Genomic DNA, 57,671 nt, shown 5'->3' on the forward strand with positions numbered 1-57,671 from the left:
GCCGTCAGCAGCTTTTGCTCACTCGGTTTTTCAAACAGCTCCGGGTTGACCTCGGTAACAACGCCGTCCTTGATAATGTTGACCACCCGTTTAAAGGCGACGGCCAGCGCTTCGAAATCGTCGCGCGTTTTTATCTGTGCCAATGCTTTAACCCGCTCAACCGCATCGGTCACGTCATCGAACGCCGCGCACAGTACGGCATCGACAACGTCCTGGGCGTAGCCCTGACCGGTCAACAGGTTGACGAGACGCAGGCGGATGAATTCAATGACGTCTGCTTTAACTTCAGTCGCTGGCCGGGTCAATTTTGCTGCCAATTGAGCAACGGCACGCGCCACCAGTTCGGGAATTGACAGCGAATAGCCGCGATCAAGAATAATTGAGAGAATGCCGATGGCCGTGCGGCGCAAGGCATAAGGGTCCGCCGATCCGGTCGGGATCAGGCCAACGCCAAAGCAGCCGCACAGGGTATCGATCTTGTCGGCCAGCGAAACAAACGCCCCGACATTGTCGGAGGGGAGCTCCCCGCCAGCTTCGACCGGCAGGTAGTGTTCGAAGATGGCGTTGGCGACACGCGGATCTTCCCCTTCGAGCAGCGCGTATTCGCGCCCCATGACCCCTTGCAGTTCAGGGAATTCATAGACCATGTTCGATTCGAGATCGCATTTGGCCAGCTCACTGGCACGCTCGGTCAACGCTTTTGCTGCTGGCTCAAAACGTTCGGCCAGCTCGGCGGCAATCGTCTTGAAGCGCAAGACCTTCTCAAAACTGGTGCCGAGCTGACGCTGGTAAACGACATTTTTTAATGCTTCAAGGCGGTCGGCAAGAGGCGTCTGCTGATCTTTTTCCCAGAAGAACATGGCGTCGGACAGCCGGGGGCGAATGACGCGCTCATTGCCGCGAACGATGACAGCCGGATCGTCAACCTGATTGTTGGCAATGGTGATGAAGCGTGGTAACAGCTTGCCGTCAGCTGCAATCAGGCTGAAATAGCGCTGATGCTCACGCATCGAGGTAATCAGCAGTTCGCGGGGTAATTTGAGAAATTCCGGATCAAAACCACCAGCCAGGGCAACCGGAAATTCGACCAGATTGGTGACCTCGTCGAGGAGCTCCTCATTCTCAAGGAGTTGAGCGCCTTCGGCAGCGGCAATCGCTGCGATCTGCTCTTTGATGCGCGCTTTACGGCGGGCGATGTCGGCGATGACGAAATGCTTTTCGGCGACGCTCAGATAGTCGCTGGCGGAGCTGACACGGAACTCCTGCGGGGCCAGAAAGCGGTGCCCGCGCGAGCGGTTGCCGCTGGTCAAGTTGCCGTAAGTGAAGGGCACCACCTGGCCGTCGAACAGGGCGACGATCCAGTGGAGCGGACGGGCGAAGCGGACATCAAGGTCTTTCCAGCGCATCGACTTGCGAAAGGGCAGGGCGGCGATCATTTTCGGCAGTAGCTCAGGGAGAAGTTCGACGGTCTTGCGCCCCACCTCTTCCTTTTCGGCACAGATATACTCCCCTTTGTCGGTGGTGACGATTTTCAGGTCGGCAACATCAACCCCCTGGCCACGGGCGAAGCCGATGGCCGCTTTGGTTGGCTGGCCATTGGCATCGAAGGCAATGTGCCTGGCCGGGCCCATGGCCTCACTGCGACGAGTCGGTTGCTCAATGGCCACGGCATCGATGGCGATAGCCAGACGCCGCGGGGTGCCGAAGGTGCGGATGGCGCCGTAGCCGATCTGCGTACTGTCGAATTCCTTGCGTAGCAAACGTTCGAGGTCGGCCAGCGCCACCGGGATAAACCCGGCGGGGATTTCCTCAGCGCCAATTTCCAGAAAAAGTTCCGCGGACATATATTAAAACTCCCAGAGCATAGGGTTTACTTCTTCAATAACGGGAAACCGAGTTTTTCACGTTGAGCAACATACCCCTGAGCACAGAGACGTGACAGGTTGCGCACCCGGCCAATGTAGTTGGCCCGTTCGGTGACCGAAATTGCGCCGCGTGCATCGAGCAGGTTGAAAGCGTGCGAAGCCTTGAGAACAAAGTCGTAGGCGGGGAAGACCAGCTCCAGTTCCGCCAGCCGGGTAGATTCCTTTTCGTACATATCGAAGAGCTGAAAGAGCATCGCAGTGTCGGCTTCCTCGAAGTTATATGTTGAGAATTCGACTTCGGTCTGGTGATGCACCGCGCCGTATTTAATGCCGTCAACCCATTCCAGGTCATAGACGTTATCGACCCCCTGGATATACATGGCGATACGCTCGATGCCGTAGGTGATTTCCCCCGGAATCGGCTTCAGGTCGATGCCGCCGCACTGCTGGAAGTAGGTAAACTGGGTGATTTCCATGCCGTCGAGCCAGACTTCCCAGCCCAGCCCCCAGGCGCCGAGGGTCGGCGATTCCCAGTCGTCTTCGACGAAGCGAATATCGTGTTTCGACGGGTCAATCCCGAAACTTTTGAGTGAATCGAGATAAAGCTCCTGAATGTTCATCGGCGATGGTTTCAAGAGGACTTGAAACTGATAATAATGCTGAAGGCGGTTCGGGTTTTCACCGTAGCGACCATCGGTGGGGCGGCGCGAGGGTTCCACATAAGCAACGTTCCACGGTTCCGGGCCGAGTGCCCGCAAAAAAGTCGCGGGGTTGAAGGTTCCGGCACCTTTTTCGATATCGTAAGGTTGCTGAATAATGCACCCCTGCTTGGCCCAGAAATTTTGTAATGAAAGAATCAGCTCCTGAAAGGTCACAAAGCCTCCCTGTGATAAATAAATTTAGTCACGGTAAAAGTGCCGAGCATTCTTGCTAAAAAGTATACTGTATACAATAATCAGGCAGGAATAGCAGGGGGCGACTATAGCTTGCGGGGCTTGTCGCTGTCAAGCCTGAACCCCGGTCTGGAGGCTACTTTTTGCGGGGGTCGACGGGCGTCATGGAATCGGCGAGCTGGAGAAATGCGCTGCTTGCCAACGGGCGGTCAAGGTGTGCCGCAAGCGCCGCGCCGAGAATGCTTCCGCCCTCCCGGAGCGTCATCGCGCCGAGGTGCAGATCGGCGAAGACGGTCACGGGTGCACGCAGGCAACGGGAGAGGCTGCCGAGGGTGGCCACGTTGACCGGCGGACCGTCATTACCGGTTGCGCAGGTGCCGCAGATCCCGCCGCCGTAGTCGGCGCTGAACGGGACGATGTCCTCGCTGAACGGGGCGTTGCAGACGGCGCAGTGCAGCAGGTGCGGCATCAATCCCGCCAGCTGCACCAGCCGCAGCTCCAAGAGCAGCTTCGCGGTTGGCACGGCGCCGACTGCAACGAGGTGGTCGAGGAAAGCGTTAAGCAGAGCAAAGTGCTCGGTGTGAAGATCTCCCTCCGGTGTCAACCGCTCGGTCAGTTCCAGACCGTAACCGGCCAGCGCCAGTGTCGGCAGGTCGCGACGCAGCCCGGTGCGCAGATCAAGGATCTCGGCCTCGCGCAGGGAACTCAGCTCTCCGCTGCGTGGCGGGTTCCAGATCAGCTTGAGCAGGGCGAACGGCTCCAGCGCCGGGCCGAACCGCTTGCGACTCTTGCGGGCATTGCGGGCAAACCCCTTGAGCAGACCGTGGCTACGGGTCAGTGCGGTGACGATCCGGTCGGCTTCACCGTAAGCGCGGCTGTGGAGAATGATGGCTTCGTCGCGATGGATGTGCATGGGGGGATGATAGTTGATTCCGGGGCGGGGAGCAAGGCTTCCCATATTACTTCTTTGCTCGTCCCGGCTTTTGGGTTTTCATTTCTTCAGTCTGCGAATTCCCCGAAAATTCACGATATCAACCAAACCCGCAATCAAGTCTCAGCGCAGGTAGTTAATAAACAGAGTCGCGGTGCCGAAGTAGATGAGAATGCCGGTAATGTCGTTGGCGGTCTGCACGAAGGGGCTGGAGGCGATTGCCGGGTCGATGCCGATGCGTTTGAAAAAGGCTGTGGCCAACACCCCCATCGATGCCGCGACGGTCATGGCGGTGGCCATGGCAACGGTGACAACCATTCCGAGGTAGGGGTTGCCGTGCCAGATGTAGGCGATGGTGCCGACGGCCAGGCCGCAAACGGTGCCCATGATCAGACCGACGCGCAATTCTTTGAGAAAGACGCGGCGGATACTGCTCAGGTCGATGCGCCCGGTCGCGAAGCCGCGGACGACAATCGTTGACGATTGGCCACCGACATTGCCACCCATCCCGGTAATGACCGGGACGAAGGCGATCAGTGCGACGACCTCTTTAAGCGTGGCCTTGAAGGTCCACATCAGGTAGCCGGTTATCACGCCGCCGAGCAGGTTGGTGAGGAGCCACGGCAGTCGCAGCCGGGCAATTTTGAATGACTTGTTGCCGAGCATCAGTTCTTCGTCGCTGGTTCCGGCAATGCGGTAGATATCTTCAGTGGCTTCTTCACGGATAACGTCGATGATGTCATCGACGGTAATAATCCCCATCAGTTTGTTCAGCTCGTTGACAACCGGAACCGCCAGCAGGTTGTATTTTTCAACGACCTTGGCGACCTCTTCCTGATCACGGTCGGTGCTGACGCTGATCACGTCGGTGGCCATCACCTCTTTAAGCAGCTTTTCCGGGGGGACCATCAGCAGCTGGCGCAGTGACAGAACCCCGACCAGGTGGTTGTAGTCGTCGGTGACGTAGATATAGAAAACCATTTCCACATCTTCCGCCTGCTGGATCGCCGCAATTGCTTCCTTGACGGTGGTTTCCTCCGGCAGGGAGAAAATCTCGGTGGCCATGATTCCGCCAGCGGTATCCTCGTCATACTGGAGCAGGTTCTCGATCTCGTCGGAATGCTCGTCCTCCATGCTGTGCAGGACCTGCTCGGCCAACTCCTCCGGCATATTGCGGATGATCTCGACAGCGTCGTCGTACGGCATTTCCTGCAGGACTTCGGTGATTTCTTCCTGCTTGAAGGTTTCCAGCAGCAGTGCACCGGCATTTTCGTCGAGTTCGGAGAGGACTTCGGCGGCGGTTTCGGCGGAGCCGAGCAACCGGAAGAGGATGCGTTGTTCCTTGAGGCTCAGATCGCGGAACAGTTCCGCGATGTCGGCAGGGCGGAATTTGGCGAGGACATTGGTCAGATTCGGGTAAGCACCGCGCCGAATCAACCGGCGGACGGTGTTTTGCAGAACTTCAAATTTGTGTTCCGACGTCATGACATTCTCCTCGGCAGTACGGTTCGCATAACGCTACACACTAGACTTTTGCAGCCCGGCTTGTCAACGTTGATTGCTGCGTGACCACGGCAATAGCGCGTTCTTGAAAAATCCGCAGTCCGTGCTACGCGCGACTGTACACCCCAACCAAGGAGAGCAAAAATGAAAAAAACGTTACTGCTGATGATCGGAATTTTCCTGCTGCTAACTCCCGTACTCTGCGCTGCCGAAGCGGGCGTTGCCCGGGCACTTTTTACCACCAGTGTTGAAAACCGTGAACCGGTTGACGAACTGACCGCCACCGACACGGCACTGGAAACACTTTTTTTCTTCACTGAAATCAACGACATGGCTGGAGAACCGGTGCTGCATCGCTGGGTTTATAACGGTCAGGTCATGGCGGAAGTGCCGTTCACTATTGGTGGACCGCGCTGGCGGGTTTATTCGAGCAAGCAAATGATTCCGGGCTGGGTCGGGAAATGGCGGGTCGATGTCGTCAACGCGACCGGTGAAGTGGTGGCGAGCAAAGAGATTGAGCGCTCTGCGATGTGAGGCTGGTTACATAAATGATCGACACAGCGCCTGCGGAAAATTTTCCGGGGCGCTGTTTTTATTCGGCCAGATGTGTCGTAACCGTTAGCAGCTGCGGTCGCGGTCTGTGCAGGTGGGGGAAGGTGGTACTAGCGGTTTAGCTTGTCGGTTTCAATCGTTTTGTAGCCACCGAAAATACTGCTGATCAAGCCGTTGCGCATCTTGCACTCAAGCATGAACGACAGATAAACGTGGATGATGGTAAAAGATACCAGCAGCCAGAGAATGCCGTGGTGGATCAGGCGCAGGTACTGATTGCCGACCAGGATCAGCAGCGGCGAGAACAAACGGTGCCACGCTCCACCGGGGGCGTATTGGCCGTACAGCGCCAGGCCGGTGATAATTTCAGCCAGCAGCAACATAAAAACCCCGGCGTAGGCCGTGGCGGCAAGACCGTTATGGCCGATTTCGTAAGGGGTTCTGGGGCTCAAAAAGCTGTAATATTTGAAAGCCTTGTAGCCGCTTTGCCAGCCTTTGCGTGTGAACACGGCAACAAAGTTTTTCCAGCTCGCATGACGATTGCCGATAAACATCCAGATGATACGACTCACTACCGACAGCGTGAACAGGTAGCCGAAGACTATATGCACGAAACGCATCCAGCCCATGCTGTACGGTGCGGTCAACGCGGGTTCGAGAAAGGGCGTGCCGATGCCCAGACCGGTAACACCAAGCACAACAACACAGATGAAAGTGATCCAATGAGTGATCCGTACCGGCCATTCCCAGACATAATAGGTTTGTAACATGGACGCCTCCCGATGTCAAAACAGTGCAACTGCGTTCATTATGAATGAATTATTTGTAATTTCAAGTTGCCGCCTTTTTTCTTTTGCCGGGTTGAACCTGTGGCTGCACCTTGATGGCGTCGCAAAAAGTCCGCCCTACGTCGTTACGCTGATTTTTCAGGACCTCGACCTACCTGATGTAGGCCTTCGCCCCTGAAAAACCACCAAGCCTAGTAGGACGAAATTTTTGCTTAGCCATCTCATTCTTTTTTGCGAGTGCTGCACCTTGACAATTGCACCGAAGTGGGCGACAACACGATGGAGCCTTTTAACTCCAGGGGGAGATCATGACCGAGAGAACACCTGCCACGCGTACCGAAACCGATACTTTTGGCGCGATCGAAGTGCCCGCCGACCGTTTCTGGGGGGCGCAGACCCAGCGTTCGCTCCAGAATTTCAAGATCAGTGACGAGCTGTTGCCGCGCCCACTGATTCGGGCGCTGGGGATCATTAAACTGTGTGCCGCGCGCACCAATATTGCCCTTGGTAAGCTTGATGAAACGCTTGGCCAGGCAATCGTGACTGCCGCCGAAGAGGTGATTTCCGGTCGGCTTGATGAACACTTCCCGCTGGTTGTGTGGCAAACCGGTTCCGGTACCCAGTCGAATATGAACGCCAATGAGGTGATTGCCAATCTCGCCTCTGAATACCTCGGCGGCACGCTGGGGACGAAAACACCGGTACATCCGAACGATCACTGTAATTGCAGTCAGTCATCGAACGATGTCTTTCCGACGGCGATGCACATTGCCGCGATTGAACAGCTTCATAGCCCGTTGTTGCCAGCCCTCACCGCCCTGCGCGCCGCTCTTGACGCCAAGGTCGTCGCCTGGCAAGAGATCATCAAGATTGGTCGAACCCATTTGCAGGATGCCACGCCGCTGTCGCTGGGGCAGGAATTCTCCGGTTATGCGGCGCAGGTGTCGCTGGGGTGCGAGCGGATCAATGACAGCTTCAAGCGTCTTTATCCCCTGGCGCAGGGGGGGACGGCGGTCGGTACGGGACTGAATGCGCCAGCGCAGTTCGCCGTACGCTTTGCCGCCGAGGTTGCCGCCGTCAGCGGACTGCCGTTTTGCACAGCGGCGAACAAGTTTGAGGCGCTGGCGGCGCACGATGCCCTGGTCGAACTGTCCGGAGTACTCAACACCATTGCCGTCAGTTTCAACAAGATCGCCAACGATATTCGTCTGCTTGGTTCCGGGCCGCGTTCAGGGTTGGGTGAGTTGCGCCTGCCGGAGAACGAGCCGGGATCATCGATCATGCCGGGGAAAGTCAATCCGACCCAGTGCGAGGCGTTGACCATGGTCTGTGCGCAGGTGATGGGGAACCATACCACGGTGACGATTGCCGGCGCGCAAGGGCATTTCGAACTCAATGTTTTTAAACCGGTGATCATCTATAATGTCTTGCAGTCAATTCGCCTGCTGGCCGACGCTGCAGTCAGCTTTACCGACAACTGTGTCGTTGGGCTGGAGCCGAATCGTGAGCGCATCAATGAACTGATGGAACGCTCACTGATGCTGGTGACCGCACTGGCACCACAGATCGGTTACGACAAGGCGGCGACAGTTGCCAAGCTGGCACTGCAAAACGGCACGACTCTGCGGGAAGAGGCCGTGGGGGGCGGTTATGTGAGTGCGGAGGAATTTGACGCTTTGGTGAGGCCGGAACTGATGATTGCACCGCAATAACAGTGACTCAATCGGCACGGTGAAAATTATAAAAAGAGCCTCGTGTAAAAGGCTTGATCTGACGCCAGAAACCGTTCCAAATCTCCGCGTACCCCTTGGCGTTTTTCTTGACGCCGCGACCACCGACCTTCGGCAGTTGGGCGATGCCCTTCTGCGCCGTCTGGTGCGTTGGACATCAAGCCGCTTCGGCCCGGCAGGCGACCGTATCTATCTCTTCCCCGCCACCCTTTCTTCTTGACAACCATGTGAACCTTGACCTTCTTCGTCGGCTTCTCCCGTCCGACGATGGCAGTCGAGTCCCGACTGACGTGGCCAATCAGTTCCGTGCCGAGATGTTCCTTCACCAATGTGTCACGAACCACGGTCCCCATGCCTGCCTGGCATACTTGTCAAAGGTTCGGGAAAAGATCGCTTCCGAAGGGGGCCCCCGTTTACCGAAACCGCAGATCATTCGCAGGCTCGGTGTGCTCAGTAAGGCATGACGCAAAGATCTGGTGTGCTGATAGCGCAGAACGGACTTGGCAACAAACGCCCTGGCACTGACCGGCACACGTTTTTCAATCCTGACCAGCTCAAGAATATTGATCAGATGCTTCTCCGGTTCCGTCAGCGGAACAGGCAATCATTTATCAAAGAAGGGGATAGCTATATCGCGATATTTTTTTAGCCAATTGACAAGAAAAGGCTACTAAAGTCTGTAGGAATTTATTAATATTGATTAATGTGTGTTTTTAGCGAGAAGCAGGCGGCTTCTTTTTAGATTGTTTTTGGGGGGTAGTCGGTTAGTGCCCCACCTCGGTTTTTTGATGCAGTCACACAAGAAATAATATCGATCACTTCAAGACGTAAATGAGTTTAGCCCAACATTACAAGTAGTTGACGCGCACAACATATTCCATCCATTTTGGTCATGACATGTATATGAGCCTTGGGGCACAAACCGACTACCCCTTTTTGTTTTTTTTAATTGATTAGTATGTGTATTGGTGTTTATTATCTAACCCAATCTAATAAATAAATGCTCAGGAGGACATGGCATGGGAGACATAGCTCGCATCTTGGTTTTATGGATTTTTATCGTGGGGTTCTTTGGGCCCATGCTCCCAAACATAGTTTTTGCGTCGCCAACCCACTTAGTAAGCTGTCAAGAGTGTCACAGGACTGGCGTTGATTGGGCTTCGCTGGACGGTGGCATTTGCATCACCTGTCACGAATCGAGTACACCAAAATATGTTTTTAATGACGGTGTAACGTATAACACTGTCGGGTGGTTTGTTTCCGGCGATGCCAGTAACGCCATGGGAACTGTTACTTCCGATTATAATTCCGCTATCGGAAGGCAGACCTCACACATGTGGCAAAAGCTTAGCGGTGAAGTAGTACCTTCGGCCGGTGCCACGACCCCGACCACCTACACCCGGCAATTCAACGGCCGCTATCAAATATCTAAAGGCAAACTGGTTTGTTTCCGTTGTCACGACCCCCATGCGAATGTTAATTCAAAGCCATCATTGTTGAAAGTCGCAAAGAATCAGGATCAACTTTGTTCCGATTGTCATAAACCGTGGTACGTAAACAACGCCAATGCTCTGCTGACTCACCCGGTCGGCGTCGCTGTCAACTACAATACGGTTGCTGCGGCTAATCCGACCAAATACCAGACGGCGGTTGTCAATACGGCTAACAGCGGTATCCGCACCGTCAACGGCATGGTCAGTTGTACCTCGTGTCACGGGGTTCATTTTACGGATTCCGACTCGACGACTGCTGACGGTTTTGGCAACTGGGCTGCACTTTCGAACTCAGACGGCTATATTTTGCGCAGTGACGGTCCCCGGCGCACTGGAGCGAACGGCACTGAGACGGCTCAGCTGCGGTCCAATTTATGTCAGGCTTGCCACACCTACCAGCCGCACGGCAACGCGACGGAGCCAGTCGGTTGTCTTGAATGTCACAGCGGGCACGCCTTCAACGGTGGTAACCCCAACTATTTCGTATTGCGCGACGTTGTTACAACGAACACCTACAATACGGTCAACGCTCTTGACTTCAAAGATGCGACCACCGACCATGGCGGTAGTAAAAGCGTCGCCCAGGTTTGGTCCGGTGAGGTCATCGGCGACATTGCCGGTTACTGTGAGAAGTGTCACGGTCAGTTGACCGCAATGTCGGGCAGCATCAGGACCCATATTGAGGGGGAAAATTGTCGTACCTGCCACCAGCATGACGGCGCAAATTATGCGTTTGAAGCGACCGGCTGTGACCAGTGTCACGGGTATCCGCCGACGACCAACACTCCCGGTGCGACGACCGGCTTCGCGGTTGGTACGTTCCGTTACGATACCGTATCGGGTGGTACGATTTTCAAGGATGAATCGCTGACGCCGCACGGGGCGCATGCTGCTGGAGGAAGTCGTTATTCATTTTCATGCAGTGACTGCCACGGTAATGAAGCTGCAACCACCGGACACGATACCGGTTCTTTCCAGCAGGTGCTTGACACTGCCGCCGGTGCTTTGCCCGGCCTGACGACGAATGGTGGTGTGTTATCGCCCGTCTACACTGAAAGCGGCGTCGGTAGCTGTGCAAGTGTGTATTGTCATTCAAACGGCGACCCGCGTGACGGTGTCATAACCTACCCGGTTTCCGATCCGGTTTGGGGAAATGGTGCCAACACTATTATCGGTACCGGGACCGAATGTCAGATTTGTCACGGTAATGACGTGACCACGATGGGTACGCGCGGAAACTCCGCAGTACATGCCAAGCACCTGGGCAGCGGCACGCTGGCGATGGGCAAGACCTTCTCCTGTTCCGACTGCCACAACTCGACGGCGGTTAACAGCATCTCTTTGCAAACGGGTGCCATCGGCGGTGCTCACGTCGATGGCAACAAAGATGTCGTATTCGATACCGCCGGTCTGGCGGGCAACGATGCCAGCATCGGTTTCGCCAGTGGCACCGGTGTTTGTACGAACGTTTACTGCCACTCTAACGGACGTGCCAATTTCAAGTCCCCCGACTGGGACGGCGGCGCGGCGACCTGCACCACGTGTCACAACAATGGAACTGATGACGGCGTGTTGACCAACGCCGCTCCGGGTGGTGTTGACAATCCCCATGTCAAACACCTTGCGGTCATTGGTATCGACTGCGCCACTTGCCACGGTGCAAACGACGGTACCCATGCTTCGCATGTCGATGGTACCATCGATTCTCCGACTCAGGCGACCTGCAATGGCTGCCACGGTGCAACTGTGTCCGGCACCGGGAACGATATTGAACCCGTCTGGAGTATTAGCGGTGGCAATGTAACGTGCAAAACCTGTCATCTTGGCACCTTGGCAAGCGTCAACGCCAAGACGGCACCGGGCAAGGACTCCGCGATTGCCACCGGACACAACAAGCCGAGCGGTAACTACGTTGTTTCAAATAACAGCGCCGCAAATAAAATCTGTGAATCCTGTCACGATGGTGCCGACGTCGGCCATTTTGACGGAGTCAGCGGCGATGACATGCGCTTGCTTGCAGCCGCCATGACCTGTACAATCTCCTGCCACGGCATCGGTGGTTCGGCGCTGAAGAACGGGATCGTTACCCATCAGAGCAAGTCCTGCAACGTTTGTCATGACCCGCATGGCAGCAGCAATATCTATATGGTCAAGGCGACCAGTGCTGGCGGGTACAGCGGCACGGTTGTTTTCAACTCGATTACCGGTATTGATTCGTACGACGAGGATGACGTCGCCAACGCGGATGATATCTGCGCCACCTGCCACAGCTATGGCGGTGGTGCCGTGACTACCCACAATAATCAGACGAACGAAGGTGTCGCCCACAAAGAGGGACTTGACTGTTTCACCTGCCATAAGTCGCACACTGATGTAGCTGCCTTCGGCGTGGGGGCAGGAACCGCCTGTAACGATTGTCACGGTTTCCCGCCGGCTTCCGGTGCCCACCGTGACGGGGCGACGCTGTCCGATCCGGAGCTGCATACGATCACCGTCTCTTATAATGTGGCGGTCGAAGATATTAGCGACTGTGCGACCTGTCACAGTGGTGCCGACAGCTACAGCTACGATCCGTCAGTCGATCAGGGTGGCAGTCTCAATCACAGCAACGCCTCCGGTCGGAAGACGATTTTGACGAGCAGTGTCGGTTACAATACCACCAGTCTCAATTGCTCCGGTGCCTGCCATGCCTCGACCGCTGCCGACGGTACATGGAACGACGCCAACGGTCTTAATTGCGATGCCTGTCACTACTATGAAGCGATCCCGACCAGTGCCAACAACGTCGGTAGCGGAGCGGTCGGCGGCAGCCACAATATTCACTTTAACAGCGCCACGGTTACGAGTTGTGCCAACTGCCACGCTATTCCGGTCGATACCGCTCATATCACCACCGGTGCCGGTACGGACGCCGCCAGGATCAGCGGTCGTGCGGCTGCAACGATGGATGAGGCTGCGGTGACCGTAACGGCGTTGAATACCGGCAGCGATCCCGATCCGGGCAATCCGACCTGTAATAACCTGGCCTGCCACAACCCGTCGAACGGCACCTATACGGCGACCTGGACGGTGGCGAATGTGGCTGGCTGCGCCTTCTGCCACAGCAACACCGCTCCGGCCACCGGCAGCCACGGTCAGCATCTGAACGCAGCAACGACCTTTGGCATCAACACCATTGCCTGCACCAGCTGTCACGGCACGGCACCGGTTAGCAACGCGCACAGTGACGGGACGGTGAATCTGCTGGCGGGGATGAGTTACACCATTGGAGCGGAGGACGTGGGCGGCACACTGGGGAGCTGTACCACCAGTACCTGCCACAACAATGGCACGGCAGCGGCGACGGCGGTGGTGACCCCGACATGGGGGACGCCAAGCGCCGACTGTACCATCTGCCACGGCAACGCGCCGACGACCGGGGCTCATACCACTCACATCTCCGGTGCGAAGGGGCCTCAGTCCGGAACCGTTTGCAATACCTGTCACCAGTCCAACGCAAATAATACGAGCATGGCGGGGATGACCGCCCACATCAACGGCTCGGTTCAATTTGCGGATGGCAATGCGTTGACAACGACCGCTCGCTGCAATACCTGTCACGGCGGGGCCACCCCTGCCGGAACGGCCAAGACGAACTGGCCGACCTCTGCCCCGGTTGCCTGCGAGTCGTGCCACAGCACCACTCCGGCAAACAGTCAAGCGGATGGAGGAGGGGTCTTTGCTCCGGAACGCGCCGGCGCCGCCTATACCAGTTTCGGCCATGGTCGTACCGGGGCAGGCAAGCCAGGCAAAGCGTGCGCCGATTGCCATAATGAAAATTCATCACACATCAGCGGTACGTTAAATGACAATAATCGCTTGAACATCGTTCTGGCCAAGGATTACGCTCTCGATCCGGACGGTTTCTGCGGCATCTGCCACGAGACGGCCAATGTCGAGCACATTCACAAGGCCAACGGCGGCGCTGGCACCAGCGACAGCGGCAACCGCTGCACCATTTGCCACGAGCCGCACGGCGCCGACGGCTTTGACGCCATGGTACGCAGCAGCATCGGCGGCAAAAACGTCGTCGGCTTCACCGACCGCGCCGTGCGCACCAGCTATTATCTCGATCCGGTGAACAGCGGTGCCAATACTGGCAAATACGGTATCTGCCAAGTCTGTCACGATCCTACCGACGCAACGGCAGAGGGTGGGAGCATCCAGTATTTCAACCGCAGCACGGCGACCCCAACCCACTACAGCGGCGTCTGTATCGGCTGCCACAAGCATGCCGATACTCCCGCCTTCAAGCCGAGCGGCTGCAGCGGCTGCCACGGCGATTCGGTCGCCGGCAATTTCTGGCCGGATGCCGGCGCTTATCCTGATCGCGCCGGACTGCATCCGACCCATGTCGATGCCATTGCCGTCAAGATGGCCGGCGGGGCAACGCTCGACAACAAGAACGCCACCTGCGTCTACTGTCACCCCGATCCTGGTGGCAACAACGTCAACGGAGTTGGCCATGACACCAACAGCACCGGCAGTCCGGTTGACATCTCCGACCTGCACAAGGACGGCTGGAATCCGGCCAGCAGTTATACCAACCTCCAAGGTGGAGTCGACGGCGACGGCAGTTACAATCCGGCCATCAAGCGTTGCTCCACCGTCGACTGCCATTCGAACGGCGAGTTCACCTGGACCTGGTACCCCGACGTGCTCGCCCCGGGCCAGATCACCAATCTGGCGGCGGTGACCGGCACCGAACCGGGAACGGTTGACCTGATCTGGACCGCGCCGGCCAACGACGGGAATGCCGGTCCCAACGCCTATCACTACGAGGTGCGCTACAGCACCGCTGCCATCAACGATACCAACTGGGCCAGTGCCACCATCGCCGGCGGCCCGCCTTCGGTGGGGCGCCACGGCAAACTCAATGCGACCGAGATGAAGGTTGACGGGCTCACTGGCGGTAACACCTATTACTTCGCCGTCAAGACATCTGACGAGGACGACAACTGGTCGACGGCCTCCAACAGCGTCAGCGCCGCAGCCAAAACCGACAACCAGGCACCGATCTTTCTCGGGCTGGGCCAGTCGCACAGCACCGACGAAACCGGTACCGTGGTGCTCTCCTGGGAGGCGGCCCAGGACCACTCCCTGCCGGTGACCTACACCGTCTACTATGACACCGGCACCATTGAGTACAGCGCCGTTACCGATACGGCGATTACCACCACCGGCACCACACTCAAGGTGAGCGGCCTGCCGACCGGCGTGCTTTACCACTTCGCAGTGCGCGCCAAGGACAGTGCCGGCAACAGCGATGCCAATACCATCGTCAGGGCGGTGCTGCCGATCACCACGGCGAAGATCCAGCCGACGACCGTCACCTACTACACCAGCGGCACGACGGTTCTGCAGACCGGCACCTACGGTACGACCGGCAGCGGCAACGCCACCTTGCGGACCGCCAACTTCGCCGCCGACACCAATGTTGTGGGAACCAGCTTCTACGCCAGCTTCAGCAACGGAAGTGAGACCGTCGGCGGGACGGTGACGGCCGACCTGGGTTACTGGAACGGTGTATTCAATGCCTTTACCCCGGCGGTTACGGTGACCAAGACCGTCCCGCCGAACACCTCCAATAAGGTGCTCCGTCTCGGCTTTGGCTCCGGCGGCATGGTGTCGGCCGGTAACGGGCTGGCGTTGCGCATCACCGTGACCGGCGCCACGGTCTCTTACGGCAACGCCGCCAATCGCGGTGACATCACCGTGCTGCTGACCCCCTACAATCATCTGCCGACGGCCTTTGCCTTCGTCACGCCGCCGAACGGTAACGGGATCGTGAATATTTCCTGGAATGCCGCGACCGACACGGACGGCCACCTCGTGCATTACGACGTGGTTGGCAGCGACGACAACGGCGTCACCTTCAAGCATGTGATCGCTGAAGGACTGACCGGTACGCCCACGGTCAACGTCACTTGGGATACCCTCAAGGCCGGTATCGGTCTGAGCGCCGCGAACACTGGCGTGATGGTTAAGGTGCTGGCCATGGACGGCTACCAGAAGGGGGATGGCAGCGGTGCCGACCACACTGCCCTCACCTCGGCGGCCTGGACGGTAAATAACAGCGTCGATACCATCGCTCCGGGACAGATCAAAGACCTCGTCGCCGAAACGCGGCCGAAGAGCGGCTCCGCCTACCTCACCTGGACGGCGCCGGGCGACGACGGTTACGACAAGACCCGTGCCGCCCAGTACGACATCCGCTACGCGATGGCGGCGATCACCAACGACTCCGACTACAATCTGGCCACTCAGGTGACCAGTGAGCCGGTGCCGACCTTCGGCGGTACGCCGCAGGGTTACGAGGTGGTCGACCTGATCCCGGATACCCCCTACTACTTCGCCATCAAGGCTGCCGACGAAACCGGCAACTGGTCGACTCTCTCCGACAATGACTCGGTCGCGGTCGGCACTCAGAGCCCGACGGCCAACGGCGGCCGTAAGTGTGGCATCTGCCATGGCACGCCACCCGACGATGTCACCACTGCGGGCAACCATCTCCAGCATGGCTACACTGTTCACGACTGCGCCAAGTGCCACGGCGATGAGGTAGCGACCTACGGCATCAAGGACTACAATTTACAGATCCGTCACCAAGACGGACTGCTACAGCTTGGCTGGGGGCGCGATGCGACAGGCGCCAAGCTGCCTCAGGTGACCGGCGTGTTTGCCGGCAGCACCCTTACTTATACGCAGGGCGGCTTCATGATCTACGAAGACACCAGCTCCGGCGGTTTCACCTTGTCGCCGACCGGCGATCAGATCGACAACGGTACCTGCTTCAATTTCGCCACCACCAACGCGAGCGGCTGCCACGGGCCGGCGACCCCATCCTGGGATGAAAACTCGACCCTGCCGTGCGCGGCCTGCCACGGTAATCTCTTGCGAGGCAACGACGCTTATGGGCAGCCCTACGACGATGCAGGGAGCGAGGAGCTTTTGGCATCGCCGCCGGTCGACAACCATGGCAACTCCACCGGCAAGTACGTTGGCCAGCACGAGAAGCATCTCAACTACTCATTCCGCTACTCCAAGGGCGATAATTGTCGGCTCTGCCATAAGGACAATGTTCATGCCGACGGCAAAATTGATGTCGACTATGATATCGACGCGGCTGGTATAGGGGCTCTCTTCACTCCGAATGCTACTGGACCCAATACCCCGGGAACTTGTGGCGGGACTTCTGTGTCTACCTGCCACGGTACAACCGCAACGCCAGCCTGGGACAGCGCGGAGGTTGTCGATTGCGTCAGCTGCCACAACTTCAATGGCAGCACCCCGGCGCACGTGACCGATCCGGCTGCCGGCGTCACTCTGCCCAACAACGGCTGGGCCACTGACCCGATGTCGGGCAACTGCACCTACTGTCACCTTGCCGGTCATCCGAGCGGAACGCCGGCGGATACGGTACTGATCCCCAACAACAGCTTCGTTGGCATCAATTACTCGGGCGGCGGTATTCACCTGCGCACCGATATCGGTGGACGCGGCCCCTACAGCTCCGAAGCCGAGATGTGTTGGGGATGCCACGACAGCAACAGCATCTCCGAATGGGGGGATAACAACAAAGCGCTGACCGGCGGCAGCCCCTACAACTACGGGACCGTCAATAGTGGTACGAGCGCCAAGTGGATCGTCTCGCCCGGTGTCGGCGCCACCTGGAGCAGCGGCAAGGCCGCATTCGCCTACAAGACCGGGGCGATCCAGTCGACCCACAGCACCAGCCCGGCCGGCTCCAGTGCCGTCACTCTTAATACGGCGGTGACGCCGAAGCGCTACCAGGAGAATGTTGATGCCGTGGCCAACCTGCACTGCAGCAACTGCCACGACGTGCACGACATGAACCGGGCACCCAACGATGCCGCCACTGGCTCCCCCTACCTGCGCGGCAACTGGATGGGGAACCCCTACGAAGAGGACGGTGCGCCACAGGCCGGCAAAACCTATACCGCCTATACCTACAACATCACTCATTCTTACGCCGCTTCGACCATCGGTTTTGGTCCGGTCCCACGCGGCGGTATCAACTATACGGAGCTTGGTGGCTACTACATCGACGAGAATAATGTCGTCCCCGGCACTGGCGAGACCACACGGACTGCGGCCACCAACCCGACCGCCGCCTGGACGTTGCAGAACTCTGCGGGGCTCTGTATCCTCTGCCATGGTGACAACGTCGACGCCCTTGACCAGCAGACCGGCGAGAATCTCTGGCTCGGCACTAATGGCCACTCCAACTCGGCTCTTGGCGGCACCGGTGTTTATGCGGCCAACATCTTCGACTACACCCATGGTCGGCCCGTTCCGAGCCCTAACACGACCCTTAGTTCAGAGGGCTTCACCAATAGGATACCCAATATGGCCAATCAGCGGGGGGCAGAGGTGGCCGGTGACAATTACTTTGTCTACGGTTACCGCCTCAAGACCTGGAACCCGCAGACGCATAGCCTCAACAAGGAACCGATCGATGCTTTGGCCTATGATTGGGGTGTGACCGTCGATGCTGCAACCACCGACAAATGGTATCACCAGTTCAGTTGCTCCAAGTGCCACAACCCGCACGCCTCGCGGCTGCCGAAACTGATGATCACCAACTGCCTCGACATCACCCACAACACCTGGGACGATAACAAAAATTCCCAGACCCGCAGTACCGCCAGCACGACCGATATAAACAAGAAGCCGGCCTACTACGCTTCGGCGCAGACCTGCCACCGACGCGACAGCAGCCGTAACGCGACCTTCAACGACCCGATCAACGGCGGTTGGAACCTGGTGACGCCGTGGTAGTTTGATTTGAAAAAATGGAGTCAATCGTGCGCGTTTCGTAATTCAAAAATAGCTTGTAATTTGTCGGATTTGGTCAGCGGCAACAAGTTCTGACGGTTAAGTCTGGCAGTAACAAACCACTGGCATGAAAATTTTGAAGTAAATCGGTCACAGTCTGTTCGAACGATGTCTTTTTGGTTAAAAAAATGATGTTTTGGCTGTTTTATGCAGCCAAAACATCATTCGCTTCAAGTTCCAAACCATACAAACTCAGCTCAGGGTGATATCGACATGCAACTCGTCGGCGACCTGTGCCCTTCCTCGATTACTTCGCGATCATCGGTGACCGGCACCTGAATGTGAATGTCCATTACGTAGAGTGGTGCGCCGCTTTGCGGGGAGGGGCGCACATCTGGTTTGAGATCGATGATGTTGGGCGCCAGTTCAGCGAGAAAACGGCTGATTTTATAGCCGATCCCCGCAGGATCTTCCCCCTCGACATGCAGGACGTAGTCGGCGGTGGCTTTGGCGATGTTCCGGTGCTGTTGAAGCGGCCGCAGGAAGGTGGAGATCTTCTTGTCTTTTTCCAGACGGCGGCACTGGAGAAGAGCATGATCAGGCGAACTCGTCCGCCAGCAAGGTCATGTTTTTTTATCCAGATTGTAGCCGTTTTCGTAGAGTATACCGGTGACGTCGGCGGCAATGCCGGGGCGGTCTTTGCCGAAAGCGGTCATGCTATAGCGATTGTCCATGTCATCCGCCGCAATTCAGTGGGCGCAAATTCAAGAACGGGCGCAGATAAAGTCCAGCGCCTGATCGGCAACCCGGTTCGCGGCATTGACGCAGTCATTGAGACCGACGCCGAAGAAGGCATTACCGGTGAGAAACAGTCCGGGCTTGCGCTGCAATTGCTCGTCCAGGGCGACCAGACGGGCCGCGTGTCCGGCACGATATTGCGGGATGGCCCGTTCGTGACGGAAAATACGCACAAAATCGGGCGCTGCGTCGATCCCCATGATCTGTTTCAGATCAGCCATGACCCGCGTCTGAATTTCACTTTCCGGTAGATTAATCACCCCGGTGTTGGCTGCCCCGCCGATCATGGAGCGCAGTAATACTTTCCCCGCCGGGGCGCGATTCGGGAAGATGCTCGAATCCCACAACGTGCCCAGGGTGTTGCACCCCTCTTTTTTGGGGATCAGATAGCCGAAACCGTCGAGGTCACGGGCGATCTTGTCGCGTTCATAACCAAAGCAGACGACAAAAAGCGGTGAGTAGGGGATGCCGTTAAGCAGTTCCGCCATGGGCGGCAGCGATTCGTTCAGCATGCTGCTCAGGGCGAAGGCGGGAGCGGCGGAGATGACGATGTCGGTATCGATCATGCTGCCGTCCGCCAGATGGACTTCAAAACCATCTTTTTTCGGCAGAATGCCGTTGACCGCTGCACCGGTTCGGATCGTGTCGCCCAGCGCGCACTGCGCTTCGTTGGTCAATTCCTGAATACCGCCGATAAATGAGGTCAGCACGCCGCCGGGGCCCGCCGCACTGGCCACCGCTTTCCCCGCCTTGCGTTCGGCCTTTTTCTTTTTGGCGAGCATCATCATCGCCTTGATCAGACCGCCGTATTCCATCTCCAGTTCGTGAATGCGCGGGAAACAGCTGCGCAGACTCATCGTCTCCGGATCACCGGCAAAGATCCCCGAAACCATCGGTGCGATCAGCTTGTCGAGCGCCTCGGCACCGAGCCGCCGTCGTCCGAAATCCGCCAGGGTTTCGTCTTCGTCGTCGCGTTTTGCCGGGATGAACGGTTCACAGGCGAGGCGCATCTTTCCCGGCCAGGAAATCAGTTTCGAGGCGAGAAACGACGGGCCGCCCTCCGGTAGCCGGTGCAGAAACTTCTCAGAGTAGATGAAACGTTTGCGTGCGTTATCATCGGAGCGCAGCAACCGGTCACGGATGCCGAGGGTATCACACAGTTCGAGAGTCATTGGTTTGTTGTCGAGAAATCCGTTCGGCCCCCATTCGCACAGGTAACCGTCTTCTTTGATGCTGAGAATTTTTCCGCCGGTACGGTCTTCCTTCTCGAAGATTTGCAGATCGATATTCAGCCCGGCCGCGGCGGCTTTTTGTTGCAGGGCAAAGGCGGTGGCCAAACCGGAAATTCCGGCACCGACAACGACAACTCGGATCATTTTTTCCTCCTTGACCCCGACCGGGTGGCCGAGGATGCGTTTCTAGATATAGCGGTGCGTATGGTGCGCTGATTTTGCTGCCGGGGAAGCGTCAACTGCGTTCCTGATGCCGCTGCATCCAGACTTCACCGGTCGCGGTGTTGAAGATGACCTTGCGTCCGACCCGTCCGCCGAGGTCGGCACCGACGATCGGAATACGCAGTTCATCAAGTTGTGCTTTAACCAGTTCCACATTGCGTTCACCGACTGCCAGCAAACCCCCGCTGCTGGACCACATCGAGGCACCGCCGAAAACCTTGGCAATCAGTGTTGCGTGATTGGCACCGCGTTGCAACAATTTTTCCAGAAGCCGGTCAATGGCGATATTACCGTACTTGGGTGTCGGTAGACCATCCCCGTTCCACAGTGGCAGTAGAAAATGGTTCATTCCGCCGCGATGATGTGCCTGGTCCCACAGACAGACAGCGACGCACGAACCGAGAATGGTTGTGACCAGATGCTCAGTAGCGGGGGCAAAGATCGCTCCGGGAAGAAGGAAATGTTTTTTGATGTCGGGGGTTGGTCCCACTCCGGTGCTCCGTGGCAAAATAAATTAATTCAAAATTTTTCGACATTGTCGAACAAAAAAACGTTTCCATCTTCAGCGCTGGCAGAGACCTCCGCCGGAAATGGTGCCAGGCTCAGCTTAAACTGGCACCAGGGAACAATGTCGTCGGTCGTCAGGGTAATGGTGCCGAAGAGCAGTTCGGCCAGAGAACGGCAAACACTGAGTCCAAGCCCCTGGCCGTGATGTTGCTTGGTTGAGCCCATATCGAGTTGCCGGAAGCGGTCGAAGATTTGACTGCGGGCGGTTTCATCCAAGTGTACCCCGGTGTTGCGGACGGAGAGGAGCAGGCTGTTATCCTCTTGTGTAACGCGAACATCGACAGCAGCTCCAGCGGGGCTGAATTCAGTTGCATTGGCAAGCAGGTTGGCGAGGATGATGCGCAATTTTTCCGGATCGGTCACAAAATATTTGGGCGCGACTTCAAGGTGGTGGCGAAAGTCGATTTGTTTGATTCTGGCCTGATGGGCAAACATTTCGAAGGTGCTGGTGACCAGCGCGATGACATCGACCCGGGCCGGGAAGGGGGTCGCTTCCCCCGCTTCAAGTTCGGCAGCGGCAAAAACATTTTGCAGCTGAAAATCGAGATTAAACGCTTCGAAGTAGATGTCAGTGGCAACTCCGGAGACTTCAGCGGGAGAAACATTGCCGCAGATCATCTGTTGGGCCAGCCCGGTAATGGCGGTGAGCGGAGTGTTGATTTCATTGCGAACGTTCGACAGAAAATGACTTTTCAACGCTTCCGATTCCTGCAATTTGCGATTCATCTCCTCAAGTTTGGAGGTGGTCATGCGCAGGTCGTGCAATGCTTTGTGATTCTCCTCAAACCGCTCTTCCAGGGCGCGAATCAGCTCTTGGTCGCTCAATTGGGTCATGGGCAAACTCTCCTTTATAGTGTCACGGTCACACGACGCTAAAGATGACACGGGAGGGGCATCGTCGCAACAAATTATTGCGCTGAATGTTGTCTTTCAGGGGGTCCCAACGCGTGAAGTGTACCAGCCCGGAAATGATCCGCCAACAATTTACCGCACAATTTACCGCGCCTGGAATAAATATGATAGATTTGATTGCGTTCATGTCGCATACGAAACTAGTACCCTGTAACCCATAATCTTTCGCATCTTGCTTGTTCTTTGCCGCGTCAGCTACGTTCCGATTTCAGCTGTTTAGCTACGGCTAGGCAACAGAAATCGCGCCTTGCTGACACGTCAAAGCCCTGCGCAATCCCTCGAAATCCTATGGGTTACAGGGTACCAGGAAGGAGCAGACAACAATGACCCTGCCGCCAACAATGCGCGCCATGGTTCTGGAAAAACCGGCAACACCTCTGCGCGAACGTCACTTGCCGCTGCCGCAACCGGCGGCGGGGGAGGTGCTGCTGAAAGTTGCCACCTGTGGCGTCTGCCGGACCGATCTGCATATTGTGGATAACGAACTGAACGCGGCACAGCTGCCGCTGATTCCAGGGCACGAGATTGTCGGTCGGGTGGCAGCGCTCGGTCACGGCGTGACCGGGCTGCAGCTCGGTGACCGGGTTGGTGTGCCGTGGCTGGGGCGGACCTGCGGGGCATGTGCTTATTGCCAAAGTGGTCGGGAGAATCTCTGTGATGCCCCCCTTTTTACTGGATACACGCGTAACGGGGGGTATGCTGAATATGTCGTCGCCGACCAGCGCTTCACCTTCATGCTTCCCGATGAATACGACGATCTTCACGCCGCGCCACTGCTCTGCGCCGGGTTGATCGGCTATCGGACTTATTGCATGGCGGGTCCGACAGCGCGACGGATTGGCCTCTACGGTTTCGGCGCGGCGGCGCATATCGTTGCCCAGCTGGCTCTTTTTGAGGGGCGCGAAATCTACGCCTTTACACGTCCCGGTGACCAGGCCGCGCAGCTGTTTGCGCGCAAGCTGGGCGTGACCTGGGCGGGAGACTCCGACATCATGCCCCCTGAGCGACTCGATGCGGCGTTGATCTTTGCCCCGGTCGGCGCACTGGTGCCGATGGCGTTGCGAGCGGTTGGCAAAGGGGGGCGGGTGGTGTGCGGGGGGATTCACATGAGCGATATTCCCGCCTTTCCTTATCGTGATCTGTGGGAAGAACGCAGTATCGTTTCGGTGGCCAACCTTACCCGCGATGACGGTCTGGGTTTAATGCGGGCAGCCGCAGCGGCAAAAGTCCGCACAGTAGCGGTCCCTTTTTTGTTAAATCAGGCGAACGAGGCATTGGCATGTGTGCGCGAGGGACGCCTGGAGGGGGCGGCGGTACTGACGATCGCATGATGGCGTCGCAAAAAGTCCGCCCTCCGGCGTTACGCTGGTTTTTCAGGACCTCGACCTGCCTGATGCAGGCCTGTGCCCCTGAAAAACCACCAAGCCTTGGAGGACAAAATTTTTGCTTAGCCATCCAACTTTTTTTGCGAGTGCATCATGCGTTCAGGGCATGATGTTAAGCTGAATAAAGCAGGTGGAGAGATTCTCGATGAGTGCCGTGCCACCCCAGAAGAGGGCGGCGGGGATCAGCAGATAACCGAGTGTGCCAAGGATCAACCACGCCGCTTTTGCGCTGCGACTGAATGCTCGCGGTGGCGCGGGATTGAGGGCACGCAGTTCCAGATAGAGGGCTTTTGGCATCAGCAGGGCGAAGGGCCAAAGGAGCAGCACGAGGAGTGGGCCGATGATCGGAATGAACCCGAGCAGCAGCGTGACGACCCACAACAGCAACGACAATAACAACAGCCGACCGCAAATCCCCCAACCATACCCGCGCACATACGCACGGCTAAGGAGCAACGCGTCCATCCCGCGCACATTTTCCGCAACCAGCAGATACTGGGCAAAGAAGAACCAGACGTAAAAGACAATGCCGGGGATGAAGAAGAGCAGTGTTCCCCCAACCAGCATATGGCCGAGCAAGGTCATCAGCCAGAAGTACCGCCAGGCATAGGCGCATCCTCCCGCAAGAGCGGTCTTGACCGTGATCTCATCAACGACGACCGCACACATGACGGCGGCCAGCCACCAGCCGAGGGCGTAACAGCAGAGGATGATGCCGAGAACGATTGCGCTGCTGGTGACCAGGACGCTGTTGCCGCTGACATCGATCAGTGCTGCCGTCGCGGCAGTAAAGAGGGTGCCGCCGGAGACGACCAGAAATGTCGCTGCCAGCCAGGTGCCGACGACGACCCAGCCTTTGCTCTTGATCAGCCGCCAAATATCGGGGCCGAGTACCTTGATCGGGCTGAGGCGGCCGTTGCTGTTAGAAAGCTCAAGCGCCGGAGAGACAGATTCGCTGTTCGGCGTGGCTGCGCTTGGCGACGGAATCGAGGCGGTCACAAGGTCGGCGAAAACCGCGTTTTTATCGAAAGGAAATTTCTCCCGGCACTGCGGACAGGTGACGGTGCGGTGCCCGGCGGGAATCTTCTCGGCCGGGACGTCACGGGCATAGTCACAATGGGGGCATTTCACTTCGATCATCGCTGTTGCGTCCAGTTGCAAAAGAAAAGACCGGCACGTTGCAAGGTGCCGGTCCTGCGAGATGGTTTAGTTGGTCTGCATCACGTCGGGGGTGAAGTTGCAGGTGGCGAAGTAGTCCTCCAGCGTTTCCGCCCGGCGGATCAGTTCGACCGTGCCGTTGGCGCGCAGCAGCAGTTCTTTGGGGCGCAGGCGACCGTTGTACTGGAACCCCATCGCATGACCGTGGGCACCGGTGTCATGGATGACGAGCAGGTCACCTTCGTCAATCGGTGGCAGTTCGCGCTGAACGGCGAATTTATCGTTGTTCTCGCACAGCGAACCGACCACATCGCAGGTCTCGCTCTGTGCCGCGTCTTCCTTGCCGAGGACGTCGATGTGATGGTAGGCCTCGTAGAGTGCCGGGCGCATCAGCGCTGACATGCAGGCATCGACGCCGACGTACCTGCGGTAGGTGTCCTTGTGGTTGATGGCGGTGGTTACCAGCGCGCCGTGGGGACCAGTCATAAAGCGACCGCTCTCCATGAACATCGTCGGCTGATAACCATGTTCCGCACCGAAAGCGGTGAACAGGGCGGTGATTTCCTCGGCCATCGCGTCAATATTGAGCGGGGCCTGGTCGGGGCGATAGGGGATGCCGAAACCGCCGCCGATATTGACGAATTGGAGCCGGATACCGAGTTCCTTTTCGAGCAGTGCGGCAAGGTCGAGGACCATGCGCGCGGTTTCGACCATATAGGTATAGTCAAGCTCGTTCGAAGCGACCATGGTGTGCAGCCCGAAACGGCTGGCACCGCGTTCGCGCGCCTGACGGTAGGCGTCGATCACCTGCTCGTGGGTGACACCGTACTTGGCCTCGACCGGGTTGCCGATGATGATATTGCCGGTCCGGCGCGGGCCGGGATTGTAGCGGAAACAGACCAGTTCGGGGAAGTTTGGTACCTTGTCGATCAGGCTGATGTCGTCCAGATTAAGCACGCAGCCGCCGTTGCCCAGTGCTGCTTCAAACTCCTCCTGCGTGGTGTTGTTGGAGGTGAACATGATATCTTCAGCCTTGGCACCGAGTTCACGCGACAGGATCAGCTCCGGGATCGAGCTGCAATCGAAACCGAACCCCATCTCCCGCATAATCTTGAGGATCGCTTTATTCGGCAGTGCCTTGACGGCGTAAAATTCCTGAAACCCGGCAATGCCGGAAAAGGCTTTTTTCAGTTGTGCGCCAGTTGCGCGGATGCCGACTTCGTCGTAGATATGAAACGGGGTGCCGTAGTGAGCGGCGATTGCTTGCAGTGATGGGAAGAGGCGGTGTTTAAAGTCCGGGGACATGGGCATAGTACAGGCTCCTGAGAAGAGAAGATGTTAACGGTTCGGCCACGTATATATACAGGATTGACGGGGAAATGACAAGGGGGCGGGATTTACATTGCGGTCAGATCAAAACTGGCGAGGGCAAGATCCCTATTCCCCCGTCAAGAAAAACTTCGCAGCAAGGAAGCCGGGCTAATGTCCCTGCCGAGCTCACCGAGGCGGTTTTTGAGCTGGTCGAGATCAACTTTCTATTGGGCAAGCCAATGTGCCCTTTCACGTGAACCGGTCAGGAGGGCGCAGAATTCGCAATTCAACCGTGATGCACTCGCAAAAAAGAAAGAGATGGCTAAGCAAAAATTTCGTCCTCCAAGGCTTGGTGGTTTTTCAGGGGCGAAGGCCTACATCAGGTAGGTCGAGGTCTTGAAAAACCAGCGTAACGCAGTAGGGCGGACTTTTTGCGACGCCATCAACCGTAATCAAGGGGCGTGAAACCTCACCATCGCAGCAACTACATCGATCTGCCAAAGTCGATGATGACACTGATGAAATCCTCGCCAAACTTTTCCAGCTTGCGTTTCCCCACCCCGTTGATGCGCAAAAACGCCTCTGGATCACGCGGCAGATACGCGGCCATTTCCACCAACGCGGCATCGCCGAAGATGACATAGGGCGGTACGCCGTCGCGGTCGGCGAGGGTCTTGCGCAGTTCGCGGAGCTGCTGGAAGAGCTCTTCGTTGTAGTCGAGTTCACCGATCTTTCTGCGTGTTTTCTTCTTCGGCAGCGGTTTCACCTTGACGCGCGGTTGCGCCAGCGTCAACTGCCGTTCGCCGCGCAATAGTGGACGGGCATTGGCAGTGAGTTGCAGCACCGAAAAGTTGGCGACATCCTGGCGCAGGTAGCCGAGGTGAATCAGTTGACGATAGAGGCTGCTCCAGTAATCCTTGCTGTGCTGCGCACCGATGCCGTAGGTGGAAACTTTATCGTGGCGCAGATCGAGAATCCGCTGGTTGGCGGAACCGCGCAGCACGTCGATAACGTGGTTCATCCCGAAGCGCTGGCCGACGCGATAGACGCAGGAGAGTGCCTTGCGGGCGTCCTCGGTGGCGTCAAAACGCTGCGGCGGGTTGAGGCAGATATCACAGTTGCCGCAATCCTCACTGAGCTCTTCACCGAAATAGCCAAGCAGGGCGCGACGCCGACAGGTGAGCGGTTCGGCATAACCGACCATGGCGTTGAGTTTATGCAGCTCGATACGGTTCTGCTCCGGATTGCCGCCTTTTTCAATCAGCCCGCGCACCAGCGCAATGTCGCCGTAACCAAAAAGGAGCAGCGCCTCGGCGGGGAGGCCGTCGCGTCCGGCGCGGCCAGTCTCCTGATAGTAGCTTTCGATATTCTTGGGGATGTCGTAATGGACGACAAAGCGAACATTCGGCTTGTCGATCCCCATGCCGAAGGCGACCGTTGCCACCACCACTTGGAGGTCGTCGCGCAAAAATTCTTCCTGCACCCGCTGACGCTCTTTGTCCGGCAGTCCGGCATGATAGGCGGCCGCCTTGATTCCGGTTAAATTGAGTTTGGCGGCGACTTCTTCGGTGCGCTTGCGGCTCAGGGCGTAGACAATTCCGGCATCATGGGGCCGCTCGGCGAGAAAGGACTTCAACTGGTTGAACGGCTGATGCTTGTCGATTACGGTGTAACGGATATTTGGCCGGTCGAAACCGGCAATGAAACGGCGGGCGCGGCCGAGGTTGAGGCGCTGGATGATGTCCTCGCGGGTCTGCGGATCGGCGGTGGCGGTCAGGGCGATCAGCGGGATGGCGGGGAAGAGTTCGCGCAGTCGCCCGAGCTGAATATATTCCGGCCGGAAATCGTGCCCCCACTGCGAGACGCAGTGTGCCTCGTCGATGGCAAAGAGGGCGATATCGATGGACTTCAGCCGGGCGATGAACTCGTCGCTCAGCAGCCGTTCGGGAGCGATGTAAAGCAGGTCAAGTTCGCCGGCGTGGAGTGCGGCAAGGGTAGCACGGGCGGTGGCGGCGTCGAGCGATGAGTTGTACTGCGCGGCGCGGACGCCGTTGGCAAGGAGTGCATCGACCTGATCCTTCATCAGCGAAATCAGCGGGGAGACGATGATCGCCACGCCCTCACGGTGGTGCGCCGGAATCTGGTAGCAGAGCGATTTGCCACCGCCGGTCGGCATCAGCACAAAGGCGTCGTCGCCGCCGATCAGGGTGTCGATGATCTCCCCTTGCAGGGCGCGAAAATTGCTGTAGCCGTAAATCGATTTGAGGGTTTCAAGGGGGGTAGCAGACATCTGGTCACAATCGTTTCGTTGGTAGTCCGTCGTGTGTTCTTTCAGGATGCGGTGAGGGGCGAGGCCCCTTCGTCTTTTTAACATGAGATCGGGCTGAACAAAAGGACTGAATTATTTTCGCCACAAGTGATGATGGCTTAGCCATCTCATTCTTTTTTGCGAGTGCCGCAAGAGATGGCCTCGCCGCTCAATGGATTCCTCCGTAACTATCGATGAAGGTCATTGAGCTGAAGAGGGGGGGTTGGGCTGGTTCGGCTTCCGCATGATAAGTCTGGTCAAGTGCCGGATGCGACCGAATTGTGTCAAATTTATGAGGGATGTATTTGCACTGCGTCAAAAAAACGGTATAAAGGATAAAGTTAAATATTTTCCAATGCTGCGCCTGTCTCTCCTGCAAGCTTTGCGTGTTGTTGGTATCAAGTTTGCAGAATACCGGTTCAAGAGTTTATATGCTGTTACTGTTTGTCACCATAGATACGGAAGTTTTTCGAAGGATTCAGGAGGCGTCTCAATGAAACCGTTAAAGGCCACTCTTAGCTTGATTGCAGTGATTTCACTGTTTGTAGGAGCCATATGGCAAAGTCCTGCGAGCGCGGCGACCAGTCCGGTTCTGACGCCACTGGGCAGATTCCTTGATTATTCGGTTATAGAAGTTCCTTCGGCAATCGATGTTGACGATGCGGGGAACATTTACGTTGTCGATTCGTTGCGGAAGCGGGTCGCCAAGTTTGACAAGTACCTCAAGTTCCTGCGCTACTACGACAAAATGCGGGTTTACGGTAGCAGTTTGGCGGTCACGAACGATGGCCGGAAAATTATTGTCGGTAGCGGCGAACAGGTTGATATCGTTGATGGTGACAGCGGTGAAGTGATCACGGCCTTAGGCGTGGGAGATGGCGAGTTTACCTTTGCCGTGGAGATCGATATCGATCCATTGACGCAACGGGTTTATGTCGCGGATATGGCGACCTTCGGGGTCAAAGTCTACGACCTGAACAGTGGCGAGTATCTGTTCCGCTTTGGCAGTAAAGGCTATGGCAATGGCCAGTTCCGGAATATATGGTCCCTGTCGTTCAATGAATATAGCGGTGAGGTTTACGTTTCTGATATCGCCGGGTACAGTACCATTCGTCCCAGTGTGCAGGTGTTTAACCGCGATGGCCAGTTTCTTCGCAATATCAAAGGGTATGACGGTTTTGGTGCTCCTCCGGTGCCGTTCTTTTCCGGGATGACCTTTGACCCCTCCGGGCGGGCCTATGTGCTCGATATTCTCAACGGAGCTATTCGTTTCCTTGGTCTGCCGACCACCCCTCTCGGACAGTTTAAAAATCCCGGCTATCGTCCCGGCCAGATGGCGATGCCGCGTGGTATCATCTACGATAAACTGACCGGTCGCTTGTTTGTGACCTGCGACGGAGCGCGGATTGAAATTTACGGGGTTGATGGCGCAGAGAATCCGGCCAATGCCAATGTTGCGCCGGGACAGCCGGTGCCGGTCAGCCCGGTGGGCGATGTTGAAGTTGTTACCGCGACACCGCAGTTGAACTACTTGAATGCCACCGATAATGACGGTGATAACCTGGTTTATGATGTCCAGGTTTTCTCTGCCAGCGAGGTCGTTGCCGACTATATTGGATTGCCTTCCGGTGCGACCGAGTCGTATGCCCAGGTGGCCGCAGAGCTGACCGAGAACGCGCGTTTTGGCTGGCACGTCAGGGCGTTTGACGGTGAAGCCGCGTCCGACTGGACAGCACAACAATACTTCTACGTTAATGCTCAGGAAGAAGCTCCTGTCGCGCCGGTGCTGCTGGCTCCGGAAGCAGGGACTATCGCCGCTGGCGCCACAGTCCTGAGTTGGGGGACAGCGGTTGACCCTGACCCCTTCGACACGGTTAGCTACCGGGTAGAGATTGCCGCAGATGCCACCTTTGCCGAGCTCGTCGCCAGTGCTGACCTGACCGGAAACGCGATCATGCTCAGCGAGTTCGCTGATTACCTGGCATTGCAGGACGGTCAGACCTATTTCTGGCGGGCTCTGGCGGTCGATAACCACGGTCTGGTTTCGGTAGCCGGTGATGCAAGCAACTTTGTCTACGATACGACGGTTCTGCGCTTCAGTGCCAATATGCCTGACGCCGCGGTTTATCTCGGCGGCAACTACGCTTATAGTGGTCGCTACATCGGGCATACTCCCGTAGAACTGCGTGATGTGCCGGCAGGGGTCGAAACCGTGGTCGTGAAGCGGGCGGGCTTCGAGCCGTTTGTGGGCAAGGTGGTGATTGGTGAGCGTGAAAATATCGATTTTTATGCACAACTGGTCGCGGCCATCATGCCTGCCGAGCTGAAGGCCAACCCACTGTCTGCGGATGGTCAGAAGATCGTTCTCAACGGTGCGGTGGCCCCCTTTATCGCCGATGTGAATGCAGATGGTGTGGTTGACCTGGTCGCCGCTTCAGCCGATGGTGCCATCAACCTGTTCACTGGCGCCCTGGTCGACGGCGAGCTTGAGTTTACCGCTGCCGGTTTGCTGGCTGCTGAGTTGCCGCTGATTTCGGGAGCCTGTCCGCTATTGGTTGACTGGAATAATGACCGCGTTAGCGATCTGCTGGTTGGTGGCGCTGATGGCACCGTGTCGCTCTTTGTTGCTGTAAACGGGGTATTGACCCCGACCTCACTGACCCTGGTCGGTGGCGCTCCGGTTATCGTGGCCGGTGATGCAGCGCCGGTGGTCTACGATATTGACGCCGACGGTGACAAAGATCTGCTCGTCGGTTCAAGTGACGGGACGATTGCCCAGTTCATCAATGTTGGCAGTGACGCCGCGCCGCAGCTGAGCGCAGCCGGAAATCTTTCCTTTACCATGGCACCCTCTGCGGGCCCGGTTGCACCATTTGTGACCGATTGGGACGCTGATGGTAGCGATGATCTGCTGGTGACTGCCGGTGAGCATATCTATGTTTACCAGTCGGCCGGTGCGGTATGGTCGCCAGTCGGGGTGTTGGCAGTGACAGACGCGCTGCTCAATAACAACAATGGCAAATCGAAGACCGGTGCTTACTCGATCGGTACCGGCCTGACCCTTTTTGCCCTTGATCTGGACGGGAAAAAGGGCAAGGATCTGCTGGTCGGCAACGATTCCGGCGAGATTCGCCTGGTACGCTCTTTCGGTAAAGACTATGTTGCTGCGTTTAATGCCGCTCTTGTCGACAAGGTCGCGCAAATCACCACCGCCAATGAGACACCGGTTGATAGTGCCGCGCTTGGTGCGGCCATTGCTGAGGGTGACTATAAACAGGTCGCAAAAGAATGCCGCTCTCTGCTGCTGACACTGGATGCCGCCGCGACGGTTTATGCTCAGGAACTACTGGACATTCTTAAATAAATTTTCAGACGATAAGGATTCAAGACGTGAACAGAAAAACGTTAAGAGGATTAATCGGTGCTATCCTGTTTGTCGCAGTGGGGGTGACAACCGCTTCTGCCGCAAAGGTTGTCGATGTTTCGGCGTCGCTGCATAATTTTTCTACCGCTGCAATGGCTGAAAATCTGCAATACGGGTCGACAAACGAGACGGAGGTATGTATCTTCTGCCACACGCCGCACAACGCCAGCGTGGGAAATGAACGACCGTTGTGGAACCGCACGGACCCAACTTCAACGTGGGTATTCTACAACAGTGCGACGCTGACCCCGGCAGCTCGCCCCGGCGCCGTGGGGACGGTCAAGCCGGCATCACTGATGTGTCTGAGCTGTCATGACGGTAGTATCGGCGTTAACCGGGTGATTAATGAAAGTAATATTACCGGTCCCATTGAGCTTGTTGGTGATCCCGCCGATGTCTATGTCTGGCCCGCCGGTTTCATGGAACCGTGGGTCCCCGGACCGCGCATCGGCGCTGCACCGGATAGTGTTGATGCTTTTGCAGATACCGGCAAGCTGTATGATGATCATCCGATCTCGTTCAGTTACGCCGCAGCCCAGGGTGCCGATCTTGGGTTGCATCCGATTGGCGATGCCAAATTGGCCGGGCTGGTGTTTTATCCGCGTAACGGAAGTGCGGATCACATCGAGTGCGGCACTTGCCATGATCCCCACGTTGCTTATGATAATTCCGGGGCTTTAGGTGCGCTCACGAACGCCTCGGCGAATCCGAACTATGCACCGTTTTTGCGTATTTCCAACACTGGCAGCACGATGTGTCTGACCTGCCACAACAAGTAAACAGAAGAGTACCGAAGCAACCCCACACCGCCACGGTCTGGGGTTGCTTTAACGCATAAAGATTAGAAAAAATTATATAAATTATACAAATTGTAGACCCGTAACGCTGCGAGCAGGGTCGCGGTATACATGCAAGATTAGAAAAAAACCATAAGTAAATTTTATAAATGACGCATCTGACTGCCTGAAATCGGAGCGCAATGATGAAAAAAAATTGCATTTTAAAGTTAACTGTCCTGCTGCTGACGCTACTTTTCCCGGTATTTGTCAACGCGGCGCAGACGCATTTAATGGGATGCACAAATTGCCACAAGGCGGGTGCAAATTTTGCGAGCTTCGATGGAAATGCCTGTGTTCTCTGTCACACGAGCGGCAGTCAGGCCACCTTTAATGATAGTCTTGCTCATCCAGTCAAAGGATATTTTGAGGCCGGGGATGCCAGCGATGCAATCCAGACAGCCACGGTGGTGCATGGTGCAATACCAGGCAAGGAAATATCGCACATGTGGCAGCGTATGAATGGCTCTAATGTGCCGGATGTTGGCGCGCAGGAGCCGACGACTTATGCACGGCAGTTTAATGGCCGCTATGGAATCACACGTGGCAGGTTGCTTTGTTTCCGTTGTCACGATCCTCATGCCGACGCAACAACAAAGGCATCGCTGTTAAAAGTCCCGGTCGACGCTGATCAAATTTGCAGCGATTGTCACCTGCCCTGGTATCAGAATAATGCCAATGCATTATTAACCCACCCGGTTGGAAGTGGCGTCAGCTATAATTCCGCCGCTGCGGATGCGACAAAATTCAACGCATCGATTACCAATGTCAATAATGGCGATATCAGAAAGGTGGCCGGCTTTGTCTCCTGCACGTCGTGTCATGGTGTGCATTCGGTCGATTCAAATTCAGCCACGGTTGACGGCTATACCAACTATACTTCGCTCAGTGGTGACGGTCATCTGCTCCGTTCTGACGGACCGCGCGATTTAGCGGCTGTGACCGAGGCTAACTTTACCCAGGCTGAAGCGCAGAAAAAATCGAACCTGTGCCAGGCCTGTCACGTTTACAAGCTGCACGGTAAGGTTGACGATGGCGCTGCGGATCGTTTTCTTGGTTGCCTCGATTGCCACAGCGGCCACTCCTACAACAATAATGACCCGTACTATTTTGTTTTGCGCAAAAACTCCTATAATCCGATTAGCAACAGCAGCGTCAGTTTTACCGGCTACAATTTTGGCGGCTTCGATTATATCTACAACAACCCCGCTATTTTCGGTCTGCTCAATCGCACCGAAGTGTGGAAAGACAATTCAAACTTAACCGCGTTGGGCTACTGTGAAACCTGTCATGGTGAAGCCGAAGCGATCCCCAAGGGGGCGTTGTTTCACTCATCGACCGACGATTGCGCGACCTGTCACCTGCATAACAGCACGGGCTGGGCGTACAGCTTTCAGAACGATGCCAGCGCGGCAACCTGTGGTGATTGTCACGGGTTCCCACCCTATATCAATGATCGCGGTGATCGCACCGGTTCCGGGGTTGATGGCGGCTACGCTTATATTTCAGCGGCATGGAACTATGCGCACACCAGTGTGACCTACTTTAAAGATGAATCAACAACCCCGCACAACGCCCACGCGGCAGGGGGAACGACTCAAGGCGCAACCTCGGACTATATCTTCGGCAACGGCGTCTATGCCTGTGAGCCGTGTCACGAAAACTTTATTCCGACCCATCAGCAAGAGTCGACCTTGCCGTATACGACCGGGTTCAGAAATATAAATTTTTACGCAAATGTTGACCAGGCGGGGGCAACGTACGATAGCGGAACAAATAAGTGTTCGGCCCTTTACTGCCACAGTAACGGGGCGCCAAGAACGGGTGACGGGCCGACGCGCAACTATGCGGTCGGTACCGTGACGACCCCGGCGTGGGCCAATGGCAAGGGCACCATTATTGGCAAGACCAACCCGACCCATGAATGCGCATTTTGCCATGGCAATACCGCGGCGACAATGAACACCAAAGGGAACTCGGCCGCGCACGCCAAACACCTCGACAGATATGGTAACGATTGCTCCATTTGTCACAATCAAACGGCTGTCAACAGTACAACGCTGGCCAGCGGCGCAAATCGCATTGACCTGCTCAGCCCGGCATCTGGTGGCAAGCACGTCAATACCCTGTACGATATCGTCTACAAGACCAGCGGGTCTGTCCTTTATAATGCGCTGGGAACAAATGCTCTTGGCGTAAATTACGATGCAACAACCGGAACCTGCTCGGTCTACTGCCACGACCCGGCGGATTTGGGCACGACCGCTGACTGGGATGCTGGCGTCGGCGGCGCCGCCTGCGGCAGCTGCCACGGCGTGACCTCGGCAACGTTGACGACGAATTCCCATGCAATACACATCGACCCGGCTGGCGCCAACATCAGTTGTGATGCATGCCACGGTGCCGGAGCCAGCACGGCTGTACACAGCGGCCATGTTGACGGCGTGGTCACGCAATTGACCGTCGCAGCATCTTGCGATCTATGTCATGGCGTTGAGGGCGCTGATACCTCACCGATCTGGGGGAACAGCGGCAGCATCGATTGCCTTACCTGCCATACCGGTGCCAGTGTGACCAGCTACACCGATGCTTCGGCGGCTACGGTCACTGCTCCGGCTAAAACGATGGCCGATATCAGCGGACACAACCGCCCGACCGCCAGTGATGCTTACCCGGTCACCGGCAGTCCTGCTGCAAACAAAACCTGCACCACCTGTCACCTGACTGCAATCAACGCTGATCACGTCGGTGGTGCCGCAACCAAGTTGTTGCAAGTGGCCTTCACGTGTGAAGACTGCCACACCGCCGCCGGTTCACGTAGTGCCGAAGCGACGCTGCGCGTGCAGACCCATTCCAATATGGAAGTTGCCTACACCGGACAGAAACGGCTCGACTTTGCGGCTCTTTGCACTGCATGTCACGATCCGCATGGCGCGGGAAGCAACATCGCGATGATCGCCGAAGTCAAAGCTGATTTCCTCGGTAGCGTCGTCCTCTACAATGTAACCGGGGCCGACTCGTTTGATGAAGCAGATGCGGCCAACGGTGACGACATCTGCGCGACCTGCCACACCGCAACGGTGCATAACAACCGGACCGCCAGTGGTACCCACCATGAAGGTGAAAACTGCCTGACCTGCCACGGTCATAACGGTGTCAATGGCGGGTTCATGCCGACCGGCGGCACCGCCTGCAACGATTGCCACGGTAATCCGCCGACCGCCAGCGATGATCGTCCGGCGGGGAAGGCCGGCGTACACGCAGCACACGTTAATGTCGCTACCCATGAAGAATCAGAAGATAAATTTGATTGTGACGTCTGCCACCCCGGCGCCGCGACATTTACCTTGGCGCACAGTGATGCGAGCGTCAGTCTGGCGGCTGGCATTACCAACGGAACCTGCGCCAGTGCTTGTCACTATTCCGGTAATGATGGCGTCGGCCCCTTGATAGACGATGGCTACTGGACCGACAGTAATGGTTTGAACTGCGACTCCTGCCACTACTGGAGCGCCACCCCGACCAGTGCTGGCAATGTTGCCAGCGGCAATCGCGAGGCGATCAGCGCCACCCACAACAAGCACTTTGACAAAGGGAAACTCTGCGTCAACTGTCATACCAACAATGAGACCGATACCGTGGCGCCGCGTATCCATATCACCGACCACGAAGCTTGGGCCCTCAATGTGACCAATGATGGGACAATCCTGACTGATCGCGGCAACGCGACTCAGGACGAAGCGACGGTTGATTTCACCCTGGCGACCACCAAGTACGCTAGCTGGAATGACGAAACCAACTCCTGTGGCACCGCCACGGCGAACAGCGGCCTCGGCTGCCATGCGACCGGTTCCCCGACATGGGGCGGCTCGGCCCTGGCCTGTATCGACTGCCATACCGACAAGAGCAGCAGTGCCGTCAATCCAACATCTGGTCTGCACAGCGTCACTCCGCTGGTCTCCGGCATCCAGCACGACGAAAGCTTCTTCTACAACAGCGGCGTAAGTACCGGCAACTGCGAAACCTGCCATACCTCCGTGCCGTCGAGCGGGCATCAGGACGGTGTGATGGACGCCACCCGCGGCACCGCCGGCAATCTCAAGATCACCTTCGCTGCCACCATCAGCTATACGGACGACGTGGCACCGACTTGCGCCCCGAGTCTGACCGGCTGTCACTACGAGCAGCCGACCAAGACGGCCGATTGGAAGCGCAAGTGGCACGAAGGTGCCGCCAACGCCACAGCGTCCTGTGCTGGATGTCACGGTGACTGGGTCAACGGCTGGAACACTAACGTTCAGCACCATACCAATGCCAAGGCCCAGTCGACCCACGGGACCAAGGCCGGCAAGACCTACGAGTGCATGGATTGCCATGCCCTTGAAGCGGCCGCAGCCGTCTATCCGTTCACCATCGGCAGCAACGACTGGAAACCGGCTGATGCCGCGGCGACCACCTTGCACGGCAACGGCGTCATCAACGTCAACATCACCGGCACCGGTTTCGTCCGGGTCAGCACCCTCTCCGGTTGCCCGGACTGCCACACCAACTGGCAGACCGATGGTAAACATGCCTACGACGTCACCGAGTGGACGCTGACCACGATCGCTGGTGATGCCCCGACCGTGACCTGCGCCACCTGCCACGGTGGTCTGACCGTTGGTACCAATGCCGCCAACTATTGGCCGGACAAGGTCGGCAACGACGCCACCGAGGACAATGGCGGGCGCCACCTGATCCACATGACTAGGTTGGCCCAGGCCAAGTACGGCGAGACCATCACCGCACTGCTGACCGACAACGCCAACGGCACGGCCGACGCCAAGCAGAAATATCTGTGCGCCTACTGCCATACGGCACCAGGGAGTGATTTCGACCATGGCGATACCGCTGCTCTGCCGGCTGAGGTCTTCGTCTCCAACGCAGTACGCTCCTCCAAGACCATGTGGGATACCGCCGACAGTGACGCCACTTACACCAGCGGAAACTGCAGCAGCGTCGAGTGCCATAACGGCAAGGCGACCGCCACGACCGCGACTTTCGATTGGTACGGAACAGGGACACAGAATTGTGCCCTCTGCCATAATGATATCACCGTGACCACCGCCGACACCACCGGTGCCACCCACGACGCCCACGTCGGCACACCGATCACTGCCTTCGGCAAGGTGATCGGCTGCGCCAGCTGCCACGGTGGCAACCCGACCTGGTCGCCATACGTTGTGCCGAGCAGCGGCCATATCAACGGCGCCTTCGCTGTCTCTGGCGGCAGTGTCACGGTCAGCTACACCGGCACCTACACCAACGCCGCCACCCGTACGGTCGGGACTTGCGGCACCAACCTTTGCCACAACAACGGCAAGAACGCCGCCACCCCGGTCTACACCTGGCAGACGGCGATTGCTGGCTGCGCGGCCTGCCATGCCACCAGCTCAACCCTCGGTTCGTCGCACGATCCGCATATGAACGCCAGCTTCGCCACTACCTTCGGGCGCGCCGTGGTCGGCTGCGAAGAGTGCCATGACGCGGTGAGTGCATCGAGCATGAGCGGCAAGACCGCCCATATGGATGGCAGTGTCACCCTCAAAGCTGGTATCACCTATACCGGCACCCCGGCGACGCTGACGGTGGGTGGCACCAATACTTATGGAACCTGCTCGGCCAGTCTCTGCCACCAGAACGGCAAGGGCGCTAACGTCGCCTCACCAGCCTGGAACCGCACCGTCAGCAGCACCGACAACTGCACTATCTGTCACAACGACGGTTCCGGTGCGCCGCAACCGGCCACTGGTCGCCACGCCAAGCACGTCACTAACGCCGCTTATGTCACCTCAAGCTGTGGTAGCTGCCATGCCAATGCCACCGCCACGACCATTGGCGGAACTACGCATATCAATGCGACCGCTAACACCGGCGTGTCGATCACCGTTCATACGGCAGGAACGGCTGGCTGCGCCAACAACTGCCACCTGGTCAATGAAGCGACCAGCGGCGATTGGCTCGACAGCAACCTTCTGGCCTGTCTCGAATGCCATGTCACTGGCAAGGTCGGTGCCGCCCTGCTGCCGACGTCCGGCCTGCACGCCGTCACCCCGCGCGTCAGTGGCAAGAAGCATGACGCCACCCTCCATGCCAGCGGTTGCGAGGCCTGCCACACCACCATTCGTACCCAGACAACGACCCACATCAAGGGAAGTGTTGTCGCCGACGGTGCCAGTAACACCGACCGCGGTCTCTTTGCAGCCTACACCGATGCGGCGACCGGATCCTGCATGGGCACCGGGGTCAACCTGGCGGCTGGCTGCCACCGCGACAATGGTGACTGGGGCCGCAAGTGGGCCACCACCGTTGTAAACAGCGACGGTGCCGAGTGTGGCAACTGCCACGGTGGCATCGGTGTTGGCTACGCTGCTGCTACGTGGGTCGCGGGGATCGCTCCTGATCACATTATCGATCGTGATGGCGACACGAACCCGGAAGTCATGACCAGCCACTCGGTCTGCAAGTCATGCCACGGCTTCAACGGGGCCGCCGACAAGGACGACAACTACGTTCTGACCAATCTCTGGAACCAGGGCGGTGCCGACACCTCGATGCACGGTAACAGCAAGATCACCATGAACGGTGGCACCAACTACAACGAGACCAACTGGGGGTGCGATAACGCCGGTTGCCATGGCGGTGCCTCGACCCTACACAAGCTGGCAGATTCTGCCTGGATCGTCGAACTCGGCTCCTTCGCCGCCGGCGGCTCCTGCTACGGCTGCCACGGTAACGGCTCCAGCCAATACTGGCCGGATGGCACGGTTTATCCTGACCGCGCAGGGGTTCATGTTGAGCACATTGCGGCGATTGTTGAGCATATGGCAGGGGGAGATACCCTGGCCAATCGCAATGCCACCTGTATCTACTGTCACCCAGGTGGTGTTCACTCCGGCGATCAGTCAGCCGCTCCGGCCGATGTCAGCAACACCGATACCAACAACGATGGTGTCGCCGATCTTAACATTGCCGCCAAGATGAAGAAGATCGTCGGCGCGGCTGATGACAATAGTGGATTCTATCGTTCCACTCCGCAGACCTGCTCCACCGTCGCCTGTCATGCCAATGCGCCGTTCACGCCGCACTGGTACACCGATACCGTGGCTCCGGGCGATGTCACGCTGACTGCGGCAGCCGGGCCGGTACCGCGTTCGATCAAACTGACCTGGACTGCTGTTGGCGACGACGGTACACTGGACGGAACCGCTTACAAATATGACATCCGTATGGGCACAACCTCGGCCATTGCCACCAACTTTGGATTAACGACCAACCATGTCCAGGGCGTGCCGACTGTCAAGCGCATGGGCGCCGCGCAGGAAGCGATTATTCATGGGGTCGATCCAAGCACCACTTACTATTTTGCCCTGCGCACCTACGACGTCACCGGCAACTTCGGTGGCACCGCCAACGGTGGCGGTTACATCAGCTACGCCGTTCCCGCCAGCGCCGACACCACGCCGCCGGTGCTGACCGGATCACCGACATGGTACGGTCTCGATTCGGCCAAGGCGCTCGACGCTGCCGGCACGGTTGCCCTCAGCTGGACCCGCGCCGAAGATCACTCGATGCCGATCACCTACGATATCTGGTGGAGTACCGCTACGATTACTTATGGTGCGCCGCAGGCCAGCACCGGTGATACTCATTTCCGGGTCACCGGTTTGACCGATGGTCAGACCTACAACTTTGCAGTACGCGCCAGGGACGCCTACGGCAATACCGATACCAACACCATTGTCCTCCAGGCGATTCCGCAGGGTCTGTCCACGGTGCCGAAGGCCGATGTCAATTACTACGCCAATGGCACGGCCACAACCAATATTCCAATGCTGGCGACCGTGCATACCACCAACGGCACAACCGGTACGCTGCCCGCAGTCTTTATCGGGCCGACAACGTTCGCGGCAACAACCGATATTTTTGCCAGCGGTTTCAGCCTTAATATCGTGAACTCCAACGCCGTGACGACGCTGCGCGCCGAGCTCGGGTACATCACTGGCGCCAGCACTTTCAACTCCTTCTCCACGGCGCTCTGGGCCAGTGACCAGACTGTTGCCAAACGGGCGACGCGTCTGGTGACCTTCAAGTTCAACGGAGCCCAGCGACAAATAACGGCGGCGATGAATGCCAAACTCGGTGTCCGGGTCAGCGTCACTGCCGGGGCCGTCACCAGTATCGGTTGGGGCCCCACCAGCAAGGGGGGGATCCTCTCCTTCGCCACCCAACCGATCAATACGTCACCGACCGCACCGACGGTGAGTAGTACGGTTTCCGGTGCCAATGCCAGTATCTGGTGGGCGGCATCGACAGACACCGTGGATGGTGTGGCCGACACGGTTCACTACGATGTTTACGGTTCCGCCAACGGTGGTGCCGATGGCTTCCCCTACATTATTGCGACCGGGTTGACGACCAACGCCACTGTCGATACTCCGCTGGTCTGGGATACCCAGGCGGCCGGGATTGCTCTGGCCGGCGCGGTGAGTAATGTCCAGGTGCGCGTCGAGGCCGGTGATGTGATTAACGGCAAGGTGCTCTCGCATACCGCGGCGACCTCATCGAACCTCGCTGTCAACAACTCCGGCGATAATGTCGCTCCGGGGGCGATTGCCCACTTCAAGGCCGAAACCCGACCGAAACAGGGTTCGGTCTACCTCAGCTGGACCGCTCCGGGCGATGATGGTGCCAACAATGGCCGCGCCGCCGCCTATGATATCCGCCTGGCAGATGCGATCATTGACACCGGGATCAAGTACAACGCGGCGACGCAGCTCGATTCCGAGCCTTACCCCGACTTTGGCGGTAACGGTCAAGGGTATGAGGTTCTTGATCTGGCCGCTGGCAGCTATTACTTCGCCATCAAGGCACTTGATGAAGGGGGTAACGCTTCACCGCTCGCCTACACTGCGGCGACAGTCGACGCCGGGCCGAAGTGTGGCATCTGCCACTCAACGCCGCCGGATGAAACAGCGACTATCGGCAACCACGCCAGACATGGTTACACGATTGCCGAGTGTGCCAATTGTCACGGCAGCGAGGCAGCAAGCTTTACCACTTCCCACCAGGATGGTGTCATCAAGCTGGGGTGGAAGACCGCGTCGCCGGTGGTCGCCACCACCTATAACTCCGGCTATATCTATACCTATAACTCACTCGTCATCTATAAAGATGCCGACGGTTCCGGCGGGTTCAATGCCACCGGGGACAATATGGATGACGGCTCCTGTGGTAACTGGAGTACGCTCAATGTCAGCGGTTGTCACGGTCCGGCGGTTTCTGCCACCTGGTCTGTCGATGCCACGCTGTCGTGCAGTGCCTGTCACGGTGACAACAGTCGCGTCTTTGATCAATACAGTCACTCCTTCGATGATCCGAGCGACGATGTCAAGGCGGCACCGCCGGTCGATAACCATGGTTATGACGGTACCGGTGCGACCGAAGCCGAACGCAAATATGTTGGCGCGCACGTTGCGCACATCAACTCATCGTTCCGCATGAGCAAGGGGGATTCTTGCCGCCTCTGCCACGGCGCATCACGACCGGGCAATTCAATCCATGCCGACGGGATTATTGATGTCGATCTCGATCTCGCTGCCGCCGGGGCAAGCGCTGTATGGACAGAAGGGACTCCGACGACCGCCGGAAGCTGTTCCAGCATGTCTCCTGAGTCCTGCCATCCGTCAACAGCGACACCCACATGGGACAGTGCCGCGGTCTTTTACTGCACGAATTGTCACGGCATGGGCGGGAATACACCGAGTCACGTCACCGATCCGAACAAGTTGATTGCTGACCCGAATAATGATCCGCAAACCGGTGATCCGATGCCGGGGAACTGTACCTGGTGTCATGTCGGCGGCCATCCCAAGGATAAAAAGGTTATCGCCATCACCAACGCCAGCCCGGCGGTCGTGACCACCGAGCACGGCCACAACCTGGCCGGGGGAGAGAAGGTGTCGATTCACACCACAACCGGCATGACCGAGATTAACAATCATACCTACAATACTGCCGTGATCAACGCCACGCAATTCAGTCTGGTGGGCTCTGATACGACCGGATACGGCACGTTCGATAACGGCTCATGGATCGAAGGAAACGGTACCGGCATCATTCTGATTCCCAACGACAGCCGTGTCGGGATTAACTACCTTTCCGGCGGGGTTCATCTCAAGGCCAATATTGGCGCACGTGGTGAGGTCAGCAGCGAAGCGGAGCTGTGCTGGAGCTGTCACACCCCCAACAGTATCTCCGAGTGGGGGGCCGACGATGGCGCGACCAATACCGTCACCGATCCCGGCAACGGCAATGTGTATAATTTCGGGACCCTCAACCAAGCGAACTGGATCGGTGCCACCTGGACCAGCGGGACGACCGGCACCTACGGTTTCAGCTACAAGACCGGCACCATCCGGTCCACGCATTCCACCGATGCAACCGGTACCTCGGCCCTGACCGGATCGGCATATGCATACACCAACGGCGGCGTCGATGCGGTTGGCAAGATCCATTGCAGTAATTGTCACGACGTCCACAACAGCAACACATCTCCATTGGCCGGCGACAACCTCGATCCGACCGGTCCGCCGTACCTGCGTGGCACCTGGAAGAGCAATCCTTACAAGGAGGACGGTGCGCCACAGGCGGGGCAAACCTACACTGCGCAGATTACAGCTGGCAGCCCCGGCTACGGTTATGGTGCTGTGCCACGGGCCAACCCGAGTACCACTCAGGAGATGGGTGGTTACTGGATTGACCAGAACAGTGGCAACCCGACATCTGGCTGGACCTATGAATCTTCCGCCGCCCTCTGTCAACTGTGTCACAGCACGTCGGTTAACGATCTTGACCAGACAACCGGCGAGAATCTTTGGATCAGCGCCACCAACGGTCACGCCAACTCGGTTCTTGGCGGTTCCGGCGAAGGCGCGGCGAACATCTTCCTTCAGGGTGTGGCCGGTGGCCGCAACGGGACTATCGGTGCCCTGGGTGGCTCCGCCGGAATCAATCCGAATGTTGGCGGGTGGATGGGCTTCCAAAATACCAGCGACAGCACAAAGGCGACTTATGGATATGGACCTCGCTCTACTGATGGTGGATATCTGGCACCACTTCAAACCCCGACCAAGGTTACGACGCCTAATCTGACTTTTGCCTGGGGGAATAGCGTCGATGCCACGACAGTGGAGAGCGGTTATCATCAGTTCTCCTGCTCCAAGTGTCACAACCCACATGCCTCGCGTCTGCCGAAATTGATGATCACCAACTGTCTCGACGTAACTCATAACACCTGGGAGGATGATTACTCAGGGAATGCAGCCTGGTCGTCTTTCGGTACAACGACTTCCTCATGGGGCACCACGAAACTCTCGCATCTCTCGACGGCGCAGAACTGTCACCGGATGATTGATCTTAACGGAGACAATACCCCGGATGAAAAAGGCTGGAACAAGGTGACACCGTGGTAAAAGACGGGTTGAATAACCCTTTAAACAAGGAGGCAACATCATGAAAAAGTATCTGAAGCCAAAAGTAGTAGGGAGCAGCAACGTTCATCCCTGCTGAACTGAAAACAGAGCATAACGACAAAGGGCCGGGAGATTTCCGGCCCTTTGTCGTTATAGATGCGACCTTTTCAAGAGGTTCAGCGCAGCAGCTGGTGCAGTTTCAAGAGCACCCCTTGCTGCGTTTCCAGCGCTTGGTGCGGGCACAATTCCTGGCAGCAGAAGCAGCGGATGCAGCGCGCATAGTCTATTTTCAGTCGCTGGTCAACGATGGTCATTGCCTGCGGCGGACAGTGCGCGACGCACAGGCCGCAGCGGATACAACGCGGGTGATTCGGGCGGGGGCGCGCGGTGAGGGCGTTTCGCAGTGGACGCCGCAAAAAACCGGGCAGGCCGAAGTTGACATCAGTGCTTTTGGGCGGTCGAAATGACGGCGGGCGAAGTGTCGCGAGCGGTGTGCCGAGCAGTTCGATTTCACTCAGGCTGGTCAGGGGGCGACCGGTTTCGCGCGCCAATTTTTGGGTCCAGACCTGTGGTATGTGCATGCCAACCAGTTCCGTCGCTACCGTATCGACGGCGATCGGACTTCTCCCCGCGAGGACAGCTCCGAGGTGGACCGGATCGCCGCCGCCGGGGCCGTCCCCCTCCATGGCGGTGATGGCATCGACGATCGTCAGTGCCGGGGCGACGCGTTCCGCCAACTCCAGCAGCATCAGCGCGAAGAACGCCTTGTCGGTCCCGGCCTGCAAGTGTAACTGCGGTTTGCGCATCCCGACAATGGCACCGAAGAGGTTCTTGACCGCGCAGGTCAGCCCCATCATCTGGTGGGTTTTCAGCTTGGGCAGGTTGATGATGACATCGGCGTCAAGGATGTCCCGGGCAATTTCGAGCTGATGGAAGGTGCCGGAGCGAATGTACACCGGCACTGATTCGGCAAAAGGCGCGAAGGTTGCGCCGGTCTCTTCGATCACCGCCATGATGCCGCATTTTTCGGCAACACTGTGCGCTTTGCCGACGCCGGGTGAATCGCCGACCGACACGATTCCGCCCGCGGCCTGAACCTGGCGGATAACGGCAAAGACAATTTCGGGATGGGTGGTGACGGCCCGTTCCGGTTCCTTGCCAGAGAGCATATTCGGTTTGAGCAGCACTTTTTGACCGGGGGTGACAAATGCGGCAATGCCGCCGAGCGGTTGCAGCAGGGTGGCCATTGCGTGTTCGACCGTTAAGCGCCGATAATCAGCAGCGCCAAGGAGGCTGACGCGATGACTCATCCGGTGGGTGTCTGCCCGCGCAGGGCGGCGACCACGGCATTGAGCGCACGGGGGTGGAAGAGCAGGGTGTTGTGACCGACGCCGACCAGGGGCACTTCGGTGGCGGTGGCGAGCCGGGCATTGGTCGGCGGGAGTACCAGATTGTCGTGCTGTGAGTAAATGTTGGTGACGACCGTTTCCGCCGCCGGGGGCGATTGATTCAAGCGCTGCAGAAACGTGCTGCCGGGCATGATGGTGCGCGCCAGGCGGGTGACCGCGAAGGGGATCATCCGCGAGCCGGAGTTTGGCGCGCCAAGCAACACGCACCGCGCCACGCGTGATGAACCGCCGCGCAGGCGAATATAGTTGCGCGCGATGATGCCGCCCATCGAGTGCCCGACCAGATGAACTTTATCCACATCGTGAGACAGGCGTAACCGGTCGACCTTTCTGCTCACCTGCTCGGTCAGCGTTTCGATGTCCCGCCACGGGGGCAGATTGATCACATGAACCGACTTGAAGCCGCACAGTCGCAGCCACAGGCGCGCCCACAGCCAGCAGGCATGATTTTGAAAAAGTCCGTGGAGTAAGATCACCGGAGTTTCCCGGTACGGACGCGACGCGGGATTGAGCGGGCGGAACCAGCCGATCGGCTGACTGAGAACGCAGATGAGCAGGCACAGATACTCCTGAACCATAAGCATCACCGCCAGCCACAGCCGCTGCGGGCTGAACCGTTCGTCCAGCAAGCGGGGATCGGCATTGGCTGCCTCATACCAGGCCAGGGCAAAAGAAACCACCACCGGAATGGCCACGCCGGCGGCAACAACTTGAATGTAGATAATCAACCAGTTCATCATCTCATAACCTCTACAAACTTGATGCACTCGCAAAAAATAATGAGATGGCTAAGCAAAAATTTCGGTAACTATTCAGCTACCCGTCCAAGGGTCGTCATCCCCGAGTGATCCTGTCGGGGATCCAGACTTTCAACCCTGAAAATCTGGATCCCGGCTAAAATCATGCAGGAATGACGCTGTAGGAGTCGCCTTCAGGCGCGATGGTTCGCGGCTAAAGCCGCTCCTACAGAAGAGCTGAACAGTTACAAATTTCGTCCTACAAGGCTTGGTGGTTTTTCAGGGGCGAAGGCCTACATCAGGTAGGGCGAGGTCCTGAAAAACCAGCGTAACGCAGTAGGGCGGACTTTTTGCGACGCCATCAAGCATTATCGCACGCGTTTTCCAGAGCGTCAATCGTTTGCACTTGTGATCGTTTGCTGGCATGATGGTCTTCAGCGCGCTATCAGGGAAGAATCATGAAACAACTTGTCACCACTTTTGAACACCATCTGCATGTCGAGCGCAATCTCTCGCCCCATACCCGCGCCGCGTATCGGCGTGATCTCGACGAATTTGTCCGTTTTCTCGAAGACGAGGGCAAGCCGCTCGATCCGTGCACGGTTGATACGCTGGTGTTGCGCCGTTTTTTGGCCTTGCTGCACAGACGTAACAGCAAAAGGAGTATTGGTCGCAAACTGTCGACCCTGCGGACCTTTTTTCGCTGGCTGGTGCGAGAAGGACGCATTGCCGCGAGTCCCGCCGACCTGCTCGGGACGCCCCGAGCCGAACAGTATCTGCCGAACACCCTGTCAGTCGATCAGGTTTTTGCCCTGCTTGACGCCGAGTTCGGAGGTGATCAGCGGGGCCTGCGTGACCGGGCGATTTTTGAGCTGCTTTACTCCAGCGGGTTGCGGATCAGTGAGTTGACGGCGCTCAATATTGTCGATCTTGATTTTGAACAGCATCAGGTGCGGGTGATGGGGAAGGGTGCCAAGGAACGGATTGTGCCGGTCGGTAGCAAGGCACTTGTGGCGTTGCACGATTATCTGGCCAGCCGTGGCGCGACGCCCGATCCGGGCGAAGCATTCTTTCTGAACCGGAACGGGGGGCGCCTGACCCAACGCTCGATTCAGCGCAAGATGAAAACCTGCCTGCTCAGAGCCGGGATCCTCAAAGATGCCACCCCGCACGATCTGCGCCATTCATTTGCCACCCACCTGCTGGTCGATGGTGGTGCCGACCTGCGGGTGATTCAGGAACTCCTCGGCCATGCCTCGCTGTCAACCACCCAGAAATACACCAAAGTCGGGATGGATCACCTGATGAGTGTCTATGATGCGGCACACCCCCGGAGCAAGAAGAAATAGGGTATTCAGCTTATGTAGGAGCGGCTTTCAGCCGCGAAGGGTTTCATTATTTACCACCCGTTCGCTTCGCTCACTGGAGATCACGGAGGACACGGAGAAAACACTTTTTTGGTTTTCATGCACCACCCCCCCCTGTGGGAGCGGCTTTCAGCCGCGAAAGGTCTTCTATCTACCACCAAAGGATTTGCAACAGGGATGCCGCAGAACAGGTTATTCGTGTTCAATCAGAAAGGGTAATTCATTCTTGACCGACTCGGCGTCGCCGCTGTTCAGTTCCAGCAGGCGGCGCAGGTGGCTGAGGGTGTCGAGGCTGAATTCGGTAAACCGCACGCCGACCTGCAAGCCATCGACATGAACGTTTTTAACGGTAAATTCAAGCACGAAATCATTTTCAAGGCGGATTTTCAGCCAACCAAGAGCCCCCATGCCGAAGGTTTCCGGCGGGGCGGGGAACTCCAGCAGCGCACCTTTAAGGGCAATATCGAGCAGCGTTCCAAGACAGGTTTCCTCCGGGGTACGCAGGAGGATTTCGATACCGAAGGGGATTCGACCGTAGTGACGGCGTTCTTCAGACATGGGAGACTCCATCATAAAATTGCGCCAAGAGAACCATCTCCCTGATAGCTTACCAGCTCCTGTCAATTTTCCAACATGCTGATCAATGGCAATGCATCTGCAAAAAAGAATGAGATGGCTAAGCAAAAATTTTGTCCTCCAAGGCTTGGTGGGTTTTCAGGGGCGAAGGCCTACATCAGGTAGGTCGAGGTCCTGAAAAAGCAGCGTAACGCCGGAGGGCGGACTTTTTGCGACGCCATCAATTGTAGGCTGGTGACGTTTTCCCCGGTTCGAGTGATTGCGCTTTGCGCATAAAGTGGGAAGCCGTATCGCTGCGCCCCGATTTGGAATAACCGATCCCCAGTTCGCGCAGGTTCTCGGCGACTTGCCAGCGGGTTGCGCCAAGATTGATAATCGGCAGAATAATGTTTTTTTGCGCGGCGAGAAGATTTTGCATATTGGTGGCCTGGAACTCGCCCAGTGTATGCTCACCCAGATTATATTTGGCGGAATATTCCAGAATCGGCATATCGTCGGTATTAAGTCCGGCCCCTTGTGCAAAATCGAGGAGCGCACTGCGGTCATACAGGTAATGTTTGGCGATCAGGTCGCCAGCTGATTCGATCTCAATCTCTCTTAACACCTGGCTGATTTGGGGATGGTTTATGCGCTCCTGCAGTGCGCTGTAGTCAAATTGCAGTGGTGTGTTCCCTCCCAGCAGGATCAGGTCGGATCCGGCCTTGAAGGCCAAAACGTGTTCAAAGGTGCGCAAAAAGGTATTGCAGGCAATTTTAAGGTTGCCCGGTTCAATATCATAAAGGCCGATCCATTGGCAGAGAATTCCTCCGCTATTCAAGCGACTGGCGGCAAGATCGTAAAATTCAGCGGTAAAGAGATTTGAGTTCCCCGCTTGCCAGGGGTTTGATGGCTCGGAAACGATCACGTCGTAATTATGTGGCTCGGTCAGCAGCAGGTTGCGTCCATCGTTGAGGACAAGATTGATCTTGGCGTCGCACAGGGCAAAGTCGTTGGCGTCGTCAAAGTAAGACGATGCCTCAACCACGCCGGGAGAAATTTCGACACAGGTGATATTTTTCGTGGGATGGTTGCTCAATCCTTTTAGCGTCATCCCGGTTCCCAGGCCGATCACCAGCACGTCCTGCGGACTCTGATGGAGCAGCATCGGCAGATGACCGACCAGAATCTGGGTTGCGGCATCCCGCCCGGTGCTGCCGTCTGTTTTGCCGTTGACGGTAAAGAAACGATTCGTGCCATCCAGGTTCTCATGAACCGCAACGGTCGTATCGACCCCCTCAATCACTTCGATAATTTTTTCGGCGGCAAGGATCTTGTTGAGTCCTCCCATGCTGGCGTATTTCGGCGCGTAAATATACACACCGCTGTTCATCAAGGACTGATCCCACTGCGTCGGCAGAAAGATTGCCACCAGTGTTACGATGAGCAGGATCGGGACGAAAGCTTTTGAGCGCTGCGTGGTTAGCCGATAAGAGATAAAAATGGCCAGGAGAATGTTGGCGATGGCCAGCAAGCGAAAGCTGTTCAACAGTCCGAACGCCGGGATCAGGGTGAATCCTGCGACCAGACTGCCGAGCACCGCGCCGGTCGTGTTGCAAAATACCACCAGCCCCACCCCTTCACCGGTGCGGGCTTTCCCCGGATCGACAATGGCAACCGCCGCCGGGAGGAGCGCGCCGGAAAAGATGGTCGGCAGACACATCACGCTAAAAACAATCAGGAACGAGAGCGTTGACAGGTGCCACCAGCGCTCGCCGGATGCCTCGTGGGCAAACTGGAACAGATAGGCCAGTTGATCATAAAACGGCACCGTGACGAGGATTGAAACCCCCATCAGACCAGCAAGGACAATAAAGATATGGCGTTCGTTGAGCTGCGGGTGAACGTTGCGGGCGTAAAGTGCGCCGCCGATAGCAATGCCGATCAAATAGGCGCTGAGCATCAGCGCAAAGGCATAGGTGGTGTTGCCGAGAAAGAGCAGAAATACGCGAGTCCAGAGAATCTCGTACGCCAGCGAAAAAAAGCCGATGGCACTGATACTCAACAGCAGAACCTTGTTGTCAGCCGCCAGTTGCGGCAAGGAATGGCGTTTGCTCATCGATACGTCGACCGTGGCTTCCGCCTTGCCAAGACTGCGCGAGAGGACCAGTGCGGTGATCGCGATCAGCGTATTTGCGGCAATAGTGAGCCACCCGGTGGTTGACAGGCCAAACGTTGGAATCAGATAGAAACCGGCACAAAAGGCACCCGCCATGGCGCCCAGGGTATTCATCGCATAGAGGCGACCGATCTGTCCGCCACTTTTCTGGCGAGCAAAGAAACGACACATGATCGGAAAGGTGCCCCCCATGTAGACCGCTGCCGGCAATAACAGAATGGCGGAAAAGAAAATATGCAGAGCGTTGGCGAACCCCGTTCCGCCAAACGACTGCACCAGAAAAACATAAAAAGTTTGAATGGCCATCAGGGCCGGAGCAAAGAACAGCGCACTGAGAGCAATGCCCAGTTCGAGCACCGCATAGATGGTCAACAGATTCTTTTTCTGGTCGGCATAACGGCCGATAAGGTAGCTGCCCAGGGCGATTCCACCCATAAACGTTGCGGTGACGATGCTGACCGCGTAGATCGTTGTGCCGAAGGTCAACGAAAGATGTTTGCTCCACAGAACTTCATAAACCAGGGCACAAAATCCCGAAAGAGTGAAGATCAGATAAACGAGAGCTTTGGCAAAAGGGCGATCAGTCATGTTACCTCCATTTATTAGCCAAGTCTAATGCAATAAAAAGGCCACGCACGGCAGGTTGAAAAACAGTGAGAAGGGAGCGCTTGAATCCAGGATTCAAGCTGGTGCTATGGCGGGATGACAGGGTGTTGTTGCCAAATGGCGTGAATAGTCATGAGATGTTGTGAGGTGAGGATGCACCAAACAGGCACGAATCTCTGGAAAATAAGGAGCGGAATATACATTGTTAAGGCGGCATTATATTTGCAGATGAAACCCAGTGAGCCACTGTACAATTATGAATAAAAGTTTATTAAATATAGTTAACTTTAGGTGAAATGTCTTAATATTAAACAACGTTAACTTTCTGTAGATTCCGCAGCAACGCGGAAATTAATCTGCAAATCAAATTGAAAATGACGTTATTCGGTGACGGGTAATTGGACAAAAAGGTAGAGGAGTCGGTGATGTTATCTACGGTGCGTAAAGTGGTTGTATGTCTGGTGATGCTGTTGGCAATTCCTGTTTTTGCCGTGGCGGTGCAGACCCATTTTCTCTCATGTGGTGAATGTCACAGACCTGGACTTGATTTTTCAAGTCTGGACGGCGGTGTTTGTGTTGCCTGTCATGCCAATGCCAGCTACGTCTTTAATGATGCTCAATCGCACACCATGAAGGGGCATTTTTCCGCTGGTGATGCCAGTAACGCATACAACACCGCCGTCGCCGAGTTTGCTGCCGTACCGGGTCAGCAGTCGTCACATTTGTGGATGAAGTTCAGCGGTGAAACGGTCGCTGCGGCAGGTGCTACCACGCCGACAACCTATGCTCGCCAATTCAACGGTCGCTACGGGATAACCCGCGGCAAGCTGGTCTGTTTCCGTTGCCACGATCCGCATGCCGATGCAACGGTCAAGACCGCTCTCCTTAAAGTCCCGGTCGATGCCGATCAGCTGTGTCTGGATTGCCATAAAGGCTGGAATGTCAATAACGCCTCTGCCTACGAAACCCACCCGATTATTGCCGATTACAGCGCCTCGGTTGCTGCCGCGCCGAACGATTATAAAGCCACCCCCCTGGTCAATGTTGCCAATGGCGATGTCCGTCTGGTCAACGGCGGCGTTTCCTGTACATCGTGTCATGGCACGCACTTTACCGATTCCAGTTCCACCACGGCTGACGGTTCGGCAAACTATGGTTCCCTGGTCAACGGTGACGGTTACATCCTGCGTACCGACGGCCCGCTGCGCACCGGCGCAAACCGCAATGAAACCGCCCAGCTGCGTTCCAATCTTTGCCAGACCTGTCACGCCATGGAGCTGCACGGGCAAACCACACAGATGCTCGGTTGCCTTGATTGTCACGGTGGTCACGCCTACAACGGTGGCACCCCGAACGCCTATATCCTTCGTGCGCAGTCGCGGGAGCCACTGCCGACCCGCCCCGGCGGCATTAACGGTGCCGCTGCGCCGATCACTTTTGGCGTCTATCCGGTTGGCGGTTCCACCCGCACCAAGTGGGCCGATGATATTGAGGGGCAAGCTGGCGGTCTCTGTGAGCAGTGTCACGGCGACGTCAACGCACCGCCGCTGAAAGGAATGGCCACCGAGCATGAAGCTGGCAACTCCAACGAGTGTACCGCCTGTCACCGGCACAACGATCCGGCTAACCTCTATTCGTTCAATCGTGATGCTTCGGCCGCGACCTGCGGGCAGTGCCACGGGTTCCCCCCCTACCTCAACGTTCCCGGCGACCGGCAACTGGTTCCGGCCAACGACGGCGGTTATGCCGAGAACAACTCCGCTGATCAGGGCGCCCCTTACGACTATCTGAACAGCACCAGTCACTTCAAGGATGAAACCACCACCGGGCACAAAGTGCACGCCGGGGCCGATCTGCCGACCAGTCCGGCCGGTTCCCTCGACTGGTATTTTGTTGGTACCGCCGGGGTCGATAACTGCAAGGTCTGTCACGGTCCCGATGCCGGTGCCAGCGCGGGTGGTCACCGTGAGGCTCCGGCGACCCGTCCCGACACGTTCCGGGATTTATTCTTCGACGCGATCGCCAAAACCGGCAACATGACGCCGGCGTATGATGGCACCGGTACCTACACCTGTTCGAACGTCTACTGTCATACCAACGGCGCGCCTTACGGCGGCAGCCGTCCGACCCGTGACTACACCACGGTCAACATCACGCCGCCCTGGGCTGGCACCGGTGCCAACTATGCGGCCGGTGGGTTTGGCGCCATCTACGGTCAGGCGAATCGTTGCGCGCTGTGTCACGGTAACAACACCGCCACGATGACCAGCAAATCCAATTCCGCGGTGCACCTCGCCCACCTGGGGGGCACAACGACCCTCAATATGGGGCAGACATACAGCTGCGCGGTTTGCCACGTCAACACCGCGCTCGACGCCGACACCCTGGCGATCGGTGCGATGGACGGAAGTGCTGGCGGCACCCATGTCAACGGTCTGATCGATGTCGCTTATCAGACCAGCGGTTCGGCATTGTATAATGCTCTGGCGGTCAATGCCGTGGGGGTCAATTATGATCCCGGCACCGGGACCTGCGCTTCCTACTGTCATGACCCGACCGACACCGGCAACAGCGTCGACTGGGACAACGGCACCGACATGCAGTGTGATACCTGTCATGGCGGGATTGCCAGTGATATCAGTGGTGATGGCGGCGTCGGCCCGATTACCACCGGCTCACATGCTCGCCACTTCAGTGATACCAACGGCCCGCTGCTGACCTGCGCTCAATGCCACGGGACCGGTGCTGACGCCGGCACCCACGCTGGTCACCTTGATGGCCTTGTCGATCTGGCACCGCCGGTAGACCCGGTCACTTTCAAAGATATCTGCGAAGAATGCCACGGCTACGATGCCGATCCCGGCGAGGTTCTGCCGGTCTGGGGCAACCCGGCTACCACCGACTGCGCCACCTGTCATAGCGGCACGCAATGCGGCGCTGACTTCAACACGCACACGGTCGTCACGGTCGATTATGCGCGGACCTCAGGGCACAATCGCCCGACCGCCAGTGGTGCCTATGCCCAATCAGGCAATGTCGCCGCCAATCTGGACTGTCTCGATTGTCACCTGGCCGACAGTCCGCTGCATTGGGACGGGATCAACGGTGATTACCTGATGCGCACCGATGACACTTTCCCGGCGACCTACGCGGGGAACGAGGACAGCTTCTGCGCCAGCTGTCACGGCGCCACTCCAGGGTCGGTCAACGCTGCATCGGTAGCGACCCAGGCGATCAATACCCACCAGAGCAAGCTGTGTGTCGCCTGTCATAACGTCCATGGCGATCAGAACATTCAGATGATCTGGACGACTCGGGCCGACCAGCTCAGCCATGACCCGTCGCTGACCGGCAAGTATGCCGCCGATGTCTTCTTTGACAACCTGACCGATTTTGGTCTCAACTCCTACGACGAGGATGACGGCGCCGCCGGTGGCGCGGGCGAGGCCAATGCCGACGATATCTGCGCAACCTGCCACACGGTGGCCGCCGGGACCAGCCACAACAACGCCGACAACAGCACCGGCGACCATTATCAGGGGACCGACTGCTTCACCTGCCACGGCGGCCACGGCGACACCGATGCCTTTAAAGTCGGCGTCGGCACCGCCTGTAACGACTGTCACGGTTTCCCGCCGGTTACCGGCGCCCATGTGCGCCACAGCCAGTCCGCGAGCAACGACAAGGATGTCGAGGATATCTCCGATTGTGCTGTCTGTCACACCGGGGCTGATGCCTATAGCTACGATCTTACTGCCGATATCGGCGCAACGCTGAATCACAGCAATACCGCCGGACGCAAAACGATTCTGAACACCACGGTCGGTTATAACGCCACCAATCTCGACTGTGCCACTGCCTGCCATGCATCGACCGTCGGCAATGGCGGACGCTGGACCGACACCACCGGTCTGGCGTGCGATGCCTGTCACTACTACGCGGCTGCGCCGACCAGCGCTGGCAATGCAGGTGATCTGTCGCTCAGCCATGACGAGCATTTTGATGCCGGCAAGGGCTGCACCGACTGTCATACCCTCGATGATGGCGCGCTTCCGACCGCCGGGCCACTGACACATATTGATGACATCAGCGGTGCTGATCAGGGCGCGATGTACACCGGGATGGCCACCGCGCTGAATGATGAAGCGGCTGTTGTTCGTACCAATATGGTGTTTGAAGATGTCAGCAACACCTGCTCCGGTTCCGGTGTCGCCGCCGCGTGTCATGCCACTGGCACCCCGGACTGGGATATCGCCATTCCGGCGACCGGCGCCGGTTGTCTGGAATGTCATACCGATACCGACACCGCTGCCTACAACCCGACCTCCGGTCTGCACGATAACAATCCGTTGCCCACCGTCACCGGCAATGCCCACGACGGCTCTTTCGACGACGGCAGTGCTGGCACCGCCGACTGCGTCACCTGCCACACCACCGCTCCGTCGGCCAGCCATGCCGACGGTACTCTCGATAGCGGGGCTGCGGTGACGGTTGCCGCTGTTGCCGGTTACACTCAGGGAACCGGTACTTGTGCCACCACCTGCCACAGCGCCGGGACCGCCTGGGCCTACAAGTGGGCGACCAGCGCCTACAACAGCGACGGCAGCGAGTGCGCCAACTGTCACGGTGACTACGCCAACGGCTGGGTGACCGGAGTTGCGCCGCATACCGAGAACCCGACTCGCGGCAGCAAGCACAACAACACCGGCACGCTGACCTATCCGTGTACCGACTGCCACGCCATCGGTTCGGCGTCCGGCTACAACTGGACCAGCAAGTGGGATCCGACCGGCATCACCAGCAACCACGGTGATGACAAGATCACCATGAACCAGACGGCGATCAACACCTTCGCCATCGACACGGTGCCGAATCCCGATCGGGCCGGTTGCACCACGACCAGTTGCCACGGCAACGACGCGGCGCACAACTTCACCGTGACCACCACCGCGTTCACAACGGCCACAGTGGGTGGCAACGAGCCTTCGGTTCTCTGCTCCAGTTGTCACGGCGGCTACGCGGGGACCAGCGCCAACGGCTACTGGCCGGACGGCGTGACGCCCGATGAAGATACCGCCGGTGCGCACCAGGAGCACCTGGTGGCCCTTGCTGCACAGGTTTATAGCGAGACGCTCGCCCAACTGCTGACCGACAATGGTAACGGCACCGCCGATGCCAAGCAGAAGGAGCTCTGCTCCTACTGTCACGACACACCGGGTTCCGACGGCGATCACGGCATTGCAGCCAATCTGCCTGCCGAAGTCAACGCCATGTACACCATGTGGACCAAGGCGGCGGACAACGGCGTCTATGACAATGTCGCCGACACCTGTGCCACCGTCGATTGTCACTTCAACAAGACCACACCGGATAACATCTTCGGCTGGTACGACGGCAACACCAGCGCCTGTGTCATGTGCCATGTCGATGTCACCAGCGATACCGCGCACACCGCACATACCGGTGCCGCAACAACGTTCGGTATTGCTATCGGCTGTGCCGACTGTCACGCTGCGGCCACCGACTGGGCCGGCAACGTCGCTCCGGCCAGTGGCCATCTCGATAACAGCTACGATATCGCCGGCAGCGTCGCTTTCACCTACAGCGGCGGTACCTGCGGTACCAATGCCTGCCATGAAGACGGCAAGGGTGGCGCTCCGGCCGATAACACCTACACCTGGGGTGCAACCCTCGCCGATTGTACGATCTGTCATGCGGCAACACCGGCAACGGGCACGCACGTCGTTCACGTCAACAATGGCAGCTACGTTCCGAACAGCTGCGACGACTGCCATACTCCGGCCACCAACGCGGCGCATATCGGCGGCGACGTGACCTACAACACGGCGACGATCACCGCCACCGCCGGAACAACACCGAATATTACCTGTACCAATAGTTGTCACACCGGTGTAACGACCGAATTTGACGGCACGCCGGGGCTGGCCTGTACCGATTGCCACAGCGGTGGCTACATCGGCGGTGGCAGCAACATGCCACAGTACGCGATGCATACCGTCACGGCGACCGTCTCCGGTGTGGTGCATGATCAGACTATTGCCGGAGCGGGAGGCGATTGTGCCTTCTGTCACGATTCCCTGCCCGCAGCGGGCGGTACGCACGTTGACGGCACTTTCGTTGCCGATGGCCCGGCCAATACCGATCGTGGCATGTTTGCCGGCTTCACCGACGGCGCGACCCCGACCTGTACCACCGCCTGCCACAGCGCCGGCACCAGCTGGACTTACAAATGGTCGGCCACTGCCGCCAACAGCGACGGAACCGAGTGTGCCAACTGTCACGGCGACTACGCCAGCGGCTGGAACACCGGTGTCGGCCATGCGGCAACTCCGACGCGTGGTAACAGCTCGAACCACAATGATACCGGTAACCTCAGTTACGCATGTACCGCGTGTCACGTCATCGGTGCGACGACCGGCAATTACCCGTGGACTAGCGGAACCAATGACTGGGCAGCAGAGGGGACGACCCTCCACGGCGACGGTCAGATCAATATCAACAGTAACGGAACCAACTCCAGCCGCCACGAGGCTCCGGTGGG

27 protein-coding genes (2 of these 27 cut by a window edge) are annotated in these 57,671 nt (G+C 57.6%); 10 read left to right on the plus strand and 17 right to left on the minus strand.

The features are described 5' to 3' along the window. From glyS to mgtE, 4 genes are all read right to left on the minus strand, one after another. Positions 1 to 1,844: the 5' portion of a glycine--tRNA ligase subunit beta gene (gene glyS, locus K0A93_02370; GenBank protein MBW6510950.1), read on the minus strand. It extends 223 nt beyond the left edge of the window; only the first 1,844 of its 2,067 coding nucleotides appear in the window; the start codon lies at positions 1,842 to 1,844; the stop codon falls past the left edge of the window. Between the two features lie 26 nt (positions 1,845 to 1,870). Then, positions 1,871 to 2,740, minus strand: a complete 870-nt coding sequence (gene glyQ, locus K0A93_02375; protein ID MBW6510951.1) for a glycine--tRNA ligase subunit alpha — start codon at positions 2,738 to 2,740, stop codon at positions 1,871 to 1,873. A 154-nt stretch (positions 2,741 to 2,894) separates the two neighbouring features. Further along, a complete protein-coding gene (recO, locus tag K0A93_02380; protein MBW6510952.1) occupies positions 2,895 to 3,716 on the minus strand; it encodes a DNA repair protein RecO in 822 nt (273 codons plus the stop codon). Between the two features lie 96 nt (positions 3,717 to 3,812). Beyond that, complete coding sequence (mgtE, locus tag K0A93_02385; GenBank protein ID MBW6510953.1) at positions 3,813 to 5,174, minus strand: magnesium transporter; 1,362 nt, start codon at positions 5,172 to 5,174, stop codon at positions 3,813 to 3,815. Positions 5,175 to 5,336: 162 nt separating this feature from the next. Here mgtE and K0A93_02390 point away from each other — a divergent pair, with 162 nt between their 5' ends. Then, entirely contained in the window at positions 5,337 to 5,726 is a 390-nt protein-coding gene (locus K0A93_02390) for a DUF2914 domain-containing protein (GenBank protein ID MBW6510954.1), read from the plus strand. Positions 5,727 to 5,854: 128 nt separating this feature from the next. Here K0A93_02390 and cybH read toward each other — a convergent pair whose 3' ends face one another. Beyond that, positions 5,855 to 6,514: a Ni/Fe-hydrogenase, b-type cytochrome subunit gene (gene cybH / locus K0A93_02395; GenBank protein MBW6510955.1), complete on the minus strand. Its 660-nt coding sequence runs from the start codon at positions 6,512 to 6,514 to the stop codon at positions 5,855 to 5,857. Positions 6,515 to 6,840: 326 nt separating this feature from the next. Between cybH and fumC the strand changes: the two genes are divergently transcribed. Together fumC and K0A93_02405 are read left to right on the plus strand one after the other, a co-directional pair. Beyond that, positions 6,841 to 8,244 carry a class II fumarate hydratase gene (gene fumC / locus K0A93_02400; GenBank protein ID MBW6510956.1) on the plus strand — a complete coding sequence of 468 codons (1,404 nt, stop codon included), beginning with the start codon at positions 6,841 to 6,843 and terminating at the stop codon, positions 8,242 to 8,244. Then, on the plus strand, positions 8,231 to 8,482 hold the full coding sequence (locus tag K0A93_02405; protein MBW6510957.1) for a hypothetical protein: 252 nt from the start codon (positions 8,231 to 8,233) through the stop codon (positions 8,480 to 8,482). Before fumC ends, K0A93_02405 begins: the two co-directional genes overlap by 14 nt. A gap of 102 nt (positions 8,483 to 8,584) precedes the next feature. Here the strand turns inward: K0A93_02405 and K0A93_02410 are convergent, their stop codons facing one another. Beyond that, on the minus strand, positions 8,585 to 8,866 hold the full coding sequence (locus K0A93_02410; protein MBW6510958.1) for a hypothetical protein: 282 nt from the start codon (positions 8,864 to 8,866) through the stop codon (positions 8,585 to 8,587). A 730-nt stretch (positions 8,867 to 9,596) separates the two neighbouring features. Between K0A93_02410 and K0A93_02415 the strand changes: the two genes are divergently transcribed. Continuing rightward, the gene (locus tag K0A93_02415) at positions 9,597 to 18,596 is read left to right on the plus strand and encodes a CxxxxCH/CxxCH domain-containing protein (protein ID MBW6510959.1); all 9,000 of its coding nucleotides are present in this window, start codon (positions 9,597 to 9,599) and stop codon (positions 18,594 to 18,596) included. Between the two features lie 620 nt (positions 18,597 to 19,216). On the opposite strand, the gene K0A93_02420 is transcribed toward K0A93_02415, so the two are convergent. From K0A93_02420 to K0A93_02435, 4 genes are all read right to left on the minus strand, one after another. Continuing rightward, a complete protein-coding gene (locus tag K0A93_02420; GenBank protein MBW6510960.1) occupies positions 19,217 to 19,327 on the minus strand; it encodes an ACT domain-containing protein in 111 nt (36 codons plus the stop codon). 30 nt (positions 19,328 to 19,357) lie between these two features. Then, on the minus strand, positions 19,358 to 20,767 hold the full coding sequence (gene hemG / locus K0A93_02425; protein ID MBW6510961.1) for a protoporphyrinogen oxidase: 1,410 nt from the start codon (positions 20,765 to 20,767) through the stop codon (positions 19,358 to 19,360). 91 nt (positions 20,768 to 20,858) lie between these two features. Beyond that, positions 20,859 to 21,335, minus strand: coding sequence for a chemotaxis protein CheD (locus K0A93_02430; protein MBW6510962.1), 477 nt, complete (start codon positions 21,333 to 21,335; stop codon positions 20,859 to 20,861). A gap of 29 nt (positions 21,336 to 21,364) precedes the next feature. Next, positions 21,365 to 22,246 carry a HAMP domain-containing histidine kinase gene (locus K0A93_02435; protein ID MBW6510963.1) on the minus strand — a complete coding sequence of 294 codons (882 nt, stop codon included), beginning with the start codon at positions 22,244 to 22,246 and terminating at the stop codon, positions 21,365 to 21,367. Positions 22,247 to 22,665: 419 nt separating this feature from the next. Between K0A93_02435 and K0A93_02440 the strand changes: the two genes are divergently transcribed. After that, positions 22,666 to 23,655, plus strand: coding sequence for a zinc-dependent alcohol dehydrogenase family protein (locus tag K0A93_02440; protein MBW6510964.1), 990 nt, complete (start codon positions 22,666 to 22,668; stop codon positions 23,653 to 23,655). Between the two features lie 153 nt (positions 23,656 to 23,808). On the opposite strand, the gene K0A93_02445 is transcribed toward K0A93_02440, so the two are convergent. The 3 genes from K0A93_02445 to recQ all read right to left on the minus strand — a co-directional run bounded on the left by K0A93_02445 (position 23,809) and on the right by recQ (position 28,468). Beyond that, on the minus strand, positions 23,809 to 24,849 hold the full coding sequence (locus tag K0A93_02445) for a zinc-ribbon domain-containing protein (protein ID MBW6510965.1): 1,041 nt from the start codon (positions 24,847 to 24,849) through the stop codon (positions 23,809 to 23,811). A gap of 66 nt (positions 24,850 to 24,915) precedes the next feature. After that, positions 24,916 to 26,178, minus strand: coding sequence for a diaminopimelate decarboxylase (lysA, locus tag K0A93_02450; GenBank protein MBW6510966.1), 1,263 nt, complete (start codon positions 26,176 to 26,178; stop codon positions 24,916 to 24,918). Between the two features lie 484 nt (positions 26,179 to 26,662). Next, positions 26,663 to 28,468, minus strand: coding sequence for a DNA helicase RecQ (gene recQ / locus K0A93_02455; protein MBW6510967.1), 1,806 nt, complete (start codon positions 28,466 to 28,468; stop codon positions 26,663 to 26,665). Positions 28,469 to 28,979: 511 nt separating this feature from the next. Here recQ and K0A93_02460 point away from each other — a divergent pair. The 3 genes from K0A93_02460 to K0A93_02470 all read left to right on the plus strand — a co-directional run bounded on the left by K0A93_02460 (position 28,980) and on the right by K0A93_02470 (position 44,259). Beyond that, positions 28,980 to 31,850 (plus strand): PEGA domain-containing protein, encoded by a 2,871-nt coding sequence (locus tag K0A93_02460; GenBank protein MBW6510968.1) that lies wholly within the window; start codon positions 28,980 to 28,982, stop codon positions 31,848 to 31,850. Positions 31,851 to 31,876: 26 nt separating this feature from the next. Then, complete coding sequence (locus tag K0A93_02465; protein ID MBW6510969.1) at positions 31,877 to 32,689, plus strand: hypothetical protein; 813 nt, start codon at positions 31,877 to 31,879, stop codon at positions 32,687 to 32,689. A gap of 203 nt (positions 32,690 to 32,892) precedes the next feature. Next, the gene (locus K0A93_02470; protein ID MBW6510970.1) at positions 32,893 to 44,259 is read left to right on the plus strand and encodes a CxxxxCH/CxxCH domain-containing protein; all 11,367 of its coding nucleotides are present in this window, start codon (positions 32,893 to 32,895) and stop codon (positions 44,257 to 44,259) included. A 176-nt stretch (positions 44,260 to 44,435) separates the two neighbouring features. On the opposite strand, the gene K0A93_02475 is transcribed toward K0A93_02470, so the two are convergent. Together K0A93_02475 and K0A93_02480 are read right to left on the minus strand one after the other, a co-directional pair. After that, positions 44,436 to 45,569 carry a DUF362 domain-containing protein gene (locus K0A93_02475; protein ID MBW6510971.1) on the minus strand — a complete coding sequence of 378 codons (1,134 nt, stop codon included), beginning with the start codon at positions 45,567 to 45,569 and terminating at the stop codon, positions 44,436 to 44,438. After that, positions 45,566 to 46,408 carry an alpha/beta fold hydrolase gene (locus K0A93_02480; GenBank protein MBW6510972.1) on the minus strand — a complete coding sequence of 281 codons (843 nt, stop codon included), beginning with the start codon at positions 46,406 to 46,408 and terminating at the stop codon, positions 45,566 to 45,568. Before K0A93_02480 ends, K0A93_02475 begins: the two co-directional genes overlap by 4 nt. A 455-nt stretch (positions 46,409 to 46,863) precedes the next feature. Between K0A93_02480 and xerC the strand changes: the two genes are divergently transcribed. After that, positions 46,864 to 47,754 (plus strand): tyrosine recombinase XerC, encoded by an 891-nt coding sequence (gene xerC / locus K0A93_02485; protein MBW6510973.1) that lies wholly within the window; start codon positions 46,864 to 46,866, stop codon positions 47,752 to 47,754. Positions 47,755 to 47,964: 210 nt separating this feature from the next. On the opposite strand, the gene K0A93_02490 is transcribed toward xerC, so the two are convergent. Continuing rightward, a complete protein-coding gene (locus K0A93_02490; GenBank protein ID MBW6510974.1) occupies positions 47,965 to 48,330 on the minus strand; it encodes a PilZ domain-containing protein in 366 nt (121 codons plus the stop codon). A 238-nt stretch (positions 48,331 to 48,568) separates the two neighbouring features. Continuing rightward, entirely contained in the window at positions 48,569 to 51,091 is a 2,523-nt protein-coding gene (locus tag K0A93_02495) for a fused MFS/spermidine synthase (GenBank protein ID MBW6510975.1), read from the minus strand. A gap of 443 nt (positions 51,092 to 51,534) precedes the next feature. Between K0A93_02495 and K0A93_02500 the strand changes: the two genes are divergently transcribed. Further along, positions 51,535 to 57,671, plus strand: the 5' portion of a protein-coding gene (locus K0A93_02500) for a CxxxxCH/CxxCH domain-containing protein (GenBank protein MBW6510976.1). It continues 4,666 nt past the right edge of the window; only the first 6,137 of its 10,803 coding nucleotides appear in the window; the start codon lies at positions 51,535 to 51,537; the stop codon falls past the right edge of the window.

It is taken from the genome of Desulfuromonadaceae bacterium, from assembly GCA_019429445.1.
Taxonomy (GTDB): domain Bacteria; phylum Desulfobacterota; class Desulfuromonadia; order Desulfuromonadales; family JAHYIW01; genus JAHYIW01.

Bases quoted from the DNA above. Each gene is read 5' to 3' on its own strand.
- K0A93_02415 (MBW6510959.1), top strand. From the start codon at position 9,597: ATGTGGCAAAAGCTTAGCGGTGAAGTAGTACCTTCGGCCGGTGCCACG.
- recQ (MBW6510967.1), bottom strand. From the start codon at position 28,468: ATGTCTGCTACCCCCCTTGAAACCCTCAAATCGATTTACGGCTACAGC.
- K0A93_02480 (MBW6510972.1), bottom strand. From the start codon at position 46,408: ATGATGAACTGGTTGATTATCTACATTCAAGTTGTTGCCGCCGGCGTG.
- K0A93_02435 (MBW6510963.1), bottom strand. From the start codon at position 22,246: ATGACCCAATTGAGCGACCAAGAGCTGATTCGCGCCCTGGAAGAGCGG.
- recO (MBW6510952.1), bottom strand. From the start codon at position 3,716: ATGGGAAGCCTTGCTCCCCGCCCCGGAATCAACTATCATCCCCCCATG.
- hemG (MBW6510961.1), bottom strand. From the start codon at position 20,767: ATGATCCGAGTTGTCGTTGTCGGTGCCGGAATTTCCGGTTTGGCCACC.
- cybH (MBW6510955.1), bottom strand. From the start codon at position 6,514: ATGTTACAAACCTATTATGTCTGGGAATGGCCGGTACGGATCACTCAT.
- K0A93_02390 (MBW6510954.1), top strand. From the start codon at position 5,337: ATGAAAAAAACGTTACTGCTGATGATCGGAATTTTCCTGCTGCTAACT.
- fumC (MBW6510956.1), top strand. From the start codon at position 6,841: ATGACCGAGAGAACACCTGCCACGCGTACCGAAACCGATACTTTTGGC.
- mgtE (MBW6510953.1), bottom strand. From the start codon at position 5,174: ATGACGTCGGAACACAAATTTGAAGTTCTGCAAAACACCGTCCGCCGG.
- K0A93_02440 (MBW6510964.1), top strand. From the start codon at position 22,666: ATGCGCGCCATGGTTCTGGAAAAACCGGCAACACCTCTGCGCGAACGT.
- xerC (MBW6510973.1), top strand. From the start codon at position 46,864: ATGAAACAACTTGTCACCACTTTTGAACACCATCTGCATGTCGAGCGC.
- K0A93_02460 (MBW6510968.1), top strand. From the start codon at position 28,980: ATGAAACCGTTAAAGGCCACTCTTAGCTTGATTGCAGTGATTTCACTG.
- K0A93_02445 (MBW6510965.1), bottom strand. From the start codon at position 24,849: ATGATCGAAGTGAAATGCCCCCATTGTGACTATGCCCGTGACGTCCCG.
- K0A93_02470 (MBW6510970.1), top strand. From the start codon at position 32,893: ATGAAAAAAAATTGCATTTTAAAGTTAACTGTCCTGCTGCTGACGCTA.
- K0A93_02490 (MBW6510974.1), bottom strand. From the start codon at position 48,330: ATGTCTGAAGAACGCCGTCACTACGGTCGAATCCCCTTCGGTATCGAA.
- K0A93_02475 (MBW6510971.1), bottom strand. From the start codon at position 45,569: ATGAGTCATCGCGTCAGCCTCCTTGGCGCTGCTGATTATCGGCGCTTA.
- K0A93_02420 (MBW6510960.1), bottom strand. From the start codon at position 19,327: ATGGACAATCGCTATAGCATGACCGCTTTCGGCAAAGACCGCCCCGGC.
- lysA (MBW6510966.1), bottom strand. From the start codon at position 26,178: ATGCCCATGTCCCCGGACTTTAAACACCGCCTCTTCCCATCACTGCAA.
- K0A93_02495 (MBW6510975.1), bottom strand. From the start codon at position 51,091: ATGACTGATCGCCCTTTTGCCAAAGCTCTCGTTTATCTGATCTTCACT.